This window comes from Herbiconiux gentiana (assembly GCF_024978135.1).
In the GTDB taxonomy this organism is placed as follows: Bacteria; Actinomycetota; Actinomycetes; order Actinomycetales; family Microbacteriaceae; genus Herbiconiux; species Herbiconiux gentiana.
Genome location: NZ_JANTEZ010000002.1, coordinates 1 through 56332 on the forward strand (window position 1 = coordinate 1; position 56332 = coordinate 56332).

Consider the following 56332-nt stretch of genomic DNA (forward strand, 5'->3'; position numbering starts at 1 on the left):
AGGCTCGCGCGCCAGGCGCCGCCTCCGGCGGCAGCGCGGGCAGCGCGGGCGCCCGAGGCGCTGTGCGCCGGCGCCGGGTGGGCGCGGTGCGCTCCCCCTCGCGCGGGGCGGGGCGTCACCGGCTCGTCCATCCCGTCATGCTACCCCCGAAGGGGGCACCGGTCGGGGCCGCTTCGTGCGGCGGCCGGTGAGAGTGTGCGACCGCTACTCGCCCGGGTAGCGCACGCCGATCTGGTCGCGGATGTCGTCGAGCACCGCCATGATCGCCACCGACTCCGCCACGGGCAGCAGCGGGCTCTCGCGCTCGCCGGCCGCGAGCATCCGCTCGAATTCGAGGGCCTGGTACTCCATGCCGCGGGAGGCGACGGGCTGCTCGAAGCGCTCGATCACCTCACCGGCCGAGTTCGTGACCGTGAAGGAGGTGGGGGCGTACCAGGTGCGCTCGATGTCGACGCGGGCTTCGGTGCCGATCACCGACGCGGTCACGGGGCCGGCGGCGTCGATGGCGCTGTGCGAGACCGACTGGCGGCCGCCTTCGTGCTCGAAGATCAGCGCGGTCTGCTGGTCGACCCCGGTCGCGCCGATCGTGGCGCTCGCCAGGATGCGCGTCGGCAGGCCGAGCAGGTCGATCGCGAAAGACACCGGGTAGATCGCGAGGTCGAGCAGCGCGCCGCCGCCGAGCGCCGGGTCGTTGATGCGGTGCGACGGGTCGGACGGCAGGCGCTGGTCGTGGTCGGCCAGCACGGTGCGCACGTCGCCGAGCGTGCCGGCGGCGATGATCTCGCGCAGGCGCACCATGTGCGGGAGGAACCTGGTCCACATCGCCTCGAGCACGGCGACCCCGGCCGCCTCGCCCGCCTGCTGGATCTGCCGGGCCTCGGCCGCGTTGATCGTGAACGCCTTCTCGACGAGCACGTGCTTGCCGGCGCCGATCGCGAGCAGCGCGTTCTCGGCGTGGAAGGTGTGCGGGGTCGCGACGTAGATCACGTCGACGTCGGGGTCGGCGACGAGTGCCTCGTAGCTCGGGTGGGCGGTCGGGATGCCGAACTCCGCGGCGAAGCGGTCGGCCGACTCCTGGCTGCGCGAACCGACGGCCGCGATGGTGAGGCCGACGGCCTTCAGGTCGGTTGCGAACGAGCGGGCGATGCCGCCCGTGCCCAGGATGCCCCAGCGGACCGTGTTCGACATCGTCGTCTCCTTGTCTCGGTTTGCCCGCCCCGCAACGAGCAGAAGCCCGGCAATCCGGGCTTCTGTCTACTGGTCTTTCGGGGATGGTACGAGGGCCGCCTCCGGGAATCGAACCCGGGACCTATTCATTACGAGTGAATCGCTCTGCCGACTGAGCTAAGGCGGCCTGGCCGCGGCTTTCGCGCGTGGCACAGCAACAAAGCATAGCCGATAGCCGGAGGGCTCGTGTGCAGGGTCAGGCGGCGGTCAGTCGGAGGGTGTGCCGCCGACGACGGAGCGGAGCTGCTCGTAGCTGCGGTGCAGCTGATCGGGCAGCGAGACGTCGTCGGGGTGTTCGAGCCAGGCGATCCACGCGGCACGGGCGAGGGAGAGCATGACGACACCGGTGAGGCGCCCTCGCTCGGGAAGGGCGGGGTCGTCGGCGTCGAGGCCGCGCTTCCGGGCATCCGCCCGCAGTCGACGGGTGACCGAGTCGGCGATCTCGAGCTCGAACGAGCGGATGCGGTCGAGCCGCATCGCCGCGATCTGCGGATACTCGTGGATGACCGAACGCCGCAGCTGATGCAGCTCGGGGTCGAGCGTGCCGTCGGCGGCCTGGCCGGCCATGATGTCGACCAGGTCGCGGAGCGGATCGCCTCCCGGCCCCGCGTCTTCGAACCGTGCCGCGACCTCGTCGCCGAACTGGATCGGCAGGTCGCCCGTCAGCGACTCCTCCTTCGACGGGAAGTAGTTGAAGAAGGTGCGGGGCGAGACGCCGGCCTCGCGGCTGATGTCGTCGACCGTCAGTTGGTCGAGGCCGCTCTCGGCGATGAGGCGCAGGGCGGCGACCTGGATGCTCCGGCGCGTGGCGCGGCGCTTGCGCTCACGCAGGCCGACGTCGCCGCCGGCGGCGCTCGCGTCGGGCTGCATCAGCTGGTGCACTCGGGGTCGGAGCCCGGCACGGTGCCCTGGAGGAAGTAGGCGTCCACGGCATCCGCCACGCAGCTCGACGAGTTGTAGGCGGTGTGCCCCTCGCCCTGGAAGGTGATGAGGTGCCCGTTCTCGAGCTGACCGGCCAGCGCCTCGGCCCACTTGTACGGGGTGGCTGGGTCGCCGGTGGTGCCGACCACGAGGATCGGGCCGGAGCCCGCCGCGGTGACGGCCGCCGGGACGCGGCGGCTCGGGTAGGGCCACTGCGCGCAGGCGATGTCGCTGTAGGTCCAGTAGGGGCCCACCGTCGGCGAGGCCTCGACGATCTTGGCGTTCTGGTCGGCGATCACCGCCGGATCGGTGGTGGCGGGGTAGTCGGCGCAGCTGATGGCGTTGAACGACTCGATCAGGTTGTCGGCGTAGGTGCCGTCGGAGTTGCGGCTGTTGTAGGCGTCGGCCAGCTGGAAGGCGAAGTCGGCCTGGCCGTCGCCGACGGTCTGGAAGAGCGTGTCGAGGTAGCCCCAGTTCTCTTCGTTGTAGAGCGGGTAGAACACGGCGGTGAGCAGGTTCGACGCGCCGAGCTCGCGGCCGTCGCTCGCCCGGATGGGGCTCTGGTCGACCTTGGCCAACAGCTTCTGGATGCCCGTCAGCGCCTGATCGGCCGACCCCTGGAACCAGCAGTCGCTGCGGTCGGCGCAGGCGGCGAGGTAGTTCTTCAGCGCCTGCTCGAAGCCGGCCGCCTGCGAGATGCTGATGTCGAAGCCGCTGGACGACGGGTCTTCTGCGCCGTCGAGCACCATGCGCCCGACCTTCGCCGGGAAGTTCTCGGCGTACTCGGCGCCCAGGAAGGTGCCGTAGGAGTAGCCGAGGTAGTTGAGCTTCGTGTCTCCGACGACCGCGCGCAGCATGTCGAGGTCGCGGGTGGTGCTGTCGGTGTCGATGAACTCCAGCAGCGGGCCGGTGTTCTCGGCGCACCTGTCGGCGAAGTCCTTCGCGGCGGCGGTGTAGGCGGCGATCCACTCGGCCGAGCCGCGCTCCCCCGGGATGATGTCGTAGAGGTAGGCGTCGCGCTCGCTGTCGGTGAGGCACTTCACGGCGTCGGAGTGGCCGGTGCCGCGCGGGTCGTAACCGATCAGGTCGTACGAGCTCTGCAGCGACGGGTGCGCCGCGTAGTCGGCCGACTGCTCGACGAAGTCGTAGGCGGAACCGCCCGGGCCGCCCGGGTTCACGAACAGGCTGCCGAGCTTGGTGCCGTCGGTGGGCTTCTTGATCAGGGCCAGGTCGACCGTGTCGCCCGAGCCGGGGTTCGCCCAGTCGAGCGGGGCCTTCGCGGTGGCGCACTCGAAGGAGCCGCTGCAGGACTCCCATTCGAGCGTCTGGGAGTAGAAGGGCTTCAGCTCGGCCGGCACGTCTTCGGCGGTGGGGGTGGAGGTGCTGGTGCCGCCGCCACCCGTGCCATCTCCGCTCGTGCCCCCGTTGGCGTAGTCGCTCGTGAACCAGGTCGCGCAGCCCGAGAGCGCGATGACGGCCGCCGTGGCCAGGGCGACGAGCGCGGTGGCCCGTCGGGTGACGCGGCGGGTGGGGCGGGGACGACTCACGGGGAGACCTTTCGGGATGCGGCGGTGCGGCCGGCCTCGGCCAGCGTGATGAGCATGGCCTCGAGGGAGAGAGCCGGAGCGACGTTCGCGGCGATGCGGCGTCGGGCGTCGGCGATGGCGTCCATCGCCGCGAGGGTCTGGGCGGGGTCGACTCCCGCGGCGACCTCGCGCACGCGGTCGGCGATGGCCTCGTTCACGAGCTCGACGCTGTCGGGCGCGCCCAGCTGCACGAGCACGACGTCGCGATAGAGCGAGAGCAGGTCGGTGAGGATGCGGTCGATGCCGTCGCGCAGGCTGCGCGTGGCGCGCCGCTTCTGGTCGTCTTCGAGTGCCTTCATCTGGGAGCGGAGCGCGGGCGGGACGGCCTGCCCGGGCTCGACGCCGAGGGAGCGCAGGGCGCTCTCGCGCTCCTCGGCGTCGCGCTCGAGGGTGATGGCCTGGGCGTCGGCCCCCGCGATCTCGAGCAGTCGGGCGGCCCCGCGCACGGCGTCGCCCACCGAACGCACGCCGAGCGCCAGGTCGAGGGTCTCGGCCCGGCGGGCGCGCGCCTCGTCGTTGGTCGCCAGGCGATGGGCCATGCCGATGTGGCTCTGCGACTCCCGCGCGGCGCGTTCGGCCGTGGCGGCGTCGACACCGTCGCGGCGCTGCAGCAGGCTCGCCACGTCGCCGGTGCTCGGCACCCGCAGGCGCACCGAGCGCACCCGCGAGCGGATGGTGGGCAGCAGGTCGGCCTCACTGGGGGCGCACAGGATCCACACCGTGCGCTCGGGCGGCTCCTCGAGCGCCTTGAGCAGCACGTTCGAGGTGCGCTCCTGCATGCGGTCGGCGTCTTCGATGACGACGACGCGGTAGCGGGCCACCGACGGCGAGAACTGCGACGACGAGACGAGCTTGCGCACCTCCTCGATCGAGATGATGACGCGCTCGGTGGCGAGCACCGCGAGGTCGGGGTGGGTGCGGGCCGCGACCTGCGTGCAGTCGGGGCAGACTCCGCAGCCGCCGAAGCGGCAGAGCAGTGCGGAGGCGAAGGCGTAGGCCAGGTTCGAGCGGCCCGAGCCGGGCGGACCGGTGATGAGCCAGGAGTGTGTCATCGAGTCGGTGGCACCACGGGCATCCGTCGCCTGGGCGGGCGCCGGGCCTGGCGGCTGGGTTGTCGGTGACCCGGTCGGCGGGGCTGTCGGGTGGGCTTCGCCGCGTGGGCGCAGGGAGCTCTCGGCGGCCGCGCGGAAGACCTCGATGGCGGCCGATTGGCCCGTGAGGTCGCTCCAGACGGTCATGGGTCCAATCTATCGGCCGCCCCTGACAGTGCGCCGTCGGGTGCGGTGGGCGTCAGAGCAGGGTCGCGACGCGGTTCCGGATGCTCGCCGCGATCGTCTCGGGATCGGCCGACGCGTCGACCACCAGGAACCGGTCGGGCTCCCGTTCGGCCAGGGCGAGGAAGGCGGCCCGCACCCGGGCGTGGAACTCGCCCTTCTCGGCCTCGAGCCGGTCGAACGGCTTGTCGGCGCCGTCGAGCCGGGCGCGCGCCGCGGTCTCGTCGAGGTCGAGCAGGATCGTGAGGTCGGGCAGCAGCCCCTCGACGGCCCAGAGCGAGAGGTCGCGAACCTCCTCGGCGTCGAGCACGCGGCCGGCGCCCTGGTAGGCGACGGAGGAGTCGAGGTACCTGTCCTGCACGACCACCTCGCCGCGCTCGAGGGCCGGGCGCACCTTGGTCGCGATGTGCTGCGCGCGGTCGGCCGCGTAGAGCAGGGCCTCGGCGCGCGGCGTGATGAAGCCGCGGCTGTGCAGCACGATCTCGCGCACCTCGGTGCCGAAGTCGGTGCCCCCCGGCTCGCGGGTGCGCACGACGGTGCGGCCCTGGGCGCTCAGCCACTCCTCGAGGAGGGTGGACTGGGTGGTCTTGCCCGAGCCGTCACCGCCCTCGAGGGTGATGAAGACGCCGGTCACGGGGCGGTGGGGGTGGACGTGGTCTTCGGCGCGGTCGCCTTCGCCGCAGATGTCTGGGCCGCCGTGGTCTTCGCCGCTGAGGTTTTCGCCGCCGTGGTCTTGGCAGCGGTGGTCTTCGCCGCGGTCGTCTTGGGTGCCGCCTTCGTGGCGGCCGCCTTCGTCGTGGTCGCCTTGGCCGCAGTCGTCTTGGCCGCCGTCGACTTCGCCGCCGTCGTCTTCGCGGTGGTCGCCTTCGCCGGCGCCTTCTTGGCCGCAGGCTTCTTCGCGGCCGGCTTCTTGGCCGGAGCCGCCTTGGCGCGCGGCTTCGCCGGCCCCTTGGCACGCTTGTCGGCGAGCAGCTGAACGGCGCGCTCGAAGTCGATCTCCTCGACGGTCTCCCCGCGCGGGATGGTGGCGTTCGTGGTGCCGTCGGTCACGTACGGGCCGAAGCGCCCGTCCTTCACCCGGATCGGCTTGCCGCTCTCGGGGTCGGCCTCGAACTCCTTCAGCGCCGACGACGCCCGACGGGCTCCGTACTTGGGCTGGGCGAAGAGCTCGAGCGCACCCGGGAGGTCGATCTCGAAGATGAGGTCTTCGCTCTCGAGCGACCGGGTGTCGGTGCCCTTCTTCAGGTACGGTCCGAACTTGCCGCCCTGGGCGGTGATCGGCTCGCCCGACTCGGGGTCGTCGCCGACGGTGCGCGGCAGGTCGAGCAGCCGCAGTGCGGTGTCGAGGTCGATGGTCGCGAGATCCATCGTCTTGAACAGCGAGGCGGTGCGCGGCTTGACCGCAGCGGCCTTCTTCGCCGGAGCCTTCTTCGCCGGGGCCTTGGCGGCCGCGGCTGCGGCGGCGGGAGCATCCGTCGTCGAAGCCGCCACCGTGTCGGCAGCCGGCTCGGGGTCGAGCTCGGTCACGTACGGGCCGAAGCGCCCGTCTTTCGCGACGATCTGCTTGCCGGTCTCGGGGTGGATGCCGATGACGCGGTCGGTGACGACGGGAGCGTCGACCAGCTCGCGGGCCTTCTCGGGGGTGAGCTCGTCGGGTGCCAGGTCTTGCGGCAGGTTGACGCGGCGGGGCGTCGCCTCGATGTCGCCCGAGGGGTCGACGACCTCGAGGTAGGGGCCGTACTTGCCGATGCGCAGCGTGATGTCGTCGGTGATGGCCACCGAGTTCACCGCGCGGGCGTCGATCTCACCGAGGTTGTCGATGACGCTGCGGAGGCCGGGGTGCCCCTCGCTGCCGAAGTAGAAGCTCTTCAGCCAGTCGACCCGATCCTGGTCGCCGTCGGCGATCTTGTCGAGATCGGCCTCGAGCGCGGCGGTGAAGTCGTAGTTCACGAGCTCGGCGAAGAAGTCCTCGAGCAGGCGCACGACCGAGAAGGCCGTCCAGCTGGGCACGAGGGCCTGGCCGCGGGGCGTGACGTAGCCGCGGTCGACGATCGTGGAGATGATCGACGCGTAGGTGGAGGGTCGGCCGATGCCGAGCTCGTCGAGCGCCTTGACGAGGCTCGCCTCGGTGTAGCGCGGCGGCGGGGTGGTGTCGTGGCCGGCGGCGTCGAGCGCGACAGCGGCGAGCGCCTGGCCCTCCTTCAGCACGGGCAGCTTCGCCTCGGTGGGCTCGGCGGTCGCGTTGCGCTCCTCGTCGCGGCTCTCCTCATAGGCGTGCAGGAAGCCGCGGAAGGTGATGACCGTTCCCGAGGCCGAGAACTCGGCGGTGGTGGTGCCGCCCAGTTCGGCGACCTCGACCGGGCCGGCAGTGATGGTGACGGAGGCGGTGGAGCCCTTGGCGTCGGCCATCTGCGAGGCGACCGTGCGCTTCCAGATCAGCTCGTAGAGGCGGAAGTCGTTGCCACGCAGCGTGCCCGAGAGCTCGGACGGGGTCTTGAAGACCTCGCCGGCGGGACGGACGGCCTCGTGGGCCTCCTGCGCGTTCTTGCCCTTGCCGCTGTAGAGGCGCGGCTTGTCGGGGATCGTGTCGGCGCCGTAGAGCTTGGTCGCCTGGTTGCGGGCCGCGGTGATCGCCTGCTGCGAGAGCGAGGGCGAGTCGGTTCGCATGTAGGTGATGTAGCCGTTCTCGTAGAGCGACTGGGCGACGCTCATCGTCTGACGGGCCGAGAAGCGGAGCTTGCGGGCCGCCTCCTGCTGCAGGGTCGACGTGGTGAAGGGAGCGGCGGGGCGACGGGTGTAGGGCTTGCTCTCGAGGGCGCTGACACGGATGTCGACGCCGTCGGCCTGCAGCGCATCCTTCAAGGCGGTCGCGGCGGCCTCGCCGAGTGGCACGGCCTTTCCCTTCAGCTGACCCGACTCGTCGTAGTCGCGGCCCGAGGCGACGCGATCGCCGTTCAGACGCACGAGACGGGCGTCGAAGGCGTCTTTCTCGGGGGCGGTCTTCGCGGTCTCGCCGGGGGCGAGGGTGGCCGTCAGGTCCCAGTAGTTCGCGCTGGTGAACGCGAGGCGCTCGCGCTCGCGGTCGACCACGAGTCGGGTGGCGGCGGACTGCACGCGACCGGCCGAGAGGCCGGGGCCGACCTTGCGCCAGAGCACGGGGCTGACCTCGTAGCCGTAGAGGCGGTCGAGGATGCGCCGGGTCTCCTGCGCGTCGACGAGCGCGTCGTCGATCTGGCGGGTGTTGTCGCGGGCGGCCTCGATGGCCTCGCGGGTGATCTCGTGGAAGACCATGCGCTTGACCGGCACCTTGGGCTTCAGCACCTGCAGCAGGTGCCATGCGATGGCCTCGCCCTCGCGGTCTTCATCAGTTGCGAGGTAGAGCTCGTCGGCGGAGGCCAGCGCCTTCTTCAGCTCGGCGACGGTCTTCTTCTTGGCATCGGAGACGACGTAGTAGGGCTCGAAGCCGTTCTCGACGTCGACAGAGAACTTGCCGAGCGAGCCCTTCTTCAGCTCGGGCGGGAGGTTCTTCGGTTCGACCAGGTCGCGGATGTGGCCGACCGAGGCAAGCACATCGAAGCCGTCGCCGAGGTACTGGGCGATCGACTTCACCTTCGTCGGGGACTCGACGATGACGAGCTTTCTCGGGCTGGGCAAGGCTTCTCCTTATATATGCGATCTGTCAGGCACACCATACACACCCCCGACCGGGAGGAACCTAATCGTGTGATCGCGGTGACTGCAACGCGGGCGGATGCTCGCTGATTCCCCTTCGGGCCCCCTGAACAGCTGCTCGGCAGATGATCGACGGGCGTTGCGCGGGCCCTCGCGAGGGGGACAATAGGGATCGACCACTTCAATGAGGAAAGGGCATCGCATCATGACGCCTGTCGACAGAGGCAGTTACACCGCCAAGTTCACCGACGGCCCGCTGGAGGGCAAGACCCTCCGCACCGACTTCACGGATGCGGGTGAGCCGCACGCGCGGCTGAGCATCCCCGCCGCCGCCCGCAGCAAGACCTACCTGTACCGGCGGGCCTCTGGCCTCGAGTACGGCGACTCGGAGCGGCCGAGCGCGGTCGACTACCGCTACGTGGAAGCGGTCGTCTCGTCCTGACGCGGGGCCCCCGGCCGCCCTCGCGCCGATGCCGGACCGACTGACCACAACGGGTGGCGGGCCGGCGCGGGCGCGGGCGGTGACAGGGATGCCGAGGATGGACGTGGACACCGTCACCACCGCCACTCCCCCACCGGCGACCGCGCAGGACACGAGCGCCACGCCGACCGCCTCGGCGACCCACGCGGCTGCCGCGCACGGCTCGCCACTCACGCGTCCTGACAGCGTGTCGGCCGCGGCGAGCGCCGCCGAGTCGGCGGCCCCCACCAGCGTCTGACGTGCCGCGAGCGCACCGCCGAACGGGGCGAACGCCACGACCGCCGCGGCCAGCGCGACGACGACCGCGAGCCCGACCATCGATCCACCGCCTTCGTCGTCCTCGGCCCACTGCCGAGCGGCGATTCGCCGGGGACGTTCCGGAGCCGGTGTGTCGCGCCGCGTGCGGACGACCGCTCCCTCCTTGCGCTTCACGGGGCAGGCGCCTGTGTGTCGTCGAGAGCACACCCGGTGCCGGTGAAAGGGAACGCGGGACCGGACCCCGTCGACACCTCGGCGGACACCGTCACGCAGACCAATCCGCCCCGGTGCGCCACGGACATCGTCGCGCCCGGGTGCGCGGCGGCCACGCGGGCGTCGGCGCTCTCGCCTCGGCCGACCAGGCGCGCGGCGTCGGCCGCCGCATCCGTCAACCGCACCTGCACGGCGCCGAGCTGCACGAGCGCCAACCCCATCACGAGCACGATCGCCGCGGCCGGCAGCACCAGCGCGAACTCGGCCGTCACCGAACCCCGCTCGTCGGCGAGCAGCCGAGCCAGCCGGTTGGACCAGTTCAGGCTGTTCAGCCGAACCAGCCGAGCCAGCCGGGTCGGCTGAGTCAGCGGAGGAAGCCGAGTCAGCGGAGCAAGCCGAGGAAGCCGACTTCCGGTCAAACTCGCGCGGGGCCGGACGCGGCGGTCACCCTGCCGATGTGAGGGCACGATGCACCAGGTCCGTCAGCAGGCTTTTCACCTCGTCGCCCCGCAGGATGACCAGCAGCAGCCCGGCGAACCCGACGGCCGCCAGCAGAATGACCGCATACTCGGCTGTCGCCGCCCCGCTCTCATCAGCCAAGGCAGCCCGGATACGTCGCGCCCATCCCGCGCGCCCGCCGGCGATTCCGCGTGAGGACGGGCGGCCGAGTGGGGTCGCGCTGCAATACCCTCGAAGACCTGGGCCTGCGTTATCGCGAAGGGTTTTGGTGCATCTCATTGGTCGACCTTTCGTTGGTTGTGGTGGGTCCGGCGGCGAGTGGGCTGGTGCCGAGCTGGTGGAAGGTGAGCAAGGCACCCGCCGGTGAGTGGGAAGTCGTCCTGGCAGTGATGTGCTGGTCGCAGGCGAGCCGGCACTCCTGGTGAAGTGGGAGGTGATTCCGGCGTTCGTGTCGAGCGGGGTGCTCCCGGCAGGCGCCACTCTGGCCGGAAGGGGGAATTGCCGCCCGCGTGAGTCACGCGTCGCCGCCGCAGATGGCGGGCCGTGGGAGGTGTACGGGCAGCGGCAGTACGGGGTCGGGGAGCGGGCGATTAGAGGAGGGCTGGGGGGAGGGCCGCTAGGAGGAGGGGGGCGACGGCGAGGAGGAGGAAGGCGGGGAGGACGCAGGTTCCGAGAGGGAGCATGAGCCAGACGCCGAGTTCGGCCGTGCGGCGGTGGGTGAGGGCGACGGCTTCGCGGCGGAGGCGGAGAGCCTCGGAGCGGAGGAGCTGCGCCGGTGGGGCGCCCGATCGCTCGGCCAGGGCGAGGACCTCGGTCAGGACGTCCAGCTGGCCCGATTCGTGAGTCAGGGCCGCGGGTGCCAGGCGCTCGATCGTGCTCGTCGCAAGGGCGCGGGCCGCGGGGAGGGAGCCCCCGCCGGCGACGGCGACCGCGGTGAGGTCGAGGAGGAGTCCGGGGGCGCGGTCGGCGGGTGCCGCGCGGCGGACCAGGTGGCGGCTCCAGAGGGATCCGAGGACGGTGAGGAGGATGCCGCCGGCCAGGCAGACGAGACCGGCCGGGGACCCCACGAGGACCTGGAGCGTGTCGAGGCCGAGCAGGGAGGCACCGGCGACGGAGATGATCGGGAGGACCATCAATAGGCGGGTGGTGGCCATCGGCGAAGCCAGAGCTGCGGCGGTGTCGCGTTCGGCCTGGGCCAGGCCGCGCAGGGTGGCGGCGATCTCGTCGAGGCAGCGCGCGAGTGGGGCGCCGGCCGCCGACGCGACCGACCAGGCGGCCGCGAGCACCTGCCACGACTCTCCGGCCGCACGCTCCCGACCACGGCCGGACGGGTGTCGCGACCCGGGGGGCTGCCTCGGCGGAGGCGCGGATCGCGCAATGGCGGCGGGCACGTCCGACCCGGCGTCGAGGCGGGCGACGACCGCTGCGAGCTGAGGGTGGGTGTCGACCTCGGCGAGGTAGCGCCAGGCCTGACCCGGCGCGACGCCCGCGCCGATCAGGGCGGCGAGGCGTTCGACGACGGCAGCGATGCGGTCCGCCTCGGGTGACCGAGACCTCACCCGCGCTCGCGACGGCGACCGCGATGGTGGCCGCGAGGGAGATGGCGGCCGCGAGAGAGATGGCGGCTGCGAGGGTGATGGTGGCTGCGAGGGTGAGCGAAAGCGGCGACGGGCGGCGACGCGCGGCGACGCGGTCATGCCGCGACACCGGGCTGCGAGCTGGCAGGCAGGGCGGGGAGATCTACCGGGACGATCGTGAGGTGGCCCGCGGCGGTGAGAGCGAAGCGGCCGAGGCCGTCGAGGGTGCGTCCGGTGGGTGTGCGGCGGAGATGGAGCACGAGGCCGATGGCGCTGACCGCCTGGCGGGCGATGGCGGGGGCGTCGAGGCCGGCGAGGGCGCCGAGGGCCTCGAGGCGGGCCGGGACGTCGGCGATGGCGTTCGCGTGCAGGGTGCCGGCGCCGCCGTCGTGGCCGGTGTTGAGGGCCGCGAGCAGCTCGCGGATCTCGGCTCCGCGGCACTCGCCCAGCACGAGCCGGTCGGGGCGCATGCGCAGCGCCTGGCGCATGAGTTCGGCGAGGCCGATTCCGCCGGCGCCCTCGAGGTTGGGCTGGCGGGCCTCGAGGGTGACGACATGCGGATGCTCGACCCGCAGCTCGGCGACGTCTTCGATCACCACGAGCCGGTCGGTCGGGTCGGCCGACGCGAGCAGCGCCGCCAGGAGCGTGGTCTTCCCGCTGCCGCCGGCCCCGGTGATAAGCAGGTTGACCCGCTCGCGAACAGCCCGCTCGACGAAGTCGCGGCGGGCGAGGCCGGTTTCGCCGGCGCCGAACAGACCGCGGCGGGCGAGTGCGTCGAGATCGGGGCGGGAGGTGCCGGGCACCCGGACGGAGATGGCGGTGCCGCCGACCGCGATCGGCGGGAGCACGACGTGCACCCGCACGCCCTCGACCTCCACGTCGACGCAGGGTGTGGCCTCGTCGAGGTGACGTCCGCCGCGGGCGACCAACCGCACGGCGAAGGAGCGGAGGGCCTCCTCTCCGGGGCAGGTCCAGCTCGGATCGCGCGCCGCACCGGCGCCCCGGTCGACCCAGAGCTCACGGTGGCCGTTGACGAACAGGTCGGTGACCGCGGGATCGAGCAGGTACGGGGCGAGAGGCCCGAAGATCTCGTCGGAACGGTGGAGCCGGGTGAGGGTGGTGGTGGTCATGCGGAGACGGTACGGGGAGGGGCGGCCGAGCATCCGCTCGTCGACGCAGACTGTGGGAGGAGGACGGGGGTGTGCCCGGGTGTGCAGGAGCGGACGCTTAAACCACGAACGCCCCGGCCTGAGCCGAGGCGTTCGTTAAAAGGAAGGGGCGGCACCCAATGGGGGGAAGGGTGCCGCCGCAGCAACGCTGGATTGGGGGGAATCGCTAGTGCGCTGCATCCGGACTTGACATCCGGTAACACCGAGTTTACCCACTCGAAACACTTCCACCAACCACTCCAGCGAATTCTCAGTGACCGTGTCGCGCCGGGGCGATCTGCCTGCGGGCTGCGCGTCGGAGGGGTGGACTATCGTCGTAGACGGCGGCCGCCCGAGTGACGGCGTGAACGGATGGTCTTCGCGAAGGAGCGACACGACACATGGCTGAGAACAGCGCGAACAACATCGACAACCTGCTGCACGAGGCGCGGCGGTTCCCGCCGAGCGACGATTTCGCGAACGCGGCCGTGGCCACGCGTGAGCTGTATGCGCAGGGTGAGGATCCGGTGGCGTTCTGGGGGTCGCAGGCGCGAGGGCTGCTGCACTGGCACACGCCCTTCACGCCCGAGCGCACCCTCGACTGGAGCGAGCCGCCGTTCGCGAAGTGGTTCGACGACGGCGAGCTGAACGTCGCGTACAACTGCCTCGACCGGCACGTGCTCGCGGGCAACGGAGACCGTGTCGCGCTGCACTGGGAGGGCGAGCCGGGCGACAGCCGCTCCTTCACCTACGCCGAGCTCACCACGGAGGTGAAGAAGGCCGCGAACCTGCTCACGGCCCTGGGCGTGAAGCAGGGCGACCGGGTCGCGATCTACCTCCCCCTCATTCCCGAGGCCGTCATCTCGATGCTCGCCGTGGCGCGCATCGGAGCGGTGCACTCCGTGGTGTTCGGCGGCTTCAGCGCCGAGAGCCTGCGCTCCCGCATCGACGACGCCAGCGCGGTGCTCGTGATCACCGCCGACGGCGGTTACCGGAAGGGCAAGGCCTTCCCGTTGAAGCCCACCGTCGACAAGGCCCTCGAGCCGAACGCCGACGGCCAGGAGAGCACCGTGCGGAACGTGCTCGTGGTGCAGCGCACCAAGGGCGACGTCGACTGGCACGAGCGCCGCGACCTGTGGTGGCACGACGAGATCGCGCAGGTCGACACCGAGCACGTCGCGAAGGCCTTCCCGGCCGAGAACCCGCTGTTCATCCTCTACACCTCCGGCACAACGGGGAAGCCCAAGGGAATTCTCCACAGTTCCGGCGGCTACCTCACGCAGGTCGCGTTCACCCACAAGGCTGTCTTCGACCTGAAGCCAGAGGAGGACGTGTATTGGTCGACAGCAGACGTGGGGTGGATCACGGGGCACTCGTACGTGGTCTACGGGCCGCTCGCCAACGGCGCCACCGAGGTCATCTACGAGGGCACCCCCGATACCCCGCACCCGGGGCGGTGGTGGGAGATCGTCGAGAAGTACAAGGTGTCGATCCTCTACGCCGCGCCCACGGCGATCCGCACCTTCATGAAGCTGGGCCGGCAGATCCCGCAGGAGTTCGACCTGTCGAGCCTCCGCCTGCTCGGCAGCGTCGGCGAGCCGATCAACCCCGAGGCGTGGGTCTGGTACCGCGACGTCATCGGCGGTGGCACCACCCCGGTGGTCGACACGTGGTGGCAGACGGAGACCGGCGCGATCATAATCAGCGCCCTGCCCGGGGTCACCACGCTCAAGCCGGGCAGTGCGCAGGTGCCGATCCCCGGTATCGCGATCGACGTCGTCGACGAGCGGTTCCGGTCGACCGAGGCCGACCAGGGCGGCCTGCTCGTCATCACCCACCCGTGGCCGAGCATGGCCCGGGGCATCTGGGGCGACCCCGACCGGTTCGTCGAGACGTACTGGTCGAAGTTCGGCCGCACCACCTATTTCGCCGGCGACGGGGCCCGCCGCGACCGCGACGGCGACATCTGGCTGCTCGGCCGCGTCGACGACGTGATGAACGTGTCGGGCCACCGCCTCAGCACGGCCGAGATCGAGTCGGCGCTCGTGTCGCACCCGATGGTGGCCGAGGCCGCCGTGGTGGGTGCCTCCGACGAGACCACCGGCCAGGCGGTCGTCGCGTTCGTCATCACGAGGGCCAGCCAAGCGGATGCCGCGGCGGCCGATGACGCCTCAGCCGTGCTGCGGGCTCACGTCGCCGAGCAGATCGGAGCGATCGCGCGCCCCCGCGAGGTTCACATCGTCAGCGAACTGCCGAAGACGCGCTCGGGCAAGATCATGCGGCGGCTGCTGCGGGACGTCGCGGAGGGCCGTGAGATCGGAGACACCACCACGCTTGCCGACACGATGGTGATGAGCGTCATCTCGAACACGCTGAAGTAGCGGGGCGGCCGGCGGGCGGAAGGTCCATCGCCCGCCGGCAACCGGCGGCATGGCATGGTGCCCGCCGGGGACGAGCGGCACGGCAGCCAACCGGCTATGAGCTACCAGCTACCTGCTCCGAGCTACGCGAACTCGGCGATGAGCTCGACCTCGACCGGCGAGTCCAGCGGCAGCACGGCGACGCCGACGGCCGAGCGCGCGTGGATGCCCGCGTCTCCGAACACGTCGGCGAGGAACTCCGAGGCACCGTTGATCACACCCGGCTGCCCGGTGAACGACGGGTCGGAGGCCACGAACCCCGTGACCTTCACGATGCGCACCACCCGGTCGAGCGATCCGATGACGCTCTCGACCGCGGCCAGGGCGTTCAGCGCCGCGGTCGCCGCATAGGCCTTCGCATCCACGGGCGACACAAGCCCGTCACCCTCGCCGACCTTGCCGATCGCGGGCAGGGCACCCGACACGAACGGCAGCTGCCCCGCGGTGAAGACGAGGTTCCCGCTGATCGTGGCGGGGATGTAGGCGCCGGCGGGCGCCGAGACGGTGGGGAGTTCGATGCCGAGTTCGGCGAGTCGCGCTGAGGTCTGAGACATGCCCCAACGCTAGCGGAGCCCGAGACCGCGCGGGCCGCCGGATCAGCCCTGGACGGGACGCTTCAGGTAGGCGACCAGCCCACCCTCGGGCCCGGTCACGATCTGCACGAGCTCCCACCCTTCGGAGCCCCAGGTGTTGAGGATGCCCGTCGTGTTGTGGATCATCAGAGGTGTCGTCACGTATTCCCAGGCGGGCACGGGCGCCCCTTTCTCGGCTTTTCTCATGGTTGTCGCTTACCCTGGATTCTATGTCTGCCTCGAAAGCCTCGGCTAGCGGTGTGGTCGGAGCCATTCTGGGCATCGTCGGTATGAGCGCAATCGCGGGCATCCTGGTGACGGCCATGGTCACGCCTGCGCTCGCTGTCACCGGTATTGCCGCGAACAATTCCATCGGGATGTTCGAGAACCTCCCGAGCTACATCAAGCCGGATGCGCTCGCTCAGAAGACCAACATCTACGCGACGCGGTCCGACGGCTCCAACGTGCTGCTGGCCAGCGTGTTCGAGCAGAACCGCGAAGAGGTGGGATGGGACCAGATCTCCCCCTACGTCAAGGACGCGGTGGTCGCGGTCGAGGACCCGCGCTTCTACAGCCACGGCGGCGTCGACGTCGCCGCGACGCTGCGTGCGGCCGCCGGCAACGCCCTCGAGACGTCCGCCAGTGGTGCGTCGACGATCTCGATGCAGTACGTGCGCAACATCCAGGTGCAGAAGGCCGAGGCCATCCAGGACCAGGCCCAGCGCGACGCGGCCTACGAAGAGGCCACGAAGACGAGCATCGACCGCAAGCTCAAGGAGATCAAGCTCGCGATCGGCCTCGAGAAGGAGTACTCGAAGGACGACATCCTGCTCGGGTACCTGAACATCGCTCCGTTCGGCGGCCGGGTGTACGGCATCCAGTCGGCGGCGCAGTACTACTTCGGCGTCAGTGCGGCCGACCTGTCGGTCGCCCAGGCCGCGAGCTTGATCGCCACGGTGAACGCCCCGAACGACCTGCGCATCGACGACCCCGACAACGTGGCCGACAACCAGGCCCGTCGCGACAAGGACGTTCTGCCCGCGATGCTCAAGGAGCACAAGATCACGCAGGCGCAGTACGACGAGGCCATCGCCACGCCGGTCACGCCGAATCTCCAGGACCAGTCGACCGGATGCCAGACCGCGAACGCGATCAGCGCCGGCTTCTTCTGCGACTACATCACCCGCATCGTGAAGAACGACGCGGCGTTCGGCCCCGATGAAGACACCCGCTGGAACAACTTCAAGACCGGCGGCTACGACATCTACACGACGCTCGACCTCGACCTGCAGGCTGCGGGCGCGGCGGCGATGAACGCCTACGTGCCCAAGTCGGGCTCCGGCTTCGACCTCGGCTCCTCGCTCGTCACCGTGCAGCCGGGCACCGGCAAGGTGCTCGCCATGCTGCAGAACAAGGACTTCAGCGACGACCCGGAGGTGACCGCCAGCAACGAGGGCGCGTCGGCCGTCAACTACTCGACCGACTACGCCTACGGGGGGTCGACCGGGTTCCAGGTGGGATCGACCTACAAGATCTTCACCCTCGCCGAATGGCTGAAGACCGGACACTCCCTCGGTGACGTGATCAACGGAAACCCGGGCACCCTGAACCTCGCGCAGTTCCGCGACAGCTGCACCGGCGGCAACGGCGGCACCTACTCCGTCAAGAACGACGGTAACGCGGCCCCCGGCAACGTCACCGTCGCGAAGGCGACCGCCGATTCGGTGAACCTCGCGTTCCTCCGCATGGCGCAGAAGCTCGACCAGTGCGAAATCCGCAAGACCGCCGAGGCGTTCGGCGTGCACCGCGCCGACGGCGGGCCGCTGGGTGAGAACCCCGCCGACGTGCTGGGCACCAACGAGATCGCCCCGCTGACCATGGCCGCGGCCTTCGCCGCCGTCGCCAACGAGGGCACCTACTGCTCCCCCGTGGCGATCGAGCGCATCGTCGACGCGTCGGGCAACGACGTTCCGGCTCCGCAGACCACCTGCAGCCAGGCCGTCGACCCGAGCATCGCCGCGGCGATGACCACCGCGCTGCAAGGCGTCATCAACGGCGGTACGGCGACCGCGTCGAACCCGAACGACGGGATACCGCACTTCGGCAAGACGGGTACCACCGACTCCGAGAAGGACACCTGGTTCGTGGGCGCCAGCACCGAGCTCGCCACCGCCGTGTGGGTGGGCAACGTGGTCGGCACGGTCTCGATCCGCAACACCGACATCATGGGCCAGGGCGGCGGCAACGTGCGTCACTCGGTGTGGAAGCAGTACATGACGGATGCCGACGGCAAGTACGGCGGCACGGCATTCCCCACGGCCCAGTCGACCCTGGTCAACGGCGTGCAGGTGAGCATCCCGAACGTCGCCGGCATGTCGATCGACGCCGCTCAGGACGCGATCACCAACGCCGGCTTCGAGTTCCAGGACGGGGGCCAGATCGACTCGACCCGCGCCGCCGGCGTGGTCGACTCGACCTCGCCGTCGGGTACCGCCACCAAGGGATCCACCATCGAGGTCTTCACCTCCAACGGCCAGCTGCGCACGGTTCCGAACCTGGTCGGCCTGAGCCCCGAGGCGGCGAAGAGCGCCATCACCGGCGCGGGCATCGGTGCCGGGCAGATCGTGTTCGACGGTCCGTCCTCCGGCAACGCCAAGGTGACGGCGAGCAACCCGGCGGCCGGCCAGCCCATCCGCGCGGGCACCGACAAGCTCCGCGTCACGACGAAGGGCTGACCCGGTGTCCGCTCTATCGCGGGTCGCCGCGACCGCCGTCGGCGTGGTCGCGGCGGCCGGTGCCGGAGCCTTCGCGTATGGTTCCCTGATCGAGCGCAACCGCTTCACGCTGCGCACGGCGACCGTCGAGGTGCTGCCGCCGGGTTCCGACGACATCCGGGTGCTGCACCTGTCCGACCTGCACATGGCGCCGTGGCAGACGCACAAGCAGGAGTGGGTGCGCGAGCTCGCACGGCTGAAGCCCGACCTGGTGGTCGACACGGGCGACAACCTCGGTCACCGCGACGGGCTGACGGGCATCCGCTCGGCTCTCGGTGTATTCGCCGGCACGCCCGGGGTGTACGTGAACGGGTCGAACGACTACTTCGGCCCGTCGCCGAAGAACCCGCTGCGCTATTTCACGGGCCCGTCGAAGCACGCCCACTCGTCGGAACGGCTGGACACCGCCGCCCTCGAGGAGTTCTTCGACTCGCTCGGCTGGAAGAACCTGAACAACCGTGCCGCCACCACCGAGGTGAACGGCACGATCATCGACTTCTTCGGCGTCGACGACCCGCACCGGCGATTCGACAAACTCGAGCGCATCCCGGGCGCCCTCGACGAGCTGCGCGAGAACGACGACCGCGGCCCCCGGGTCTCGATCGGGGTGGCGCATGCGCCGTACCAGTACGTGCTGAACTCCTTCGTCACCCACGGCGCCGAGGTCATCTTCGCGGGACACACCCACGGCGGGCAGGTCTGCGTGCCCGGGTTCGGTGCGCTGGTGACCAACTGTGACGTCCCCCGGGAGCAGGTGAAAGGGCTGAGCCTGTGGCGGCACGGGTTCCACTCGGCTCACCTCAACGTCTCGGCGGGGCTCGGCACCTCGATCTACGCGCCGGTGCGCTTCGCCTGCCCGCCCGAGGCCACTCTGCTGACGCTGACGGCGCGCTCCGCCTGAGCGCTCCTGTGTTGGACGGCCCGCCCGCTCGCCCGACGAGCCGTTCGTGCGGGACGGGAAGCCGTCTTGGGCGACAGCTGCGGGGGCCCTGTCGGTGCGGGTCCGCGCCGAGTGGTCTCGCGTCGTCGGAATATCGGGTATTCTTGTTGAGTTCCAACCGCGTTCGCGCGGTGGTGAATTCGGGGTGTGGCGCAGCTTGGTAGCGCGCCTCGTTCGGGACGAGGAGGTCGTGGGTTCGAATCCCGCTACCCCGACACACGAGAAACCGGCCAGAGTTACGACGCTCTGGCCGGTTTTGTGCGTAGTCTCTTCTCAACCGGGCATCCCGACCCGGGGCTCGAAGGGAATCAACGTGGATTTCATCGCCATCGCCGCACTCGCGGCCACCGGTTGGGTGGTCGGCGCGACCGCCATCGCTCTCGCCGTGGGTCGTTCCATCAAGCTCCGCGACCAGTCGGACTGGACCTTCGCGGCCCGCCCCGCCCTCAGCCGCCGCCGCTAACGCCCGGTCCCTGCGCTCGCGCCCGCTCCGGGTCGCGCAAACGCAGGCACCGGGTAGCGCAAACGCACGCTCCAGGGTGCGTGAACGTGCTTTTGCGCGACCCGAGCGTGCCCACGCGCGAGGGCGCGGGGCTGTGGGCGGACGAGGGGGCACGCGCCCGAAGCCGGCGCCCGCGGTCAGTGCCCGAAGTGCCGCCCAAGGCGCCCGTGTGACTCCTCGAGGTAGCACGCCCCGCAGAGCGACTCGTAGGTGACGTCTTCGCCGTCGATCGCGACCTGCGCCCCGTCGAAGACGTAGCGGCCGCCGATCGTGCGGGCGTTGAAGATGGCCTTGCGACCGCAGCGGCAGATCGTCTTCAGCTCCTCGAGGCTGTGCGCCACCTCGAGCAGGCGGATGCTCCCCGGGAACCCCTCCGTCTGGAAGTCGCTGCGGATGCCGTACGCCAGCACCGGCACCCCGTCGAGGATGGCGATGCGCAGCAGGTCGTCGACCTGGCCCGGAGTGAGGAACTGCGCTTCGTCGACCAGCAGGCAGGAGACGTCGACACCGGTGTCGCGCACGACCGCGTCGCGGCGGTTCTGGAACTCGTCGCGCACCTCGGTGTCGGGCGCGATCAGGAAGTCGGCGTCGCGGGTGACCCCGAGGCGGGACACGATCTGCATGTCGCCCTTGGTGTCGACGGCGGGCTTCGCGATCAGCACCTGCTGGTCGCGTTCCTCGTAGTTGTAGGCGGCCTGGAGCATCGCGGTGCTCTTGCCGCTGTTCATCGCCCCGAACCGGAAATACAGTTTCGCCACCCGAACACCCTATGCCCCGTCAGAACAGCGTCGGCTGCCCCACCGCCATCACCGAAGGCACCGCGGCGCCGTCGACCTGCCCATCAGCCCCGAGCTGACCTTCAGCCCCGATCTGCCCGTCGGCCCCCGCCTGCCCCGCGAAGCTCCCCCACTGCAGCACCCCCTCCCCCGCTCCCGGCGGCAGAACCCCGCCGGTGGCCCGCGACAGCCGCCCGCTGCCGACCCCGTGCCGCCGAAGAATCGGCCTGATGCGCTCCCCCAACCACGTCCGGTACTCCGCGGGCGCGTAGCTCCCCCGCGCGTAAAGCTTCTCGTACGGGCCGACGAGCTCCGGATGCTCGCGCTCCAGCCACGCGAGATACCACTCCCGCACCCCCGGCTTCAGGTACAGCGCCGAGTGCACGACGCTCGAGGCGCCGGCCTCGGCGGCGAGCGAGACCGCCCGCTCGAGGTGCTCGACGGTATCGGTGAGGAACGGCAGCACCGGCATCAGGAACACCTGGCAGTCGAGCCCCTTCTCACGCACGGCGGTGACCGTGGCCAGCCGCGCCTTGGTGCTCGGCGTGCCGGGCTCGATCGACTGCTGCAGCTCGTCGTCGTAGATCGCGATCGACAGGGCGAGACTGACGGGCACCACCCGCGACGCGTCGGCGATGAGGTCGAGGTCGCGCCGCAGCAGCGAGCCCTTCGTGAGGATGGAGAACGGCGTGCCCGACTCGCCGAAGGCCCGGATGATCGACGGCATCAGCGCGTAGCGACCCTCGGCCCGCTGATAGGGGTCGGTGTTCGTGCCCAGGGCGACCGGATGATGGCCCCAGGACTTCTTCGCCAGCTCCTTGCGGAGCACCTCGCCGACGTTGACCTTGACGATGATCTGCCGGTCGAAGTCGTCACCGGCGTCGAGGTCGAGGTAGCCGTGCGTGGGGCGGGCGAAGCAGTACACGCAGGCGTGGGAGCAGCCGCGGTAGGGATTGACCGTCCAGGCGAACGGCAGCGTCTTGCTCGTTCCGGGCACGTGGTTCAGTGCGCTCTTGGCCAGCACCTCGTGGAAGGTGATACCCGCGAACTCCGGCGTCTGCACCGAGCGCACGAGGTTGCTGAGCCGAGCCAGTCCGGGCAGAGCAGCCGGCGCTTCGGATGAGAGGGCTTGACCGGTCCAACGCATGCGCTCATTCGAACATATATTCGAAAGAGAAGCAAGGAAGCAAGTAGCCGAGTAACCCCTACCCCGCCGCGTACAACTCCAACGGCTGCCCGTCCGGGTCGAAGAAGAACAGCATCTCCCGCCCCGTGTGCGGGTCCACCCGCAGCTCCTCGCAGCGCACACCCTTGGCCACGAGCTCCGCCCGCGCATCCGGAACCGAGTCGACCTCGAACGCCAGGTGACGGAGGCCCGTCGCCTCAGGCCCCGACGGGCGCGCCGGCGGATTCGGGAACGAGAACAGCTCGATCAGGTACTCGCCGTTCAGGGCGAGGTCGCCCATCCACGAGTCGCGCTCGGACCGGTACACCTCGGTCAGCAGGGTGCAGCCCAGCACGTCGAGATAGAAGGCCTTCGACCGCTCGTAGTCGGTGGCGATGACGGCGATGTGGTGCACGCGATTCAGTTTCACGTCACCGACCGTACCGCTGAACGCGCACGCCACCGCTGAACGCGCACGCCGTCGAAGCACCCCGTTAACGATTTAGCGGGATGAGAGGACCCGATACTCTCATCCCGCAAGGAGACGTCGACACCGCCTGCCATGTTCAGCCGTTACCCTTACGACCATGAAACAGGGGCGCTAATGACGTCACCGTCAGGCTCACCTTACACGGTCGCACGCCCCCATTACACGGGGCAGTCGACGCATGTCGCACTGTGCGGGAGCCGTGCCCCGATGACATCGAGGTCATCCGTCGGCATCGTCGAGACGCGCCCGTCGTGCGATGTCGTCGTGCGTGTACGACCCCGGCGGGTTGCGCCCGGCCCGGTCGCGCACGGCGGCCACGAGCAGATGCCGCAGGTGGGTGGCCTTCGAAGCGCGGATGATGCGGCCGGTCACCGTGTACGCGTCGAGCACGGCCACTCGCGGCGCCCAGACGGGCCGGCGGCGCAGACGGCCGAGGCCCTTGCGATGCATCAGGTGCAGGAAGGCCTGGGTCGACCCCAGCGCGCTGGCCAGGTCGACCCCCGGCGCGATGGAGGGCAGTGAGGGATGGCTGCCGTCGGGCCCGGCGGTCGCCACCGAGATCAGCCCGCGCAGATCGCTGTACGCCGGCACGTACGGCAGCAGCCGGGTGAAGTCGACCGACAGGCCGGCGATCTCCTCGAGCGGCGCGCCCTCGGGCAGCCCGAGGTAGCGCTCGAAGGTGAACCGGCCGCCGGGCGAGAACGCCGTCGCCATCGTGGCGAAGCCCACGTTGATCACCAGGAGGTCGGCGATGCCCTGCCGGCGGGCTTGCCGCGCGATCGCCGTGCCGATTTCGGGCTGGGTGGTCTCCGACTCGTCGAACACCAGGTCGGCGCCCTCGAGGAACTCGGCGGCGTTCTCGGGCGTGACCCCGTCGCGGTAGACGTGCACCACCGCGTGGGGGTTGATGGCGAGCACCTCCTCGCGGAACACCTCGGCCTTCGCCCGCCCGTAGCTCGTGGCGCTCGCGCCCGGCACCCGGTTGGCGTTGGCGGGCTCGAACACCTCGGGGTCGGCGATGCTGAACGCGCCGACGCCCATACGGGCGAGCTTCGTGCCCACCTGGAAGCCCACGCCTCCGACCCCGGCGATCGCGATCCGCGATTCGGTCAGGGCCTGCTGCTCCGTCTCACTCCAGAAGCCGTAGTTGCGGGAGAACTCCGGAGCGCCGAGCGACCTCATGCCGTCACTGCGCCTCGGTGGCGCGCAGGTCGGGCGCCCGGCCCGACGCCAGCGCCTCGGCGCGCTGCACCCGGGAGATGCGGCCGAAGTACTGAAGCTCGCCCCCGGCGGCCGCGAGCTGCCCCAGGATGGTGGCGTTGCGCTCGGTGATGCAGGCCGCCGAGCCGGGCTGGTCGAACTCGACCGGCAGGTTGTAGTCGAGGTAGTGCTCGATGTAGCGGGGCTCACCGATGCTCCAGATGGAGAGCATGCCGGCGAGGTGCCGCTCGAGCCACGGCTCGATGATGGCGAACGCCCGCCCGAGCTCGTGCGTGGTGAAGTACGAGGAGATGAGCGCGAACAGGTGCCACTGGATGAGCTCCTGCATCGCCACCCGCTCGTGCCGGGCGATCACCCGCGACACCTCGGCACTGCCGGCGGGCAGCGGATGCTCGGCGAACACCTCCGGGCAGAAGTCCTCCACCGGCAGCGGCCGGTCGACGCCGTCGGCCCCCTTGATGATGGCCCGGGCCACTCCGACGATGCGCACCCCCTCCGGAGCGTTCTCGAAGATGGCGAAGGTGACCGAGCGGGCGTCGTCCTCGTCGCGGTCGAGACCGTCGTCGGAGAGGTCGGCGGGGTCGAGCTGACCGGTCTGCTCGACGTAGACCCGGCGCCGGAACTCGAAGTGCTGGCGGTACGCCTCCTCGAATCCGGGAAGGGCCGTGCCGTTGACACCGATCACGCCGGAGGCGAGTCGGGCCTCGGGTTCGACGACGAAAGCGGGCGACCCGTCGATGAGCGGGATGACGGCCGCGTTGGAGATGGTGCGGTCAATGCGCGACACCGGCGGTCCTCTGGCAGAATTCGGAGGTGAGAGCCACACGGAGCACTGCGGGTTCCTCCGATTGTTCACCTGGGTGGGGATCGACCGGCGGGTCCGCGCGCGCTGGGTGCCGTGAAATCGAGCATAGGAGCGGGCCGTGTTCGTTTGCAACTTGGGACGTTATGTCCCAAAATGATTCCGAGAGGGGCTGATCCATGTCAGAGAACAGCTGGGGGAAGACCGCGGCGAGCCGCGGAAAGGTGCCGAAAGACGAAGTGCGCACCGCCCTGCTGCAGACGGCGATGGGTCTCGTGCAGACCAACGGCCTCACGGTCGGCTTCGAGCATCTGCTGATGGACGACCTGATCAAGGAGTCCGGCGTTCCCCGTAGCGCCGTCTTCAAGATCTGGGAGACGAAGGAGGCCTTCTTCGAAGACCTCCTGAGCGAGGTCGCGAACCAGGTCTCCCCCGGTCGCGCCGACGAGGAGTCGCTCGTCGCCACGTGGGAGTACCTCGGCTTCCGGGCCGACGAGCTGCGCACCCTCGAGGGCCGCCGCCGCATCTATCTCGACGTCGTCAGCCTCGCGGCCGAGCAGAACTTCGAGGCGGTCACCTCCTCGGTGCAGTGGCGCACCTACGTGGCCCTCGCCTCCACCGCCCTCTCCTACCCGTCGGCCGTGCGCGACCGGGTGATCGAGTCGCTCCGCAACAGCGAGCTCGCCTTCCTCGACCAGATGGAGGTGTTCTACCGCAACATCATCCCCGCGGTCGGCTACCGCCTGCGGCCTGACCTGAACGACGACTACCGCCCCCTGGTCGTCGCCTCCTCGGCGGTCATCGAGGGTCTCGGCATCTCGCGCGCGATCATCCCCGACCTGGTCGAGGCGCGCTACACCATCGAGAACGAAGGCCGATCGGCCGAGGTGTCGCTCGCGGCCATTTCCTACCACGCCATCACCTCCTCGTTCATCGTGCCCGACCCGAACTACGACGCCGAGGCCGCCATCGCCCGGCTCTCGGGCGGCATCGACGAGATCCCGATGGTGCAGCCCCGCAGCCGCAGCATCGACGACTGACGCAGGCCAGCCCGGCCCAGCCCCGGCTAACCCAGCCCGACCCCGCCTAGGCGTTCCACGGCCCGGCGTCGGTCACCCGCGGGTTCTGGGCGAACAGCAGCCGCAGCTCGCCGTCGCCGATGGTGACCTGCGAGCGCCCGAACGCGCTCCCCATCACCGCCACGAAGCCCCCGAGCGCGCGCCGCGCCGCCGGCTCCCCGGCACCCCATGGCGCCCGCACGAACACGCTGCGGTGCTCGGCCACCTCCGTCACCCGCACGTGCAGCGCATCGCCCGCGGTCTCCGGATGCGCGAGCAGCGCCGTGAGCAGCGCCCGCAGCGCCACCTTCTGCTCCACCGGCATCGTCTCGGCGACCGTCGCGGGGTCGTGCACCACGAGCCGTCCGGGCCGCGCCCGCTGCAGACGCTCAAGCCAGGGCAGCCCCACCCCGGCCATGATCTCCGACCGCAGCACCGCCGAGAGCCGCCGCGCCCGCGCCGGATCCTCGGGCGCCAGCTCGCCCCGGGCGAGCACCTCCTCGAAGAAGGGCACCACCTCCGCCGAGAGCTCCGCGCGGCCCGAGTCGCGCATCAGCTCGCGCAGACGGATGCGCACCCTCCGCGCGAGGCCCCGCTCCGCCCGGGCGGCCAGCTCCTGCTGCCGCGCGAGCGACAGGCTCATCCGGTACGAGAACACCGACGCCGCCACTCCCAGCAGGAGCACCGGGGTGCACGCGATGACGGCCGAGGTGAGCGGCGACACCGTCTCGGGAAGGTCCCCCGCCTCGGCGGCGCTGATCGTGCCGACCACCGCGAGCGACACGAGCGTGGCCGCGGCGAGCTCCCGCCCGGGCCGGAACATGCTGAACGAGAGGATCGTGACGCCCACCACCACCGGCCCCCAGTCGTCCCACAGCACGTTCGAGGTGCCCCAGGCCGAGGCCGCGGAGAGCCCGTCCGCGGCGAGCGCCGCCGCGACCGTGAGCGCGAACGCGACGACCGTCGTGGGCGGGCGCACGGGGTCGGTCGCGACGATGACACCGAGGCCCGTCACCACCACGGCGACGACCGCGGCCACGGCGACGAGCGGATGCGCGATCCGCTCGACGTCGGTCACCGTGCGCACGAGCGCCACCGCCACCAGCGTGATCGCGGTGACGACGAGCAGCGGATGCAGGGCGCCGGCGACGATGGGGGCCGCCCGGCGCGGGGCGATCCGCCACGACAGGAAGCCGATCATCCGCTCGCCCGCTCGGGTTCGGGCCAGACGCTCTCGGGCGCCGGGGGCACGCTGAACAGGTAGGCGGTGCCGCTGCCGGGGGCGGTGAAGAGCTGGGCCCGACCGCCGGCCGCCTCGATGCGTCCGAGGATGGAGTGCTGCACCCCGAAGCGGTCGGAGCCCACCGAGGCCGGTTCGAAACCGACCCCGGCGTCGCTGACCATGACGACGACCTCGCGGGCGGCGCCGTCGACGACGAGCTCCACCTTGTCGGTGCCCGCGTGCCGGCGGGTGTTCACCAGCACCTGCTCGAGGGCGAGCCCGACGGCCTCGGCGACGTCGGGCGCCAGTCGCTGCAGGGAGGCCAGGTCGCCGGCGAGGTCGATGCTGAGGCCGCGCATCCGCCCGCCGTCGACGGCGCGCGCCACCGGGGTGGGCAGCGGAATCTCGTCGGAGGCCGCCCGGGGCGTGCCGAAGCCGCGCTCCTCGGGCCAGGGCTTCCCCGTCTCGATCAGGGCGAGGTCGCGCCGGAGGGCGTCGGCGAGCCCCGGCGGGAGCGGCCCGGGCGGTTGGTGCGAGATCAGCGTGAGCTCACCCAGCACGGTGTCGTGGAACAGCGCGATCACCTGCGCCTCGACCTCGCGCTGGTAGGCCAGCACGTCGGCCTCGCGCCGCGCGCGCTCGACCGAGCGGGAGTCGCGAGCCGAGCGACGCCGGGTGATCAGATCGGCCACCCCCACCGCGAGCACCACGGCCGTCAGCACCGCGGTGAACCCGTCGAAATCGGGGAAGCGCGCGGTGGCGACGGCCGCCGCGAGCACCGCGCCCTGCCCCAGCAGATAGGCCGCCGCGATGGCGACGAGGTTGCCGACGCCCATCACCGAGGGCGCCACCGTGTAGATGAGCGCGAGCTGGGGCAGCGCGAGGATGAACGGCGACTCGACCACCGCGTCCGCCGACTGCGAGAGCACGACGAAGGCGTAGCCGCCGATGCTGACCGCGCCGACCGCGAGGTGCAGCGCGGTGGCCCACGGGCCGAGCCGTCGCCGGGCGAACGGCATCAGCACCGCGATCGGCACGAGGAACGCGAGGGCGGGCCAGACCTCGTCGGCCGGGAGGTAGGCCGAGCGCAGCAGCACCAGCACCACCGCGATGCCGAGCGCACTGACCCCGAAGGCCAGTGTCGCCGCCGAGACCGCGCCGGCGGCGGGCCGTTCGAGTGCGGTCATCATCCCCCCGACAGCATGATCCCACACGTCGATCGCCCAGGTGCCTCCGGATACGATGGTCACTCGCTACCCGGGGAGGCGTCCTGCAGAGTCCGTCGAGAGCCAGTCCGTCCAGAGCCAGTGGGTCCCAGGCCAGTCGGTCCCGCGCCCGGCCGATCGCCGCCGTGCTGCTGGTGGCCTACGCCGCCGCCGTGCTCGTGGTGGTGATGTGGCCGTCGCCCGTCGACCAGAAGGCGAGAGGGATGCTCGCGCGCATCCTGAAGGGCCTGCACGACCGCCACCTGCTGGAGTTCCTCGGCTACCCACAGGTCGAGTTCACCTCGAACGTGCTGCTCTTCGTGCCCCTCGGCCTGCTGCTCGGGCTGCTGCTCGGACGCCGGATCTGGGGCCTGTCGGTGCTGGTCTGCTTCGCCGGGTCGGCGGCGATCGAGCTGACCCAGTACCTCTTCCTGCCCGCGCGGTTCGCGACCGTCGACGACGTGATCGCCAACACCCTCGGCGGGCTGCTCGGGGCGCTCGCCTCCGGGGCGCTGCTGGCTCGCTGGCGCCGCCGCCGGGAGCGGCGCCTGCTGCGGCGGGCGGTCGCCCTGCCGCCGGTTCCGCCCCGCGACGGGTGGGGCCCCGACGCCGTTCACCTCTGACATCACCCGGTTTCGCTACTGTTGTCGCGGACGAAGGAACTGCAGTGACGAACGACGGCGAGACCGGAACCCCCACGGGGCCGGAGAACGACGCCCTCGACGACCTGGTGGCCGCCGAGGACTGGGCGGGCGTGGTCGCCGCCCTCGACACGCGCTGGTCGGCGCTGCTCGCGAACGAGCCGCAGCTGCTGCGCCGCGCGATCACCGCGCTGCCGCCCGAGGTGCTGGCGGCGCATCCGCGCTGGGCCCACGCCGTCGAGTACGTCAACCGCTTCGTGCAGAACGACGCCCCGAAGTCCACCCGGTTCCGGGGCACCGCGGCCGCTCCTCCGCCGCGATCCCTGCTCGACCTGCTCGCCCAGCTGACCGCCCGCGCCGCCGCCGGGCGGGCCAACGGGCGACTGAGCGACGCCGTCGCGGCCGTGCGGGAAGCCAGGGCCGCGGTCGACGAGGCCACCCCCGAGGCGCGGGAGCAGCTCGTGCAGGCCCTGCCCGAGCTGACCTTCCAGTGGGCGATGGTCTGGGAGTACGTGGGCGAGCTCGACGCCGCCGTGCGCGAGTACACCGAGTGCTTCGACCACGCCGTGCTGGTCGACCACACGATGATGCAGGCCAGGGCCGCGGGCAGCCTCGCCTGGCTGCACGCGCTCGCCGGCCGCAACCTGCAGGCCCGCAACCGGCTCGCCGCCCTGCCCGCCGCCGCGGGCGAGTGGTGGCAGACCCGCGCCTCGATCTCGGCCGTCTTCGCCCAGACCCTGCTGCTCATCGACGAGCTGCGCTTCGACGAGGCCGACCGCACCCTGGCCGCCGCCGACCTCTCGGGGGTGACCGAGCGCTGGCCGGCCCAGAAGCTGCTCGCCGCCCTGCTCGCCCGCGACGCCGGATCGGCCCTCGCCGTGCTCAGCCAGATCGACGCCACGGCCGCCGCGCAGCCCGCGGAGGTGCAGAGCGCCGGGGAGTCGGCCGGGTTCGTGGCGCTCGCCCGGTGGCTGCTGTTCACGGCGCTCGGCAACCGCGCCCAGGCTCGGGCGGCCGTGGCCGGACTCGGTGGTGACGACCGGTCGCCGATGGGCCGCCTGGCCCTCGTGATCGAGGCGAGCACCGCGGCCGAGGCGGATGACTTCGCCGCCGCCGGCCGCCGTGTGGCGCCCCTCACCGCCACGGCCACGGCGGAGCCGCGCGTGCTCGTCTCGGCGTTCGCACTCACCGCCGCGGCCCAGCGGCACGACCCCGCCTCGACGGGGGCGACCGCCGCCACGAGCTTCGCGCTGGCCCTCGAGCTCGCGCGCACCCACGGCCTGCTCTGGCCGCTGCTCGTGCTGCCGCGCGGCGAACTGGCGGCGCTGATCGCGGCCTCGCCGGCCGGGGCGGTTCCGGATGCTCTGGCGAACCGCCTGCTCGACAGCGCCCGCGACGCCGATCCCGACCCCTTCGCGGCCCTGACACCCCGTGAGCGGGCGGTGCTCGCGGCCCTCCTGGAGGGGCGGAGCACCGCCGCCATCGCCGAGTCGCTCTTCGTCTCACCCAACACCGTCAAGTCGCAGCTGCGCAGCATCTACCGCAAGGTGGGGGTGCGCAGCCGGCGCGACCTCGAACGCGCGGCGGTGGCGCTGGGTCACGCCTGAGCCGGGCATCCGCTCGTCAGGGGCGCAGCGCGTCGGCGATGACCGCAGCGGCCAGCGACACGGCGCCGAGCACCAGCAGCACCGCCACGACCAGGCGCAGGGCGACGGGGCGGCCCGATCGGCGACGGGCGGGCATCCGGCTCACGAGCACGATCGCGACGAGCAGCAGCACCGCCGATCCGGCGAGGCCCAGCAGCAGGGCAAGACCCGCGCCGAGCTCGGGCGTGTGCAGGTAGCCGAGCACGAGGGCGCCGAGGTACACGATCGCGGCCGTGAGCACACCGGCGAGCACGCGGGTGCCGATGTCGCGCCAGAACTTCTCCTCGCGCAGCCACTGCCCGGGCAGCTGCCAGGCCCGCAGGGGCGGCGGCAGTTCGGGTTCGGTCATGTCCTGAGGGTAGCGGCCCCGCGAGGCACTACGCTCACGGCTATGTGCACGCGCATCCTCTGGAACACCAACCAGATCGCCAAGACGGTCAGCCGCTGCATGGACTGGGCCGTCAGCGACGAGCCCGAGCTCTGGTTCGTGCCCCGCGGCACCGAGCGCAGCGGCCGGGCCGACCACGAGAGCCACACCTGGACGTCGACGTACTCGAGCGTCGCCGTCAGCATGTGGGGCCTCGGCACGGTCGACGGGCTGAACGAGAAAGGGCTCGGCGCGCACGCGCTGTACCTGAACCCCGACGACGTCGCCTTTCCCGAGGCCGACGGCCGGCCCTCGGTCGCGAACGCGCTCTGGGTGCAGTACCTGCTCGACAACTACGCCACGGTGGCCGAGGCGGTCGCCGACATCGGGCGCATCCGCATCACCTCGCCCACCTTCCGCGGCCTGCAGCTCGGTGTGCACATCGCGATCGAGGACGCCACGGGCGACTCGGCCGTGATCGAGCCCGTCGGCGGCGAGCTCGTGGTGCACCACGGCCCCGAGTACACGGTGATGGCCAACTCCCCCACGCTCGACCTGCAGCTGCAGAACCTCGCCCGCTACCGCCCCTTCGGCGGCGAGCTGCCCCCGCCCGGTGACATCAGCTCGACCGACCGCTTCGTGCGCTCGGCGTACTTCCTGCACTACCTGCCCGAGCCCGAGAGCACCGAGGAGGCGGTGGCCGGCGTGTTCCAGCTGATCGCGAACGTCTCGGTGCCCTACGGCGCCCCGTACACGACGGGCGACGTCTACCCCACCTGGTGGCGGTCGGGGGCCGACCTGACGAACCGCGTCTACTACTTCGGCTCCACCCGCAGCCCGAACATCTTTTGGGTCGAGCTCGACGAGCTCGCCGACCGCACCGAGGTCGGGAAGCTCGACCCGCGCGATCTCTCCCTCGTGGGCGACCAGACCGCGCACCTCGAGCCCGCGCCCCTGATCTACTGAGCGGGGTCGCGCAAAAGCGCCTCCGAGCCCGGCCCGAGGCGCTTCTGCGCGACCCGAAGCGGGTTACTTCACTTTTTTGACGCGGTAGGCGAAGGCGTCGGTGCGGATGATCGTTCCGGACGCCTTGACCACGGTGAGAGTGTGGTCGCCGTTCTTGAGGGCGGATGACTCGAAGAGCGTCTGGTTCGTGCGACGCACGTCGGCCTGGGTGTCCACCGTCTTCACGTAGGCGCCGTCGACGTAGACGTCGACGCGACCCTGGTCGGGAGCGGTCGGCCCGATCCAGGAGACCCCGGTGCCCGTGAAGGCGAAGGTCGCGAAGGCGCCGTCGGTCGTGCTGGAGTGCACGTCGCCGTGCAGGTCGCCGTGGAAGGCGACGTCGAGCGGCGCCGCCCCGATCGGCAGGGTGCCGAGATAGGCCGACGAGAAGGTGACCGTGCTGCCGTCCAGCGTGTAGTCGCTGCCCTCCGTGAGCGCGGTGCCGTCGTGCGAGATGCCCGCCAGCTCACCCGGATCGCGCAGCAGCTCGACCGAGGCGTCGGCCGGGGCAGCCTTGTCGAAGGTCGCCGTGCTGGCGCCGAGCAGGCTCTCCACGCTGACGTCGAGCTTGTCGAGCAGCAGGTACGAGCCCGACTTCTTCACGACCCGCAGCGTGTGACTGCCGTTCGGCAGCTCGGATGCGCTGTACAGCACCTGCTGCACACCCCGACCCTGGCTCGGGTCGAGGTGGGCGTCGACGGTCTGCACCAGCTGGCCGTCGAGGTAGACCTCGGCCTCGCCCTGCGACTCGTGCGTCTCGCTGACGAACGCGATCCCGGTGCCCTGGAAGGTGTACTGGAATGCGTCGCCGTTCGCCTCGGTGTAGTGCACGTCGTCGCCGAAGTCGCCGAGGCCGCGGCCCGTGCTCCGACTCCAGGTGCCGCTGTAGACGATGCCCTGGGCGTCGTCGTTCAGCGCGACCGAACGGCCGTCAGACGGCACCGCCGGCTCGCCCTCGCCCGTCGACGAGTCGATCACCGAGACGGTGAAGGGCTGGGCGACGGGGGCGACCTCCTGGCCGCCGTTGCGCATCCACTGGCCCTCGGCGGGTGTGCCGGCGGGCACGTCGTACGAGACGCGCAGGGCGTCGTCGTTCACCGTGACACCCGCGTTCTTCGCGGGGGTGACCTTGAGCAGCTGCACGCCGTGGATCGGCACCGCGGTTCCGGTGAAGGAGCTGTCGAACGAGCCGAGCTTCTTGCCCGCCCAGAGGTCGCGCACCTCGCCGCCGCCGGTGAGCCCGATGTCGGAGAAGTCGACGGTGATGTCGGAGTCGGTGCGACCGAGGTTGAACAGGGCGACGGTGTAGGTGCCGTCGGCGTTCAGGGCGTACCAGACCTGCTTGTTCGTCGAGGTCGACACCGGCTGGGCCGGCACGCCGTTCTGCTGAACGGCGAGCACCTCGCGGTTGGTGAGGAGCCCGAGCCCGTAGTCATCGAGCTGCGTCAGGTCGTTGCCCACGTACATCGGTGCGGCCGAGATGGCCCAGAGGGTGGCGGCGGTGCGACGCTCGTCCTTAGTGAGGCCGTCCATCGCGCCGTTGCCGACGTTGAGGGAGTCGAGGTCGTTCCAGCCGCCGGGGCCACCGTGGCGCCACCAGTCGGCCATCCGCGGGAAGAGGCGGCTGATGGTGTCCCAGCTGACCAGGGCCTCGTGGGCGCAGTAGCACTCGACGTCCCAGTCGACGCGCCAGCCGTCGGCCTTCTCCTTCCAGAGGTCGGCGTACTGGATGTCGAGCGCCCAGGAGAGCTCGAACCAGATGCCGCGCTCGTGCAGGGCCGTCGACCAGGCGGCGACGTCGTCGCGGGCGTCGACCGAGAGGTCGCTGATGCCCGACCCGGGGGTGACGCTGTCGAACTTGATGAAGTCGACGCCCCAGCTCTTCAGCTCGTCGGCGATCGAGTCGATGTAGGCCTGCGAGCAGGGGTTCGCGAAGTCGATGCGATTGCCGATTCCCCAGTAGTCGGCCTGCTGGAGGGGCTGCTTGACCACGTCGGCGGTCGTGCATCCGGGAGCCCCGGCGATGGGGTACGCCGCGTCGGAGACCTCGGCCGAGATGCCGGGGATGAAGTAGAGGCCGAACTTCTGGCCGTTGCCGTGCACGTGGTCGATCACGCTCTGCAGGCCGTCGGGGTAGAGGCTCGTGCTCGGCACGGGGCGGCCGTGCTCGTCGACTCCGCCGTTCCAGCCCGCGTCGACGTTGATGTGGTCGTAGCCGAAGGGCTGCAGCTTCTCGTGCATCGCGTCGGACTGGGCGATGATCTGGTCGGCGGTGATCCACTGGCCGTTGTCGGTGTAGACCTGCATGCTGTAGCTCGACCAGCCGAGGTAGGGCTTCGCGGCGAGGTCGCCCTCGGGGAGCGCGGGCGCGGGGGTGGGGGCGGTCTGCGGGGGCTTGGCGCCGCTGGGGGTCTCGGTCGGAGTGGGCGTGGGGGTCGCCGTCGGCGCCTCCGTAGGGGTGGGCGTCGGGGTCGGGGTGGCCGAGGCGGCGGTGCCGCCGAAGGCGAGCGCTCCTGCGACGGCGAGCGCCGCCGTGGCGACCGCCGATCGGGTGAGCCGGGACTGCGATCTCATGCGTTCCTCTCCGCGACCGGCGGAGCTCGAACGCCCCACGGACCGCGATGTCCGTAATTATTTGACACCGTTAATAAAACACGGAACACCACGGTCGCACAAGGGCCCCGGCCGTCACGGCAGCAGGATCACCTTCCCGTTCAGCGTGCGCGACTCCGCCAGCGCCAGCGCCGCACCAGCTTCCGTCAACGGGAACCGAGCCGCGATGGTGGCGGTCAGCACGCCCTGCCCGAGCAGCCCGAATACCCGGCCGAGATCGTCCTCGAGGTGCCGACGGAACCGCGCCGGGCGCAGCCGGTGGCCCGCCCACAGGTCCTAGAAGGTCGCGCGCTTCCCGTTCGGCAGCGCACTCCAGAGCAGGCCCTGCCCGATGGCCTTGAGGAACGCGCCCCAGAGTCCCGCCGAACCGCGGCTCGCCGCGTCGTCCAGCACGCCCACGATCGCGTAGGTCACGAGGGTGCCGCCCCGCGCGAGCAGCCGGAACGACATCCGCGCGATCTCGCCGCCGACGTTGTCGAACACGGCGTCCACTCCCCCGGGCGCGAGCTCCCGCACGCGCGCCTCGAGCTCGGGGTCGGCGTAGTCGACCGGCTCGACGCCCGCCGCCCGCAGCGCCTCGTGGTGCCGGGGCGATGCGGCACCGATCACCCGCACCCCCTGGTGCCGCGCCAGTTGAATCAAGATGCCCCCCACTCCGCCGTTCGCCCCGAACAGCAGCACCGTGCCGCCGCTCCGCACCCGCGCCGAGCGGTTCAGCATCTGCCACGCCGTCACGCCGTTGACGACGACGGTCTCGGCGTCCTCCGCGGAGATGCCGGCGGGGACGGGCACCGTGTCGCGCGCCTCGACCACCGCGTGGGTCGTCCAGGCGCCGGTCTTGGTCATGCTCGCGACACGGCGGCCGAGCATCCGCTCGTCACCGCCGGTGCCCACCTCGAGCACCGTGCCGACGAGGTCGTAGCCCGGCGTGAAGGGGAAGGCGGGCTGGCCGAAGTAGCGGCCCTTGCGCATCGACTGCTCGGCGAAGCTGACGCCGGTCGCTTCGACGGCGACGAGCAGCTGCCCGGGGCCCGGGGTCGGCGCCTTCTCGGTGACGACCTCGAGGCCTGCGGGCTCGACGAGGCCGGGGAGGACGATGCGGGTGATCTGATCGGTGGTCATGATGTCATTCCTTCTGGTTGTGTGTGACTGAACAGTCACAACTGCGGGTGAACGAAAACGCGAGGGAGCCGGACGGGTCAGTCGTGCCGGATGCCGTGATCGACCACGCGCGCCCACGCCGTGTCGACGTCGGCGAGGCCGGCCTGCACCACGAGGTGGCAGAGCTGCCCGTAGGCGATGAAGCGCTGGATGGCGTCGGGGTCGGCCCCCGAGGCGTCGGCGACCGCGCGCACCACGGTGGCGAGGCCGCGGCGCACCGCGTCCTTGATCTCGGGCACGTCGCACGCGCTCTGCGCATGCACCTGCAGCGCGATCAGGCTGCGGTCGCGGATGAGCTCGATGTAGGCCTGCGTCATGCGCTCGAGGCGCTCGGTGGGGGTTCCGTCATCGCCGACGCCCGCCACGAGCGCCGCCGCGACCTGCGCGTAGCAGTCGTCGACCGCGGCCACGAACAGCCCGAGCTTGCCGTCGAACAGCCGGAACACGTAGGCCGGCGACACCTTGGCCGCCCCGGCCACCTCGGCGACCGGGGTCGCCTTGTACCCCGACACGGCGAACACGTCGACCGCGCGGGCGACGATGCGCACCCGCTGATCCTCGGCGGTCGAGCGGATGCCCGCCCCGCGCGATCTCGTCTCAGTCATGTGACTGACTGAACACTAACAAGGAGCGGGTGTCAAGCGTTCGCCCTCAAGAAGCCCGGCGGAGCCAGTCGTCGAAGCGGGTCGCGACGATGGTGGCGTCCGGCCCGGGGAGCAGCTCGCCGGGCTGCAGCAGGTCGCCGAAGTAGCGGGCGAGCGGGTCGGCCTCGCGCGGGTCGTCGACCGCGGCGAGCGCCCGCCCCACGAATACGCCGAGCGGGGCCCGGTCGGGGCCCGCGAACTCCGCGATGCCGCGGAGCGGCTGCCCGAGCGACACCGACACGACGGCGCGGGCGACGTCGTCGGCGGCCATCGGCTGCATGAGCGCATCCGCCACCCGCACCTCGGGACGTCGGTGACCGAGACTTCGCCCGCTCGCGCCGCCGCCGCCGCGGCTCGCGCGCCCGCCGGTCACCGTCGCCGCATCGGCGATCGACCGCAGGAACTCGAAGAACTGCGTCGCGTGCACGATCGAGTACGGCCGCCCCGAGTCCCGGAGCAGCATCTCCTGTAGGGCCTTCGCCCGGAAGTAGCCGCGCTGCGTGGTGGCGAGCCGGTCGGTGCCGACGACCGAGAGGGCGACGTGGTGACGCACCCCCGCCGCCTCACCGAAGGTGATCAGGTTGAGGGTCGAGGTCTCGAAGAACTCGGCGGCGCCCGCCTCGTCGGTGTAGCTCGAGTTCGACACGTCGATCAGCACCTCGGCGCCGTCGAGCTCAGGGGCGAGGCCTTCGCCGGTGAAGGAGTCGACCCCGGTCTCGCGCGAGGCGGCGACGGCGGTGTGGCCGGCCGCGGCCAGCTGCGACACGACCCGCGTGCCGATGAGGCCGGTGCCTCCAATGACGACGATCTTCACGGCGGGCTACTCCGCCGAGGCGGGAGTCGAAGCCGACGACGCCGGCGAGACAGCCGCCGACGCCGACGCATCCCGCGCCGCCAGCCACTCGGCGAACGTGGTCTCGAACAGCTGCGCGCCCTCGCCCGGCAGCAGCATCCGCTCGCTCAGCCGCTGCCCGAAGTACGTCGCCTCGGGGTCGCTCACGACCACGCGGGTGTCGCCGGCCGCCGCCAGACCGCGCCGCACGAGCTCGTCGAGCCCGAGCTCCTCCGGTCCGGCGATCTCGACGGTGCCGTTAATCGGCTCCCCCGCGGTGACCCGCGCGACGGCCGTGGCGACGTCGTCGGCGGCCAGCGGCTGGATCAGCGCCGGCGACAGGTGCACCTCCCCTCCCACGGTCGCGGTGTCGGCGATGCTCTTCACGAACTCGAAGAACTGGGTCGCGTGCACGATCGAGTAGGGCAGCCCGCTGCCGGTGATCAGCGCCTCCTGCGCCACCTTCGCCCGCTGGTAGCCGCTGTCGGTCATCCGCTCGGCGCCGACCACCGAGAGTGCCACGTAGTGCCCGACCCCGGCCGCACGTGCCGCTTCGACGATGTTCGTGGTCGCGGTGGTGAAGAAGTGCATCACGTCGTCATCGGCGAACGACGGCGAGTTCGAGACGTCGAGCACCGTGTCGGCGCCCGCGAGCACCTCGGCGAGCCCTTCCCCCGTGAGCGTGTCGACACCCGAGCGGGGCGACGCGGCGATGGCGGTGTGTCCGTGCGCGGTGAGACGTTCGATGACCTTGGAGCCGATGAGGCCCGTGCCCCCGATGACGACGATCCTGCTCATGGTGATGCCCTTCGTTCTGCGGCGCGGGGCCCGTCCCCGCCCGTCTGCCAGCTAGGACCGCGCAGCCACCCGGGCTGTGACGGGCTTACGCGCATCCGTCGCCCGTCACGACCGGCGAGCCGCTCACCACCACCGGGCCAGCTTCGCGGAGGCGGTGACGAGCCAGACCCGCACCACCGAGTCGTGCTCGACCTCGGCCAGCACGACGGCGACGACCCGCCCGCCCCGCCGCGCGACGAGGCCGCTCTGGCCGTTGACGGAGTGCGCGTGCAGCTCGGCCCCGTCGAGCTCACCGAGCAGCACCCGCGCGACCGGCACGCGTCCGCGGACCGGCGTCGCCGCGCGCCCCCGGTCGGCCACGAGCCCCACGGACCCGTCGAGCACGGCCTCCAGCGCCGGCCGGTCGGCGAGCGCCAGGGCGAGCCGCAGTTCCCGCAGCGCGGCGGGCTCAGCGCCCACCGGGCACGGCCGCGCTGAGCTTTGCGGGGTTCATCATCCAGAGCACCTGCTCGATGCCGTCGGCCGAGGCGACCACCGTCACCAGGGCGAACGGATGCTCGTCCGCGCCCTGCCGCAGCACCGCCGTCGCCTGCCCGTTCACCTGGCTCGTCGAGATCGAGACCCCCTGCCAGAACCGCTCGTGGAAGGCGCGCACGAACTTCGCCACCCGCAGCCGCCCGAAGACCGGGATGCGCGACGCCCGCACCACGCCACCGCCGTCGGAGTACGACACGACGTCGGCCGCCAGCACCCGCTCGAGGGCCTCGAGGTCTCCGCCCTGCGCGGCGCTGACGAACGCGGTGAGCAGCCGCTCCTGCTCCCGGCCCGACACCGCTCGCGCGGTGGCGGCCTGCAGGTGCTTCTTCGCCCGGCTGACGAGCTGACGGCAGGCCGGTTCCGACAGCTGCACGACCTCGGCGATCTGCCCGTAGGAGTAGTCGAAGGCCTCACGCAGCACGTAGGCCGCCCGCTCGGTGGGGGTCAACCGTTCGAGCATCAGCAGCACGGCGAAGCTCAGCGCCTCCGCACGCTCCGCGCCGAGCGTCGGGTCGTCGCTCGTGTCGACGGGCTCCGGCAGCCACGGCCCCACGTACGACTCGTGCCGCGCCCGGGCGCTCGTGGCGGCGGTGATGGCGAGCCGCGTGGTCGTCGTGGCGAGGAACGCCGCCGGGTTCAGCACGGCATCGCGGTCGGTCGACTGCCAGCGCAGCCAGGCCTCCTGCACGATGTCCTCCGCCTCGGAGGCGCTGCCGAGCATGCGGTACGCGATGCCGAACAGCCGTCCCCGGTTCGCCCCGAACACTTCGAGGGCGGCGGCCCACCCGTCGTCGCCCGCACTCTGCCGCGCCGCATCCTGCACCATCGCGCCTCCTCCCTGCCGGCGGCGTCACCCCGACGCCGTCACGAGCTACGACTGTGCAGCCCCCCGTTCTGTGACGGTATCCCCTCGATCGGTCGCACGCCGATATCGGGCACGTCCGCGCATACTGGAACGATGGGCGGGGAGCGGACGACGGCACCCTGGGTGACGCTCGCCGAGCCGGCCGCCGCGGGCCGGCGAGCCGGGGGCGGCCGCGCCGGCGCCACCCGGCGCGCCCTGGTGGTACGCCTCGTCGCCGCCGCGGCCCTCGTGGTCTTCGTCGTGGTCGCGGTCGGCGTGCTGGTGGCGCGTCGCCTCGCCGAGGACGAGGCCGTGAACGACGCCGCCCGCTCGGTCGAGCTGCTCGCCGACGTGGTGGTCGAGCCGGCCCTCGGCGCCGGGCTCGTCAGCGGAGAGACCGATCGGGCGGCCTTCGACGAGCTGATCCGCGCCCGCGTGATCGGCGACGACGTCGTGCGGGTCAAGCTCTGGAACGCCGACGGCACCATCCTCTACTCCGACGAGCCCCGCCTGATCGGCGAGACCTTCGGCCTCGACGAGGAGGAGCTCGAGGTGCTCGAGGGCGGCGGGGTCGAATCCGAGGTGTCCGACCTGAGCGCCCCCGAGAACCGCTTCGAGCGCGGTCGCGGCACGCTGCTCGAGGCCTACCACTCGGTCGCCACCGGCGACGGCGAGAAGCTGCTCTTCGAGGCCTACTTCCCTTACGACCGCGTGTCTGCCCGCACGAGCGAGCTCTGGACCGCCTTCTCCCTGCTCTCGGCCGGCAGCGTGCTCGCCCTGCTCGTGCTGCTGACGCCGGTGGGCCGCCGCCTGTTCGTGCTGGCGCGCCGGGCGCAGGCCGAGCGCGAGGCGATGCTGCTACGGGCGGTCGACGCCTCATCGAGCGAGCGGATGCGCATCGCCGGCCGCCTGCACGACGGTGCGATCCAGGACCTCACCGCGAGCATCCTCGCCCTGCGCTCGGCCGCGTCCACCGCGCGGCGGGGCGGCGACGAGCCGCTCGCCGGCCGGCTCGACGACGCCACCGCCACGCTGCACGCGAACCTCGGAGGCCTCCGCACGCTGCTCGTCGACCTCTACCCGCCGAGCCTCACCGCCGCCGGCATCCGGCCGGCCCTCGACGACCTCGCCGCGGCGGTGCGCGGCCGCGGCGTCGAGGTGCGCATCGTCGAGGGCCCGCACCGCGCGCTGCACCCCGACGAGGCGCGGCTGGTCTTTCGCGTCGTGCGCGAGGTGCTCGCGAACGTCGTGAAGCACGCGCGCGCGACCACGGCGACCGTCGAGCTCTCAGAAGCGCCGGCCTCCCGCGGCCGCGGCCGGTCGGAGTCGGTGCTGGTCGAGATCAGCGACGACGGCCGCGGCTTCGATCCGCAGCTCCTCCGCTCCCCCGCGTCCGGGCACGTGGGCATCCCGCTGCTGGTCGACGCCGTGCAGAGCGCCGGGGCCGGGCTCGCGGTCTCCAGCACGGCCGGCGGCGGCACCCGCTGGCGACTCGAGCTGCCCGGCTCGCCAGCACCGAAGGGGGGCGAGGCATGACGGCGGTGAAGGTGGCCCTGGTCGACGATCATCCGCTCGTGCGCGCCGGCCTGGCCGCGCTGCTCGCCGAGGTCGGCGGCATCGTGGTGGTGGGCGAGGCCTCCGACGGCGGCGACGCCCTCGCGCTGATCGAGCGCACCCGCCCCGACGTGCTGCTGATGGACCTGTCGATGCCGGGCACGGGCGGCGTCGAGGCCACCGGGATCGTGCGGCGCGAGCATCCGGAGCTCGCCGTGCTGATCGTGACCTCGTCGCACGCGGGCGACGACCTGCGGGCGGCCCTCGCCGCCGGGGCCACCGGCTACGTGGTGAAGGATGCGGAGCCGGCCGAGATCGCCGCCGCCGTGCACGCCGCCGCCCGGGGCCGCCGCCCGATCGACCCGCGCGTGACGCACGCCCTGCTGCCCGACGCGGGCCGCGCATCCGCCCCCCGACCCGGTGCCGACCGAGGCGACCCCGACGAGCCCCTCGACCGGCTGCTCAAGGGACGCGAGGCCGAGGTGCTCACCCTGCTCGCCCGGGGCCTGGCGAACAAGCAGATCGCCCACGAGCTGGGCATCGCCGAGCGCACGGTCAAGGTGCACGTGGGCAGCATCTTCCGCCGGCTGGGCGTCGGCGACCGCGTCAGCGCGGCGCTCTGGGCGCGCGAGAACGGGTACTAGTACCTACGTCGTATCGACGCCGGCGAGCGCATCACCGAGGCTGAAGGCACACGGCACCCGCCGTCACCTCGCTCTCGACCGAAGGACCAGCGATGAACACGCACCGCATCCGCCGAGCCTCCCGGGCGGCCCTCGCCGCCATTGCCATCGCTGCCGCCGCCCTCACCGGCGCCTTCGCCGCAGCCGCCCCCGCCTCGGCCAAGCCCTCTGCGGGCGGCGGCGACTACGCCGTCACCGTCAACGGCACCACCTACAACCCGGCCCCGGGCAAGGACGTCAAGCTGCAGGACCTGGCGGCCTCGGGCAGCGTCACCGTGAAGGGCCTGAACAACACCTTCCGCATCGACACGAAGACGCTCGGCGTCTACGACTACACGCTGACGGGGGCTCCGGATGCGCTGCGGATGGTCACCCAGCCCACCGTCGTCTTCGCCTCCAAGGTGCCGACCCTCACGCCCGCCCAGATCGGCACCGTGAAGATCAAGCAGCTCGAGGTGAAGGACGACACCCTCGTCGTGATCTTCACGGCGGCCGCCGGCAAATTCAAGATCCAGGCGAAGGACGGCGCCCAGGGCGGCATCTTCCAGATGGAGCCCGAGTTCGCCCAGCCCGTCGAGCTCGTGCACACCCTCGGCCCTGGCCTGTTCTACTTCGTCAACCAGTACACGGGCAAGATCAACTTCGGCAACGGCGTCGACGCCGTCACCCCCGCCCAGAGCGCGACCGGCTTCCACCAGATGCTGCTCGGCAAGGACAGCCCCCAGGTCGCCACGAAGACCTTCCAGAGCGGCACGGTCACCAAGTGGCTCGTGACCTCGGGCGGCCGCCTCGGCGGAGTGCTCGGCGAGGACGCCGTCGAGCTCTCGCAGGGCGCCACCAACTGCACCAGCCAGTGCCAGGCGCAGAACCAGATCAAGGGCTCGCTGCCGGTCCCGCCCGACCCGACCAACCCCACCCCGATCGGCTGACGCCGCTAGCTCCCCCGCCCCGGCCCGGCCGCGCACCCCGCGCGGCCGGGCCTTCGGCGTTCTAGGTTAGGTACGTCCCTTGGTGGAACCGCACTCGCGGCCCCTCCCCGCCCACCTCCCAGAGCGACGAGTGCCGGCTGTCGCGCTCGGCCCCGTGCACCCGGTACGTCACGAGCACGAGGCCCGGCGCGACCTCGTCGGCCGCCCACTCCGAGGTCTCCGGATGCTCGCGCCCCTCCTCCGCGGCGAGCGCCGCCACGATCTCGTCCCGCCCCCACAGCCGCCCCGACCGCCCGATCTCGACGAAGCCCTCGGCCAGCAGCGCCCGCACCCGCGCCGGATCCCTCCGCACCTCCGGCGACAGCAGCGCTTCCTCGCCCCGCCGCGCCTCCTCGCCCCCGCTCATCTCCCGACAGTAGCCCGGCCGCCCCGCACGAGCGACGGCAGCCACCGGTCGAGCAGCGTCAGCACCACCGCGATCACCACCGCGATCGCCAGCACGACCGCCGAGTTGCGCACCGAGTCGGCGAACCCGATCGTGTCGACGTCGAGGAACGGATACGGGTACCAGCCCGTCACCGCCCCGTGCACGAAGGTGTAGACGAGCCACGCCAACGGCCACACGAACGCGAGCGCCGCGGTCGCCCACGACATGCGCGGCCGGGGCCCGAACACGAGCCACCCGATCACCGTCGCCCACGGCGAGATGTAGTGGAACCCGATCGTGGCGGCGAGGGCCCAGCCCTCCGGATGCACGAGCCGAGCCAGCACCGTCTCGTAGACCAGCCCCGTGATGATGATGCCGATCAGCGCGTCGAACCGCAGCACCCGCCAGAGCCGCCCGTCCCGGTGCACGTCCATCGCCAGCGCGATCGAGGTGCCGAGCACGAACAGGTTGCTCTGGATGGTGAAGAAGCTGAACAGCCGCACGAACCGCGTGGCCAGCGACTCGTCGGCGGTGTTCTCGCTCGAGTTCACGTCCTGCCCACCCGTGAAGATGAGCACGATCTGGATCACCAGGGCGACCCCGACGACCACCGCTATGGCACCGAACCAGATCCGCGCCGCGCGGGCCCGCCCATCCGTCGCCGAACCCACCATGTCGCACTCCCCCGAGCATCCGGCAGCCACCCCGCCACGTCGGCATCAGGCTAGCGCCACCCCGGTCGCCGGGGCCAGGGGTAACGTCGTCGCATGGACAACACCGTCGTGAGCGCTCTCGTCGTCATCGCCATCCTCGTCCTGGTCGTGCTGGTCGTGGTGCAAGCGGCGCGGAGGATGTCGGGGGGCGGTTCCGGCCGCGGGAGCAGCGGCGACAGCAGCGGGTCGCCGATGGTCTTCGGCGACAGCGGAAGCACCGGACACGGCCACCACCACGGTGACGGCGATGGCGGCGGAGGCGACAGTGGCGGGGGCGGCGACGGCGGAGGCGGCGACGGGGGCGGAGGCGGCGGCGGCGACTGACCGACTTGCCAACTTGGAAACTACTTGCCATACTCAGAGAACGAGACAAGGAGTTCCCCATGGACACCACCCCCACCGTCACCCCCCAAGAAGCCCGCGACCTCCTGCACCGCGCCGAGACCCTCAGCCGTGACGCCCACAACGCCACCCGCTGGCCCTACATCACGTTCATCCTGGCCCTCGGCGTCGCCACCTCGATGGGCACCTTCGCCATGGCCGTCACCACCGGCGACACCTTCGGCCTCGCCTACTTCGCCACCCTCACCGTGGTCTTCGCGCTGCTGGTGTTCTTCATGGTCTCGATCCGCGGCCGCTCGGCCTTCGCCCGCGGCCGCCGCTGGACGTCCTACATCGCCGCCTGGTTCGTCAGCTACGCCGCCGCCCTCGCGGTCGTCATCTGGGCCCACGGCGAGGCACCGCTCGCGGCCGCCGCCTCGGGCCTCGTGCTGCTCGTGAGCATCGCCTGCGCCACCCGCGAGGCCCGCTCGTGACCGCCACCGACGCGCATCCGCGCCACCGCCTCGACGACGTCTTCACGAACCCCGTGCGCTTCTCGATCGTGGCCGCCCTCGACCGCGCCGGCACCCTGAGCTTCAAAGAGGTGAGGGATGCCGTCGAGATCACCGACTCCGCCCTCAGCAAGCAGGCCTCGGCCCTCGAGGCGGCCGGCTACCTCACCATCGGCAAATCCTTCGCGGGCAAGATGCCCCGCACCTCCCTCACCCTCACGCGCGCCGGCCGCGCTGCCTGGCGCACGCACCTCGCCGCCCTCCGCGCCATCGCGGGCGACGCCTAGCCCCCGCTCCACCCCCGCACGGCGTGCACGACCGCCGATTTCGGGTAGGCCGCGGCCTCCGACCGCCCACCGAGCTCGAACAGGTCGATCATCAGCTGCAGCCGATAGTCCGGCGCCTGGGCCGACGAGTACACGACCCGCCCCTCACACCCGATCACGGTGCCCGCCGGCCCCCACAGCACCGACCAGGTGTGGGGGCCGGCGGCATCCACCGCAACCGAGACCGCCCGCATGTCGGTCTCGAGCCGGTCGTCGCCGTGCGCCTTGAGCCCGCACCGAGCGGTGACGCTGGAAGCCGCGGCCGTGTCGTCAGAGGCAGCGCCACCCCGCACCGCGGACGCATCGATCTCGAACACGCAGATCTCCCCGCTGTCCCGAGGTGACTCCTCCTCGACCCCCACCAGCCACACCGCGAGCATGCACCCCTCATCGACGCTCGCACTGACGGTCACGTCGACCCGCCCCGCCGTCGGCGCCCACAGCAGCCGCTCCCCCACATCCGTCCGAACCGTCAAGTCGGGCCGATGCCGATGCGTCCCCCGCGACGTCCCGATCGCCCCCGAGAACACCGCGGTCTGCAGGTTCGACACCCGCAACGGCGCATCCTCCTCGCGCCAGTCGAGCTGATCCTCCTCGATCAGCAGACGAACTCCGGATGCTCCCGCCGCCGCCCACCGCGCCCCCGACCTTTCGGCCACCGTCCACTGCGGCAGGTACTCGGCGACCCAGAGGTCGTCCCGCAACCGCCCTCCGACGAACTCGTCCTCGACATCGGGCGCGCGCCCCGGAGCCGGCGGGAAGGGCTCCCCCGGCCGCGGAAGCTCAGGCGGCCGGAGGGTCACCGGCGGTCGCGAATCGCTTGCCCACCACGAACCACACGATCGACCCGAGCAGCGGCAGGATCAGCACCACGAGCACCCAGATCACCTTCTCCGCCGTCGACGCCCGAGGCGCGCGCACGATGCTGACCAACGCAGCGATGAACAGCACGAAGGCCGCGAGGCCGAGGAGCAGCAGCAGGACGTGCCCACCGTCGAAGTTCGAGACCATGCCCCCATCCTGGAGCACGCCCCCGCCGAACACGAGCACCCGCCCCGAATCGGCGCGATTGGCTCCTTCGTACTTAGCGTGCCGTTCTTCCCGGTTCAGACGGCTCTGGCGCAGCCTTAGACTGCAATCATCTCCGGCCGCGGTCGTGCTAAAGGCCGAAAATCAATTCTTGCCCGCCATCGACAAGTCCGCCCTTCACCGGCCCATGTTCGCTACCTTCTTCACCGGAGGCTGTCGCCTGTGGTTGGTGTCAGCCCCCGTCTGGCAACTCCGTCACTTATTTATCGCGCCGGATATCCCGGAGATCACGTAGGGAGACAGGGTTGCGGCGTAGGTGGCGGTGATATGCGCACCGCTGTCACGGTAGACAGGCACGTTACCGATCACCGACGGGCAGAAACCGTCGGTGCAGAAGTACGACGTGAAGTCCAGGAGCGAAGTTCCGGGCACGAGTGCCGAGGCCGTAACGATGCCGTCCGCGGGGGCGTCGGCCAGCGGCGTGCCGCAGTCGTTATTCTTCGGGTCGAACCCCAGGCGCTGGTAACAGAGGATCGATTCCTCTGAGGCAGAGGGAACATCAGCGATAGTGATCAACTTCGTCCCGGATGCGACGACTCGCTGATAAGCCGCTGCCGCGGCGTCCGGGTCATACGCTTTCGCCCGCGACGACGTCGTGATCACTACGTCGTAGTCTCCGGAGGACACCTTGTCGAGGATCTTTGGCTGCATCTCGCCGCAGGTCGAGGTGGGGCGCGTGGACAGAATGCAGCCGTCGCCCGTGTAGGCATTGATAGACCAGTTGTTTTTGCCCGACTCAGGGATGATCGCCGCCATGAGGTGCTGCGCATGACTGTCCCCGACGACGGCGATCTTCAAAGCATCGTCGGGTCGATTGCCGTAGTGACAGCTCGTCAGGTCGCCAGTGACCCGGATCCAGCACAGCTCCTTACCGCGGATCTGCAGCTTGTCGCCGACAGCGTCAGCAGCGGCGGGGTGAAGATCGGGCCCGAGGTCGGCGTCGGCGCAGCCCGAACCCGGATCCATCATCGCCGCTCCCCGGCATCTCACAGCATCGCTGATTACGGGTCCGTCCGCCACGGCCGACAACTCCGAGCCACCGGCCGCGCCGGCCTGGGAGGCGGTCTGCGCCGGAGGGGCGAATGCCACGGCGATGATCGCGATCGCGCTGCCGGCCAGTGCTGCGGTGACGACCAGCTTGGGGAGCGTTTTGCGCATGAATCGGCGCCGCTTGCGCTTGCGGTGTCTGCGCTGGCGCGACGACAGAGTCGCCGAGTTCAGCCAGGAGGACTTCCGAATGGGGTCCTCAACGAAGTGATACGAGAGCACGCTCACCACCACGATGATCGCGGAGGCGACGATGTAGTAGAGAATGCTGTCTCCGGACATCACCGAGAGGAGGAGGATGAGCACGGGGAAATGCCACAGGTAGAGCGAATACGACAGATCGCCCACGTAGCGGCTGACCGGATTGGTCAGGGGCCAGAGGAAAGGCTGCGAACCCTTCTCGCCGGCCAGTAGTACCGTGGCCGTAGCCAGCACCGGTAAGGCGGCTGCGGGCGCCGGGAACCCGCTGGTCGAGTCGGTAAGGAAGCACGCGGCGATGATTGCTGCGAAACCGAGCCAGCTGAGCGCGGCGCGCAGAGCCACAGCCCTGGCAGTGAAATAGGTGCCGCAGACGGCGACCAGCGCCCCGACGCCGAGTTCCCAGGCGCGATCGAGAGAGCTGAAGTACGCGAGGTTCACGTCGGTGGCGGTGAGCACCAGCGCATAGGCGAACGATGCTCCGGACACAGCCGCGATCGTGATGCCGACCGCGAGACGCCGGCGACCGGAGCTCCAGGCGAAGAGCTTGATGCCAAGAGCTAGGACGCCGAGCATCAGCCAGGGCCAGACGAAGTAGAACTGCTCCTCGACGGCGAGGGACCAATAGTGCTGCACCGGAGACGGGAGGAGGTCGCGCTGGAAGTAATCAGCACCTTGGATGGCGAGGTTCCAGTTGGACGCGAACAGAAGGGCCCAGAACGAGTCCCAGAGCGTTTGCACGAACCGCACGCCAGGGGTCAGGAACCACGAAGCCGCGACGGTCACGACCAGGACGAGGACCGCGGCAGGCATGATGCGCTTGATTCGGCGGCGATAAAATCCTGAGAAAGAGATGGTGCCTGAGCGCTCGTGCTCACGGAGGAGCAGCCCAGTGATGAGGTAACCGCTCACGACGAAGAAGACATCGACACCCACGAAACCGCCGGCCGGCCATCCGGTCATGTGGTTGAGGATGACGACGACGACCGCGATGGCGCGAAGGCCCTGGATGTCCCGTCGGACCGGGTGACGAGGGGGCGCCTCGGGAGTCAGCCCGATCGCGGTGTGCGGAGTTGGTGCGGCGGGGAAACCGTACGTGGCGCGCGCACTGCCGGCGCTCTGCGACGGTCTGTCTCTGTGCGTTCTTGACCGAAGTCGATGATGGGATCTGCGCGAGGGCACGGCGCTCCTTTAATGAGGATATGCGCATTCCTGCGCGGGTCGAGGGGGTCTCGCGCGGTGGGTCGCCGGAGAGGACCTGGATACAGCACTCTACCCGACACCTGTATTGTGACAACAGAATTCGGCTCTGGAGCCAGGACATGGTACAGGTCGGCAGATCGCCCGCCTCAGCAGCTGAATGCCAGCTCGGTCACCTCGGGCTGCGCGAGCATGGGGCCGACCAGCGTCGTAACCTCCTTCTCGGGCAGGCTCGAGACGTCGATATCGACTGTCGCAGTCTCTGTCTCGCCAGGGGCGGCCTGGATGACACCTCGCGCGACCGGGTAGCTACCGTCCGTTCCGGTGAACGCCGGCCCCTGGTCGGTGCTGCCGGAGATCGACGCGATCGTCGCGCCCTCCGGAGCATAGACGTAGGTGAAGACACGAAGGTCGCCGAGAGGGATGCGGAATCCGTTGCCACCCGCTCCGGTGATGAACGTCGAGAGGCCGGGAACGGATGCGGGGTCGAGGACGTTGCTCGCCGCGATCTGCACCCTCACGATCCGGTTGCCGGCGGCGCAGGTCTGCTGGCCGACCTCGATCTTCGAGCGGAGGTAGTAGTCCATCTTCGAGCCCAGGTAGTCGCTGTAATACACCCCCAGCTCGTAGGAGGTGTCGGTCGTCTGAGGCATCCGACCCTGCAACCCGGCGTCGGTCACCAGCTTCTGCACCGTCTCGTCGGTGCTGGAGGCCAGGATGCGGCGTTCCGTCCCGGCGTGCCCCACCGCATCCGCGAATTTCGGCACGTCGATGTCGCCGTTCATGATTGCCGCGAAGGTCTGCGACGCGGCGGCAGCGAAGTAGGCGTCCTGGGCGTCGGCGTCGTCGGAATAGGTCTGGTACACCTGATTCAGCAGGACGTCGTTGGAGTTCTCCGACGTCAACTGGGTGCCGTCGGGCAGGTCGACCGGCCCCGTCGCCTTGAGGATGTAGCTGAGCGCGATCGGATCGATAAAGATGACGGTGGCCGGGGTCACTCCGAGTTGACTGCCCCACATCGAGCGTGTCAGGTCGGCTGCGACCTCGACGCGGGGGGTGAGCGTGTTGTTCTGGCTCTGCACGCCGAAGGGCGGCAGATAGAGATCCCGCTCCTGCTTCGACACGTGGCTGTTCGCGAACTCCTCCGTCTCGAAGGTGAAGTCTCGACCGGTCGTCTGCCGGGTGATGGACACCCTTCCCTGATCGGCGGTGACCAGGATCTGCGCTCCGGCGATACCGCCCAGCGGCCGCACCTCCGCGGAGTTCTCGAAGATCAGCAGGTACTCGCGCGGGCCCTGAGCGCCCAGGAGTTCAGGCAGCACGGGCGCGAGTGCCTTCGCACTCGCGACCGCAGGCTCCACGTCGGCGATCAAGCCGTCGATCTCGTCGACCGCGTTCTTGACGGGCCCGAGCAGCGAGGATCGGTCGAGCGCGGAGATGCGCTCGCTCGCACCGCTCAGAGCCGTACCGGCGGAATCCAGAACCGGGGCCACCGAACTGATTGCCGCGAGATCGACCGCTCCATCGACCGGCTTGAAGACCGCGGGCGACAGCGTGTCGCCCAGGGCAACAGCGGGGACCACCGCGTTGTCGACCACGTCGGAGACACTCGAGGCTACCGTGCGCACGGCGACCAGATTTCCGCCGATCGAGGGGATCTGCTCGGCCAGCCACCAGGCCGGACCGGATGCCGACTCGCGGGCCTTCGTCGTGTGCTCGGCCAGCTCGTCGACCTCGGGCTGCGCGCTCGACGCCTGGCCGTCGAGCACCTTCTCCTTGACCGTGGACAGCAGTGGCCTGGCGGCCTCGAGTTCGCTCTTCACGGTAAGAGCGCTGGAGGCCACCCACGCCGCCCATCCACCGACGACCACGACGAGCAGGAACAGCCCGCCCAGAACCCATGGCCAGCGGCGGCGGCGAGGGCGCCCTGGCTGGTCGCGGGACGATCGGCGTGTGGGGGTCTCGACGGTCACTGGGTAATAGTACTGGCGAGTCCGCCCGTCGACCTGAGTGAACGGCGAGCGTCAGCGGGTGAGCTGGAGCGCCTCGGCTGTCGCCTCGAGCTCGCGCTTGGTCCGCTTGCGGTCGCTGTTGAGCGTCGTGCCGAACGACGGGATCATCGTCGACAGCGCCTTCTCCCACTCCGGGTACCGGGTGGGGAAGCACCTCTTGAGGAGATCGATCATGATCGGCACGGCCGTGGACGCGCCAGGCGAGGCACCGAGCAGACCGGAGATAGAGCCGTCGGCGGCGGTGATGACCTCGGTGCCGAACTGAAGTACGCCGCCGCGCTTGGCGTCCTTCTTCATCACCTGCACCCGCTGGCCGGCGGTGATCAGGTACCAGTCCTTCTCGTCGGCCGTGGGCATGAACTCCCGGAGCGCTGCAAGCCGCTTCTTCTTGCTGGCCAGGAGCTCGCCGATGAGGTACTTCATCAGGTCGATGTTGTCCCGCGCCACCGCCAGCATGGGCCAGAGGTTGTGCGGTCGGACGGACGCCGGAAGGTCGAGCCACGATCCGGTCTTCAGGAACTTCGGGCTGAATCCCGCGTACGGGCCGAATAGCAGCGACGACTGGCCGTCGACCACCCGGGTGTCGAGGTGGGGTACGGACATCGGGGGCGCTCCGACGGCCGCTTTTCCGTACACCTTCGCGTCGTGCTGGGACACGACGGCCTGATTGTCGGTGCGGAAGAACATCCCGCTGATCGGGAACCCCCCGAAGCCCTTGATCTCCGGAATGCCGGACTTCTGCAGCAGCGGGAGGGCGTGACCCCCGGCACCCACGAAGACGAACTTGGCATTGACCGTGTACGGCGTGGTGCCGACCAGTTCGCGCACCGAGACGTCCCACGAGCCGTCCTTCTGCTTCTTCAGCTTCTGCACCTCGGTCTCGAGCTTGAGCTCGGCACCGTTGCGCACGAGGTGGTCGAAGAGCTGATGGGTGAGCGAGCCGAAGTCGACGTCGGTGCCGCCGACCACTCTCGTCGCTGCAATCCTCTCGTTCTTCTCCCGGTCCCGGATGAGCAGCGGCGCCCACCGGTAGATCACCGACGGGTCATCACTGAACTCGATACCGGCGAAGAGCGGCTCGTCCTTCAGCAGCTCCCACCGTCGGCGCAGATAGTCGACATTGGCTTCGCCGCGCACGAACGTCATGTGAGGAGTGGGATTGATGAAGCTGCCGGGCTCGGGCAGGACCCCTCGTGACACCAGAGATGACCAGAACTGGCGGCTCACCTGGAACTGCTCGTTGATGTTGACCGCCCGAGACGTCTCTAAAGACCCGTCCGGCGCTTCGGGCATGTAGTTGAGCTCCGCTAGGGCAGCATGCCCCGTGCCCGCGTTGTTCCACGGGTTTGAGCTCTCCAGCGCCACGTCGCTCAGCCGCTCGAACGCGAGGATCGACCAGTCGGGCTGAAGCTGCTTCAGCATGATTCCGAGAGTGGCACTCATGATGCCACCACCGACCAGGACGACATCCACGTTCTTTGTGCTCACGCGAGTAGTTTACGCTCCTTGTATACAACCCGCCCGCATCCGGGGTCGCACCCCGCCTGAGGGCGAGTCTCGGAGGGCAGGCCCGCCCCGATAGACTCGGCAGAGTTCCGGATGCCTGGGACACCGGTCAGGCCGATGACGTCCCGTCGGAACAATCGTGGTCCGCCGGCTCGCCGGCCTGCGGACTCCTTGCCATTGAGGAGACGCAACATGAATTCCCTAGAGCTGGGTCAGGAGTCGGACCGCCTCAACGTGGTCGTGGTCGGTCTGGGCTACATCGGCGTCACTGCCGCCGCGTGCTTGACCTCGCAGGGCCACCGCGTCGTGGGGGTCGACGTCAACGAGGAGAAGGCCGCTCGCATCAACGCAGGCATCTCGCCGATCACGGAGCCGCAGGTCGACGAACTCATCGAGGTCGCGGTGGCGAGTGGGCTGCTTCGGGCGTCGAACTCGCTGCCGTCCATGGCCGACATCGACCTCGTCGTCGTCTGCGTGGGCACGCCGAGCGCGAAGGACGGTTCGCACAACATGACGTACGTCGCCGAGTCGGCGCGCCAAATCGCGCGCGCGATCGACACCGCCGGATCCTCACGCCGGGTCACCGTCGCGTTCCGCTCCACGTTCCGGCCGGGAACGATGGACGCGCTGATCATCCCGCTCTTCTCCGACTTGCTCGGAGACCGCCTCCACGACGCCGTCGAGCTCGTCTACAACCCGGAGTTCCTCCGCGAGACCACCGCCGTCGAGGACTACTTCCACCCGCCGAAGATCGTTATCGGCACGCGGGACGGGCAGCTGTCCGAGACCATGGCCCGGTTGAACCAGGGCATCGACGCCCAGGTCTTCGACGTCAAGTTCCGAGAGGCGGAGATCACCAAGTTCGTCGACAACTCCTGGCACGCGGTGAAGGTCGCGTTCGCCAACGAGGTCGGTCGCGTGTGCGCCGCCTACGGTGTCGACGCGGACGCCGCTCACAAGATCTTCATCTCCGACACGAAGCTGAACATCTCTTCCTACTACACCCGGCCCGGTGGGGCTTTCGGCGGCTCCTGCCTGCCGAAGGACGTCCGCGCCATGCAGTACATCGCCAAGGCCGCGCACGTGGACGTCGACCTGATCAACGCGCTCAACACCTCGAACGACTCGCACGTCGAGTTCCAGGTCGACCGCGTCCGTCGGGCCGCTCCCGCCGGCTCCCGCATCCTGGTCGCCGGGCTGGCCTTCAAGGCCGGCACCGACGATATGCGGGAGAGCCCCAATGTCACCCTGACGTCACGACTCCTCGACGAGGGCTACGAGGTCCGGGTGTTCGACCCGGCGGTGCACGCCTCGTCGCTCGTCGGCCAGAACCTCGGCGACATCATGTCGGCGCTCCCCCGGCTCCGCGAGCTCCTCGTCGAGGCGGGGGAGTTCGACGAATCGCAGTTTGACCTCGTGGTGGCGAACAACGCGACGATCGACGAGCTCGGAGCACACGGTCTGCCGGTGCTCGATCTCAGGAGCATCCGAGCCTGACGGCAGAACACCTGAGCCCTGGCTGCGTGATCGCAGACCAGGGCTCAGGTGACACCGCCGGGGTGAGGGTCAGGGTCGACCCATGGCCCGATAGTCCCAGCCGGCCGATCGCCACTCCGGCGACGAGAGCACGTTGCGCCCATCGATGATGCGCTTGCCCGCGACGGCCGATTCGATGTCGGCCGGGGTCAGAGCCCGGTACTCCGACCACTCGGTCAGAAGGAGGACGATCTCGGCGTGGGCGACGGCCTCGCCCACCGATTCCACGAAGTGCAGCTGCGGATGCTTCGCCTTGGCATTCGAAATGGCGTGAGGATCGGTGGCGCTCACCACCGCACCCAGGCCGTTCAGCTGCACGGCGATGTCGAGGGCCGGAGAGTCCCGGATGTCATCTGAATCAGGCTTGAACGCGAGTCCGAGCACGGCGACCTTCTTGTCGAATGCCTGGCCTCCGAGCATCTCGACGACCATGTCGACCACCCGCTGGCGGCGTCGGAGGTTGATCGCGTCGACCTCCTTGAGGAAGGTCAGGGCCTCTCCGCGGCCGAGCTCCTCGGCCCGAGCGCCGAAGGCCCGGATGTCCTTCGGCAGGCAGCCGCCGCCGAACCCGATGCCCGCGTTGAGGAAGCGACGGCCGATCCGGGCGTCGTAGCCGATGGCGTCGGCGAGTTCCGAGACGTTCGCACCCGCGACCTCAGCGATCTCCGAGATCGCATTGATGAAGGAGATCTTCGTCGCCAGGAAGGCGTTGGCCGAGATCTTCACGAGCTCCGCCGTGGCGTAATCGGTCACGACGAGAGGCGTGCCCTCGCCGAGCGCCTTGCTGTAGACCTCGTCCAGCGCCGCCTTGGCCGTGGCGGCGAGGTCCGCGTCGTCGGAAATGCCGTAGACCAGGCGATCAGGCGAGATCGTGTCCTTCACCGCGAAACCTTCGCGAAGGAACTCGGGGTTCCAGGCGAGGTCCGCCCCGGGAACCGCCGCCTTCACCGTGGCGGCGAGCCTCGCGGCGGTGCCGACCGGCACCGTCGACTTCCCGACCACAAGGTCACCCGCCTTCAGGTGAGGGAGGAGCGCGTCGACCGCCGCGTCGACGTACGTCATGTCGGCGCTGTGCGACCCCGGCTTCTGAGGCGTGCCCACCGCGATGAAGTGGACCGTCGCGTCGGCGACCTCGGCCATGTCAGTCGAGAAGCGCAGGCGACCCGATGCCGACGCCGACGTCAGGATCTCTGGCAGCCCGGGCTCGAAGAACGGTGCCCGCCCCTCGGAGAGCGCCTCGATCTTCCGCTCGTCGACGTCGACGCCGACGACCGTGTGACCGAGCTCGGCCATCGCCGCTGCATGGACGGCGCCTAGATAACCGCAGCCGACAACCGAAATCTTCATTAGGTCATTCCATTCAAAAGTGCCCGATCACGACGTTGTGCTGCCGCCTTCATGTATAGCAGGTGCGCACGATGCCTGGCGTCGCCGCATCCCGGGAAGGCGGAGCCAACTCGGACATCCCTGGGCGCATGGGAGAATCGGGACGCGCCCGAGTTGGGGAGCACACGATCGAGAGGACCGCGCGGTGACACCCGTTCTGGAGAGACTCCACGGCAAGAAGCTGCTCCTGGCGGCCTCCACAGGCGGCCACTTGTCCCAGCTGCACCGATTGGCTGAACGGATCGAGCCGTCGGAGGACAGCCTGTGGGTGACGTTCGACAAGCCGCAGAGCCGGTCACTGCTTCAAGACGAGCGTCACCGGTTCATCCCCTACATCTCGCCGCGCGACTGGGCGGGCGTTGCGCGAGGCATGCGGACCTTCGATCGCATCCTCCGGTCTGAATCGTTCGACGCGGTGGTCAGCACCGGTGCCGCGATCGCCCTGTCGTCGCACCTGACGTCTCGGCGCCGGAGGGTGCCGACCATCTACATCGAGAGCGTCTCCCGGTTCGACGGGCCGTCAGTGACCGGGCGCATCCTCCAGCGCGTGCCGGGGATCGAGCGGTTCGCACAGCACGACGGGTATTCGCCCGATCGGTGGTCGCACGAGTTCTCGGTGCTCGACACCTACCATCGCGACGAGAGCTGGGTGGGGCCGGACATGCCGGCATCGATCTTCGTCACCCTGGGCACGATCAGCCCCTATCGTTTCGATCGGTTGGTGGAGAAGCTGCTGTCCGTCGCCCCGAAGGGAACTGAATTCGTCTGGCAGCTGGGTGTCACCGACAGGACCGATCTCCCCGGTGAGGTGCACACAGAAATGTCGGCGGAGGCGTTCTCGCGTGCGGCCCGGGAGGCAGATCTCGTCGTCACCCACGCGGGCGTCGGCACGGTCATGGGGCTGCTGGACATGAGACGGCCGAGTCTCGTCGTGCCGAGGCGTCGATCACGCAACGAACACGTCGACGACCACCAGCTGCAGATCACGCGCGAGGTGCAGCGGCGAGGCCTGGCCGCCTCGTCCGAGGTGGACGACATCGACCTCGACACCCTCCGGCAGGCGGCGGGAATCCGGGTGCAGTAACCGACCGATCAGCAGCCGGGAGTGAGGACGGCCTTCAGCCAAGCTCCGGACTGGTAGAGGAATTCGTCGGCCCAGCGGCGCGCGTCATAGTCGCGCTCGTCCGAGACGAACTGGGCACGCGCGGCCCCGTCCAGACAGCGGTCGAACAGGAGCTGCGCCCGGCTGACGTGGGTGACGGAGGTGACAACGAGCAGTGACGTCCAACCCCGTTGCTCCATGAGCCTCTCGGCCAGCCGAGCCTCGCCCTGGGTCGTGAACGGCTCCGGCGTGATGCATTCCACGGGACGGTCGGAGCGACCGAGGCAGAGATCACGGAGCCGCGTATGCTCCTGGTCGTCCTCCACCCCTTCCGGAACCGAGATGACGAGATTCGTCGCGAGCCCGTCATCCATCAGGGTCTGAGCCGTCTCCAGCCGCTGCACCGTGGGCGGCCCCAACACGAGCACGGCGTCGGCTTTGGTCGGGTCGGAGAGGTCAGGGAAGACGATCAGTCGAACTGCGACGACGAACAGCGCCAGCACGAGCGCCGAACCGATTCCGGCCGCCACGCAGATGAGGACGGATGGACGTCGACGGGCTGGGGTCATCCGGCGTCGACGGCTCCGTCCAGACCCTCTTCGGCGTAGAGCTCCTCCTCGAGGACGAGCTCCTCGACCGCAGGGTCCTCGGCGGCGTACGGATCGGGCTGGGGTTCGGGTCTTGGATTCCGGCTCACGTCGAGAACATATCAGCAGGCCCGGCGCCTCCCACGCGTTAGG

General features: G+C 70.4%; 55 protein-coding genes, 2 tRNA genes and 1 pseudogene. 18 read left to right on the forward strand and 40 right to left on the reverse strand.

What is annotated here, in order from left to right; translation table 11 throughout:
* Window positions 1-204: 204 nt before the first annotated feature.
* From NVV95_RS03725 to topA, 7 genes are all read right to left on the reverse strand, one after another.
* The gene (locus NVV95_RS03725; protein WP_259485211.1) at window positions 205-1188 is read right to left on the reverse strand and encodes a Gfo/Idh/MocA family protein; all 984 of its coding nucleotides are present in this window, start codon (window positions 1186-1188) and stop codon (window positions 205-207) included.
* Between the two features lie 93 nt (window positions 1189-1281).
* A tRNA-Thr gene (locus tag NVV95_RS03730) sits at window positions 1282-1354 on the reverse strand.
* An 80-nt stretch (window positions 1355-1434) separates the two neighbouring features.
* Window positions 1435-2097: a TetR family transcriptional regulator gene (locus NVV95_RS03735; RefSeq protein ID WP_259485212.1), complete on the reverse strand. Its 663-nt coding sequence runs from the start codon at window positions 2095-2097 to the stop codon at window positions 1435-1437.
* Window positions 2097-3695 (reverse strand): alpha/beta hydrolase, encoded by a 1599-nt coding sequence (locus tag NVV95_RS03740; protein ID WP_259485213.1) that lies wholly within the window; start codon window positions 3693-3695, stop codon window positions 2097-2099. The genes NVV95_RS03735 and NVV95_RS03740 overlap by 1 nt, the downstream gene beginning before the upstream one ends.
* Complete coding sequence (locus NVV95_RS03745; protein WP_259485214.1) at window positions 3692-4972, reverse strand: DNA polymerase III subunit delta'; 1281 nt, start codon at window positions 4970-4972, stop codon at window positions 3692-3694. The genes NVV95_RS03740 and NVV95_RS03745 overlap by 4 nt, the downstream gene beginning before the upstream one ends.
* Before the next feature lie 52 nt (window positions 4973-5024).
* Window positions 5025-5642, reverse strand: a complete 618-nt coding sequence (gene tmk, locus NVV95_RS03750) for a dTMP kinase (protein WP_259485215.1) — start codon at window positions 5640-5642, stop codon at window positions 5025-5027.
* On the reverse strand, window positions 5639-8662 hold the full coding sequence (gene topA, locus NVV95_RS03755; RefSeq protein ID WP_259485216.1) for a type I DNA topoisomerase: 3024 nt from the start codon (window positions 8660-8662) through the stop codon (window positions 5639-5641). Before topA ends, tmk begins: the two co-directional genes overlap by 4 nt.
* 223 nt (window positions 8663-8885) lie before the next feature.
* On the opposite strand from topA, the gene NVV95_RS03760 reads away from it, so the two are divergent.
* Window positions 8886-9122, forward strand: coding sequence for a DUF8847 domain-containing protein (locus tag NVV95_RS03760; RefSeq protein WP_259485217.1), 237 nt, complete (start codon window positions 8886-8888; stop codon window positions 9120-9122).
* Window positions 9123-9239: 117 nt separating this feature from the next.
* Here NVV95_RS03760 and NVV95_RS03765 read toward each other — a convergent pair.
* The 5 genes and pseudogenes from NVV95_RS03765 to NVV95_RS03785 all read right to left on the reverse strand — a co-directional run.
* Window positions 9240-9479: pseudogene (locus tag NVV95_RS03765) on the reverse strand (helicase); the annotation flags it as partial.
* A 110-nt stretch (window positions 9480-9589) separates the two neighbouring features.
* Complete coding sequence (locus NVV95_RS03770) at window positions 9590-9904, reverse strand: TadE family type IV pilus minor pilin (RefSeq protein ID WP_259485218.1); 315 nt, start codon at window positions 9902-9904, stop codon at window positions 9590-9592.
* A 172-nt stretch (window positions 9905-10076) separates the two neighbouring features.
* A complete protein-coding gene (locus tag NVV95_RS03775) occupies window positions 10077-10232 on the reverse strand; it encodes a DUF4244 domain-containing protein (RefSeq protein WP_375163779.1) in 156 nt (51 codons plus the stop codon).
* A gap of 449 nt (window positions 10233-10681) precedes the next feature.
* Window positions 10682-11650 carry a type II secretion system F family protein gene (locus NVV95_RS03780; protein WP_259485219.1) on the reverse strand — a complete coding sequence of 323 codons (969 nt, stop codon included), beginning with the start codon at window positions 11648-11650 and terminating at the stop codon, window positions 10682-10684.
* Between the two features lie 134 nt (window positions 11651-11784).
* Complete coding sequence (locus NVV95_RS03785) at window positions 11785-12798, reverse strand: TadA family conjugal transfer-associated ATPase (RefSeq protein WP_259485220.1); 1014 nt, start codon at window positions 12796-12798, stop codon at window positions 11785-11787.
* 419 nt (window positions 12799-13217) lie between these two features.
* Here NVV95_RS03785 and acs point away from each other — a divergent pair, with 419 nt between their 5' ends.
* Window positions 13218-15197, forward strand: coding sequence for an acetate--CoA ligase (gene acs, locus NVV95_RS03790; protein ID WP_259485221.1), 1980 nt, complete (start codon window positions 13218-13220; stop codon window positions 15195-15197).
* A gap of 122 nt (window positions 15198-15319) precedes the next feature.
* Here the strand turns inward: acs and NVV95_RS03795 are convergent, their stop codons facing one another.
* Both NVV95_RS03795 and sp36 read right to left on the reverse strand, forming a co-directional pair.
* Window positions 15320-15790 (reverse strand): RidA family protein, encoded by a 471-nt coding sequence (locus tag NVV95_RS03795; RefSeq protein ID WP_259485222.1) that lies wholly within the window; start codon window positions 15788-15790, stop codon window positions 15320-15322.
* 42 nt (window positions 15791-15832) lie between these two features.
* Entirely contained in the window at window positions 15833-15988 is a 156-nt protein-coding gene (sp36, locus tag NVV95_RS03800) for a Sp36 family protein (protein WP_173182811.1), read from the reverse strand.
* A gap of 50 nt (window positions 15989-16038) precedes the next feature.
* Between sp36 and NVV95_RS03805 the strand changes: the two genes are divergently transcribed.
* From NVV95_RS03805 to NVV95_RS03820, 4 genes are all read left to right on the forward strand, one after another.
* Window positions 16039-18543: a transglycosylase domain-containing protein gene (locus tag NVV95_RS03805; RefSeq protein WP_259485223.1), complete on the forward strand. Its 2505-nt coding sequence runs from the start codon at window positions 16039-16041 to the stop codon at window positions 18541-18543.
* A 4-nt stretch (window positions 18544-18547) separates the two neighbouring features.
* Window positions 18548-19483 carry a metallophosphoesterase gene (locus tag NVV95_RS03810; RefSeq protein ID WP_259485224.1) on the forward strand — a complete coding sequence of 312 codons (936 nt, stop codon included), beginning with the start codon at window positions 18548-18550 and terminating at the stop codon, window positions 19481-19483.
* 180 nt (window positions 19484-19663) lie between these two features.
* Window positions 19664-19737, forward strand: a tRNA-Pro gene (locus NVV95_RS03815).
* Window positions 19738-19835: 98 nt separating this feature from the next.
* A complete protein-coding gene (locus NVV95_RS03820) occupies window positions 19836-19985 on the forward strand; it encodes a hypothetical protein (RefSeq protein WP_259485225.1) in 150 nt (49 codons plus the stop codon).
* 176 nt (window positions 19986-20161) lie between these two features.
* Here NVV95_RS03820 and NVV95_RS03825 read toward each other — a convergent pair whose 3' ends face one another.
* From NVV95_RS03825 to NVV95_RS03845, 5 genes are all read right to left on the reverse strand, one after another.
* On the reverse strand, window positions 20162-20782 hold the full coding sequence (locus NVV95_RS03825; RefSeq protein ID WP_259485226.1) for a thymidine kinase: 621 nt from the start codon (window positions 20780-20782) through the stop codon (window positions 20162-20164).
* A 19-nt stretch (window positions 20783-20801) separates the two neighbouring features.
* Window positions 20802-21947: an Rv2578c family radical SAM protein gene (locus NVV95_RS03830; RefSeq protein ID WP_259485227.1), complete on the reverse strand. Its 1146-nt coding sequence runs from the start codon at window positions 21945-21947 to the stop codon at window positions 20802-20804.
* Window positions 21948-22005: 58 nt separating this feature from the next.
* Entirely contained in the window at window positions 22006-22395 is a 390-nt protein-coding gene (locus tag NVV95_RS03835) for a VOC family protein (protein WP_259485228.1), read from the reverse strand.
* 279 nt (window positions 22396-22674) lie between these two features.
* Window positions 22675-23637: a ThiF family adenylyltransferase gene (locus NVV95_RS03840; protein WP_259485229.1), complete on the reverse strand. Its 963-nt coding sequence runs from the start codon at window positions 23635-23637 to the stop codon at window positions 22675-22677.
* A gap of 4 nt (window positions 23638-23641) precedes the next feature.
* Window positions 23642-24463 (reverse strand): hypothetical protein, encoded by an 822-nt coding sequence (locus tag NVV95_RS03845; protein ID WP_259485230.1) that lies wholly within the window; start codon window positions 24461-24463, stop codon window positions 23642-23644.
* Between the two features lie 194 nt (window positions 24464-24657).
* On the opposite strand from NVV95_RS03845, the gene NVV95_RS03850 reads away from it, so the two are divergent.
* Window positions 24658-25518 (forward strand): TetR/AcrR family transcriptional regulator, encoded by an 861-nt coding sequence (locus tag NVV95_RS03850; protein ID WP_259485231.1) that lies wholly within the window; start codon window positions 24658-24660, stop codon window positions 25516-25518.
* A gap of 46 nt (window positions 25519-25564) precedes the next feature.
* Here the strand turns inward: NVV95_RS03850 and NVV95_RS03855 are convergent, their stop codons facing one another.
* Both NVV95_RS03855 and NVV95_RS03860 read right to left on the reverse strand, forming a co-directional pair.
* On the reverse strand, window positions 25565-26737 hold the full coding sequence (locus NVV95_RS03855; RefSeq protein WP_259485232.1) for a hypothetical protein: 1173 nt from the start codon (window positions 26735-26737) through the stop codon (window positions 25565-25567).
* A complete protein-coding gene (locus NVV95_RS03860; protein WP_259485233.1) occupies window positions 26734-27945 on the reverse strand; it encodes a sensor histidine kinase in 1212 nt (403 codons plus the stop codon). Before NVV95_RS03860 ends, NVV95_RS03855 begins: the two co-directional genes overlap by 4 nt.
* 164 nt (window positions 27946-28109) lie before the next feature.
* Here NVV95_RS03860 and NVV95_RS03865 point away from each other — a divergent pair, with 164 nt between their 5' ends.
* Both NVV95_RS03865 and NVV95_RS03870 read left to right on the forward strand, forming a co-directional pair.
* The gene (locus NVV95_RS03865; protein WP_259485234.1) at window positions 28110-28586 is read left to right on the forward strand and encodes a VanZ family protein; all 477 of its coding nucleotides are present in this window, start codon (window positions 28110-28112) and stop codon (window positions 28584-28586) included.
* 44 nt (window positions 28587-28630) lie between these two features.
* Complete coding sequence (locus NVV95_RS03870) at window positions 28631-30211, forward strand: LuxR C-terminal-related transcriptional regulator (RefSeq protein WP_259485235.1); 1581 nt, start codon at window positions 28631-28633, stop codon at window positions 30209-30211.
* Window positions 30212-30227: 16 nt separating this feature from the next.
* Here the strand turns inward: NVV95_RS03870 and NVV95_RS03875 are convergent, their stop codons facing one another.
* A complete protein-coding gene (locus tag NVV95_RS03875) occupies window positions 30228-30599 on the reverse strand; it encodes a hypothetical protein (protein WP_259485236.1) in 372 nt (123 codons plus the stop codon).
* A gap of 42 nt (window positions 30600-30641) precedes the next feature.
* On the opposite strand from NVV95_RS03875, the gene NVV95_RS03880 reads away from it, so the two are divergent.
* On the forward strand, window positions 30642-31583 hold the full coding sequence (locus NVV95_RS03880; protein WP_259485237.1) for a linear amide C-N hydrolase: 942 nt from the start codon (window positions 30642-30644) through the stop codon (window positions 31581-31583).
* 63 nt (window positions 31584-31646) lie between these two features.
* Here the strand turns inward: NVV95_RS03880 and NVV95_RS03885 are convergent, their stop codons facing one another.
* The 8 genes from NVV95_RS03885 to NVV95_RS03915 form a co-directional block, all read right to left on the reverse strand.
* Complete coding sequence (locus tag NVV95_RS03885) at window positions 31647-34196, reverse strand: X2-like carbohydrate binding domain-containing protein (RefSeq protein ID WP_259485238.1); 2550 nt, start codon at window positions 34194-34196, stop codon at window positions 31647-31649.
* Between the two features lie 114 nt (window positions 34197-34310).
* Window positions 34311-34508: a zinc-binding dehydrogenase gene (locus tag NVV95_RS18450; protein WP_333474050.1), complete on the reverse strand. Its 198-nt coding sequence runs from the start codon at window positions 34506-34508 to the stop codon at window positions 34311-34313.
* Between the two features lie 3 nt (window positions 34509-34511).
* Entirely contained in the window at window positions 34512-35357 is an 846-nt protein-coding gene (locus tag NVV95_RS03890) for a zinc-binding dehydrogenase (protein WP_333474047.1), read from the reverse strand.
* Between the two features lie 77 nt (window positions 35358-35434).
* Window positions 35435-36001, reverse strand: coding sequence for a TetR/AcrR family transcriptional regulator (locus tag NVV95_RS03895; RefSeq protein WP_259485239.1), 567 nt, complete (start codon window positions 35999-36001; stop codon window positions 35435-35437).
* A gap of 46 nt (window positions 36002-36047) precedes the next feature.
* Window positions 36048-36854 carry an SDR family oxidoreductase gene (locus NVV95_RS03900; protein ID WP_259485240.1) on the reverse strand — a complete coding sequence of 269 codons (807 nt, stop codon included), beginning with the start codon at window positions 36852-36854 and terminating at the stop codon, window positions 36048-36050.
* 6 nt (window positions 36855-36860) lie between these two features.
* Complete coding sequence (locus NVV95_RS03905; RefSeq protein WP_259485241.1) at window positions 36861-37670, reverse strand: SDR family oxidoreductase; 810 nt, start codon at window positions 37668-37670, stop codon at window positions 36861-36863.
* A gap of 123 nt (window positions 37671-37793) precedes the next feature.
* The gene (locus tag NVV95_RS03910; protein ID WP_259485242.1) at window positions 37794-38129 is read right to left on the reverse strand and encodes a hypothetical protein; all 336 of its coding nucleotides are present in this window, start codon (window positions 38127-38129) and stop codon (window positions 37794-37796) included.
* Window positions 38119-39033 carry an RNA polymerase sigma-70 factor gene (locus NVV95_RS03915; protein ID WP_259485243.1) on the reverse strand — a complete coding sequence of 305 codons (915 nt, stop codon included), beginning with the start codon at window positions 39031-39033 and terminating at the stop codon, window positions 38119-38121. The genes NVV95_RS03910 and NVV95_RS03915 overlap by 11 nt, the downstream gene beginning before the upstream one ends.
* 132 nt (window positions 39034-39165) lie before the next feature.
* Between NVV95_RS03915 and NVV95_RS03920 the strand changes: the two genes are divergently transcribed.
* From NVV95_RS03920 to NVV95_RS03930, 3 genes are all read left to right on the forward strand, one after another.
* Window positions 39166-40587 (forward strand): sensor histidine kinase, encoded by a 1422-nt coding sequence (locus tag NVV95_RS03920; protein ID WP_259485244.1) that lies wholly within the window; start codon window positions 39166-39168, stop codon window positions 40585-40587.
* A complete protein-coding gene (locus NVV95_RS03925; protein WP_259485245.1) occupies window positions 40584-41249 on the forward strand; it encodes a response regulator in 666 nt (221 codons plus the stop codon). Before NVV95_RS03920 ends, NVV95_RS03925 begins: the two co-directional genes overlap by 4 nt.
* 92 nt (window positions 41250-41341) lie before the next feature.
* Window positions 41342-42217, forward strand: coding sequence for a hypothetical protein (locus NVV95_RS03930; protein WP_259485246.1), 876 nt, complete (start codon window positions 41342-41344; stop codon window positions 42215-42217).
* A 61-nt stretch (window positions 42218-42278) separates the two neighbouring features.
* On the opposite strand, the gene NVV95_RS03935 is transcribed toward NVV95_RS03930, so the two are convergent.
* Window positions 42279-42623, reverse strand: a complete 345-nt coding sequence (locus NVV95_RS03935; protein WP_259485247.1) for a nuclear transport factor 2 family protein — start codon at window positions 42621-42623, stop codon at window positions 42279-42281.
* Window positions 42620-43318, reverse strand: coding sequence for a Pr6Pr family membrane protein (locus NVV95_RS03940; protein WP_259485248.1), 699 nt, complete (start codon window positions 43316-43318; stop codon window positions 42620-42622). The genes NVV95_RS03935 and NVV95_RS03940 overlap by 4 nt, the downstream gene beginning before the upstream one ends.
* A gap of 93 nt (window positions 43319-43411) precedes the next feature.
* On the opposite strand from NVV95_RS03940, the gene NVV95_RS03945 reads away from it, so the two are divergent.
* From NVV95_RS03945 to NVV95_RS03955, 3 genes are read left to right on the forward strand one after another with little or no spacing between them, the layout of a single operon-like run.
* A complete protein-coding gene (locus NVV95_RS03945) occupies window positions 43412-43681 on the forward strand; it encodes a hypothetical protein (RefSeq protein WP_259485249.1) in 270 nt (89 codons plus the stop codon).
* A 59-nt stretch (window positions 43682-43740) separates the two neighbouring features.
* Window positions 43741-44172, forward strand: coding sequence for a chemotaxis protein CheY (locus NVV95_RS03950; protein ID WP_259485250.1), 432 nt, complete (start codon window positions 43741-43743; stop codon window positions 44170-44172).
* On the forward strand, window positions 44169-44477 hold the full coding sequence (locus NVV95_RS03955) for a winged helix-turn-helix domain-containing protein (RefSeq protein ID WP_259485251.1): 309 nt from the start codon (window positions 44169-44171) through the stop codon (window positions 44475-44477). The genes NVV95_RS03950 and NVV95_RS03955 overlap by 4 nt, the downstream gene beginning before the upstream one ends.
* Here the strand turns inward: NVV95_RS03955 and NVV95_RS03960 are convergent.
* The 5 genes from NVV95_RS03960 to NVV95_RS03980 all read right to left on the reverse strand — a co-directional run bounded on the left by NVV95_RS03960 (window position 44474) and on the right by NVV95_RS03980 (window position 51550).
* Window positions 44474-45319: a hypothetical protein gene (locus NVV95_RS03960; RefSeq protein ID WP_259485252.1), complete on the reverse strand. Its 846-nt coding sequence runs from the start codon at window positions 45317-45319 to the stop codon at window positions 44474-44476. The two genes, NVV95_RS03955 and NVV95_RS03960, sit on opposite strands and share 4 nt — an antisense overlap.
* Window positions 45300-45527 (reverse strand): PLDc N-terminal domain-containing protein, encoded by a 228-nt coding sequence (locus NVV95_RS03965; protein WP_259485253.1) that lies wholly within the window; start codon window positions 45525-45527, stop codon window positions 45300-45302. Before NVV95_RS03965 ends, NVV95_RS03960 begins: the two co-directional genes overlap by 20 nt.
* A 273-nt stretch (window positions 45528-45800) precedes the next feature.
* Window positions 45801-48032, reverse strand: a complete 2232-nt coding sequence (locus NVV95_RS03970; RefSeq protein WP_259485254.1) for an acyltransferase family protein — start codon at window positions 48030-48032, stop codon at window positions 45801-45803.
* A gap of 167 nt (window positions 48033-48199) precedes the next feature.
* Window positions 48200-50023, reverse strand: a complete 1824-nt coding sequence (locus tag NVV95_RS03975; RefSeq protein ID WP_259485255.1) for a DUF4012 domain-containing protein — start codon at window positions 50021-50023, stop codon at window positions 48200-48202.
* Window positions 50024-50074: 51 nt separating this feature from the next.
* Entirely contained in the window at window positions 50075-51550 is a 1476-nt protein-coding gene (locus NVV95_RS03980; protein WP_259485256.1) for a malate:quinone oxidoreductase, read from the reverse strand.
* Between the two features lie 210 nt (window positions 51551-51760).
* On the opposite strand from NVV95_RS03980, the gene NVV95_RS03985 reads away from it, so the two are divergent.
* Window positions 51761-53065, forward strand: a complete 1305-nt coding sequence (locus NVV95_RS03985; RefSeq protein WP_259485257.1) for a nucleotide sugar dehydrogenase — start codon at window positions 51761-51763, stop codon at window positions 53063-53065.
* Between the two features lie 69 nt (window positions 53066-53134).
* Here the strand turns inward: NVV95_RS03985 and NVV95_RS03990 are convergent, their stop codons facing one another.
* Complete coding sequence (locus NVV95_RS03990; protein WP_259485258.1) at window positions 53135-54451, reverse strand: UDP-glucose dehydrogenase family protein; 1317 nt, start codon at window positions 54449-54451, stop codon at window positions 53135-53137.
* 19 nt (window positions 54452-54470) lie between these two features.
* On the opposite strand from NVV95_RS03990, the gene NVV95_RS03995 reads away from it, so the two are divergent.
* A complete protein-coding gene (locus NVV95_RS03995; RefSeq protein ID WP_259485259.1) occupies window positions 54471-55574 on the forward strand; it encodes a glycosyltransferase in 1104 nt (367 codons plus the stop codon).
* Between the two features lie 8 nt (window positions 55575-55582).
* On the opposite strand, the gene NVV95_RS04000 is transcribed toward NVV95_RS03995, so the two are convergent.
* On the reverse strand, window positions 55583-56122 hold the full coding sequence (locus NVV95_RS04000) for a YdcF family protein (protein ID WP_259485260.1): 540 nt from the start codon (window positions 56120-56122) through the stop codon (window positions 55583-55585).
* Window positions 56123-56157: 35 nt separating this feature from the next.
* Window positions 56158-56289: a hypothetical protein gene (locus NVV95_RS04005; RefSeq protein ID WP_259485261.1), complete on the reverse strand. Its 132-nt coding sequence runs from the start codon at window positions 56287-56289 to the stop codon at window positions 56158-56160.
* Window positions 56290-56332 lie beyond the last annotated feature (43 nt).

Coding starts and splice junctions, on each gene's coding strand:
- NVV95_RS03860 (WP_259485233.1), bottom strand. CDS start 27,945: ATGACCGCACTCGAACGGCCCGCCGCCGGCGCGGTCTCGGCGGCGACA.
- NVV95_RS03920 (WP_259485244.1), top strand. CDS start 39,166: ATGGGCGGGGAGCGGACGACGGCACCCTGGGTGACGCTCGCCGAGCCG.
- NVV95_RS03895 (WP_259485239.1), bottom strand. CDS start 36,001: ATGACTGAGACGAGATCGCGCGGGGCGGGCATCCGCTCGACCGCCGAG.
- NVV95_RS03940 (WP_259485248.1), bottom strand. CDS start 43,318: ATGGTGGGTTCGGCGACGGATGGGCGGGCCCGCGCGGCGCGGATCTGG.
- NVV95_RS03925 (WP_259485245.1), top strand. CDS start 40,584: ATGACGGCGGTGAAGGTGGCCCTGGTCGACGATCATCCGCTCGTGCGC.
- NVV95_RS03735 (WP_259485212.1), bottom strand. CDS start 2,097: ATGCAGCCCGACGCGAGCGCCGCCGGCGGCGACGTCGGCCTGCGTGAG.
- NVV95_RS03880 (WP_259485237.1), top strand. CDS start 30,642: ATGTGCACGCGCATCCTCTGGAACACCAACCAGATCGCCAAGACGGTC.
- NVV95_RS03805 (WP_259485223.1), top strand. CDS start 16,039: ATGTCTGCCTCGAAAGCCTCGGCTAGCGGTGTGGTCGGAGCCATTCTG.
- NVV95_RS03990 (WP_259485258.1), bottom strand. CDS start 54,451: ATGAAGATTTCGGTTGTCGGCTGCGGTTATCTAGGCGCCGTCCATGCA.
- NVV95_RS03830 (WP_259485227.1), bottom strand. CDS start 21,947: ATGCGTTGGACCGGTCAAGCCCTCTCATCCGAAGCGCCGGCTGCTCTG.
- NVV95_RS03965 (WP_259485253.1), bottom strand. CDS start 45,527: ATGGTCTCGAACTTCGACGGTGGGCACGTCCTGCTGCTGCTCCTCGGC.
- acs (WP_259485221.1), top strand. CDS start 13,218: ATGGCTGAGAACAGCGCGAACAACATCGACAACCTGCTGCACGAGGCG.
- NVV95_RS03930 (WP_259485246.1), top strand. CDS start 41,342: ATGAACACGCACCGCATCCGCCGAGCCTCCCGGGCGGCCCTCGCCGCC.
- NVV95_RS03935 (WP_259485247.1), bottom strand. CDS start 42,623: ATGAGCGGGGGCGAGGAGGCGCGGCGGGGCGAGGAAGCGCTGCTGTCG.
- NVV95_RS03915 (WP_259485243.1), bottom strand. CDS start 39,033: ATGGTGCAGGATGCGGCGCGGCAGAGTGCGGGCGACGACGGGTGGGCC.
- NVV95_RS03950 (WP_259485250.1), top strand. CDS start 43,741: ATGGACACCACCCCCACCGTCACCCCCCAAGAAGCCCGCGACCTCCTG.
- NVV95_RS03760 (WP_259485217.1), top strand. CDS start 8,886: ATGACGCCTGTCGACAGAGGCAGTTACACCGCCAAGTTCACCGACGGC.
- NVV95_RS03885 (WP_259485238.1), bottom strand. CDS start 34,196: ATGAGATCGCAGTCCCGGCTCACCCGATCGGCGGTCGCCACGGCGGCG.
- NVV95_RS03725 (WP_259485211.1), bottom strand. CDS start 1,188: ATGTCGAACACGGTCCGCTGGGGCATCCTGGGCACGGGCGGCATCGCC.
- NVV95_RS03745 (WP_259485214.1), bottom strand. CDS start 4,972: ATGACCGTCTGGAGCGACCTCACGGGCCAATCGGCCGCCATCGAGGTC.
- NVV95_RS03850 (WP_259485231.1), top strand. CDS start 24,658: ATGTCAGAGAACAGCTGGGGGAAGACCGCGGCGAGCCGCGGAAAGGTG.
- NVV95_RS03875 (WP_259485236.1), bottom strand. CDS start 30,599: ATGACCGAACCCGAACTGCCGCCGCCCCTGCGGGCCTGGCAGCTGCCC.
- NVV95_RS03890 (WP_333474047.1), bottom strand. CDS start 35,357: ATGACCACCGATCAGATCACCCGCATCGTCCTCCCCGGCCTCGTCGAG.
- NVV95_RS03855 (WP_259485232.1), bottom strand. CDS start 26,737: ATGATCGGCTTCCTGTCGTGGCGGATCGCCCCGCGCCGGGCGGCCCCC.
- NVV95_RS03785 (WP_259485220.1), bottom strand. CDS start 12,798: ATGACCACCACCACCCTCACCCGGCTCCACCGTTCCGACGAGATCTTC.
- NVV95_RS03795 (WP_259485222.1), bottom strand. CDS start 15,790: ATGTCTCAGACCTCAGCGCGACTCGCCGAACTCGGCATCGAACTCCCC.
- NVV95_RS03905 (WP_259485241.1), bottom strand. CDS start 37,670: ATGAGCAGGATCGTCGTCATCGGGGGCACGGGCCTCATCGGCTCCAAG.
- NVV95_RS03945 (WP_259485249.1), top strand. CDS start 43,412: ATGGACAACACCGTCGTGAGCGCTCTCGTCGTCATCGCCATCCTCGTC.
- NVV95_RS03985 (WP_259485257.1), top strand. CDS start 51,761: ATGAATTCCCTAGAGCTGGGTCAGGAGTCGGACCGCCTCAACGTGGTC.
- NVV95_RS03840 (WP_259485229.1), bottom strand. CDS start 23,637: ATGAGGTCGCTCGGCGCTCCGGAGTTCTCCCGCAACTACGGCTTCTGG.